General features: G+C 57.1%; 45 protein-coding genes, 1 tRNA gene, 6 pseudogenes and 1 CRISPR repeat array. Of the genes and pseudogenes, 32 read left to right on the top strand and 20 right to left on the bottom strand.

Translation table 11 applies throughout. The features are described from left to right. Nucleotides 1–11: 11 nt before the first annotated feature. The gene (locus ABRP86_RS05345; RefSeq protein ID WP_349862891.1) at nt 12–1,298 is read left to right on the top strand and encodes an acid phosphatase; all 1,287 of its coding nucleotides are present in this window, start codon (nt 12–14) and stop codon (nt 1,296–1,298) included. A 50-nt stretch (nt 1,299–1,348) separates the two neighbouring features. Here ABRP86_RS05345 and ABRP86_RS05340 read toward each other — a convergent pair whose 3' ends face one another. Then, entirely contained in the window at nt 1,349–2,566 is a 1,218-nt protein-coding gene (locus ABRP86_RS05340) for an acetyl-CoA C-acetyltransferase (RefSeq protein ID WP_349862889.1), read from the bottom strand. A 9-nt stretch (nt 2,567–2,575) separates the two neighbouring features. After that, nucleotides 2,576–3,349: an IclR family transcriptional regulator domain-containing protein gene (locus ABRP86_RS05335; RefSeq protein WP_023023374.1), complete on the bottom strand. Its 774-nt coding sequence runs from the start codon at nt 3,347–3,349 to the stop codon at nt 2,576–2,578. Between the two features lie 115 nt (nt 3,350–3,464). Here ABRP86_RS05335 and ABRP86_RS05330 point away from each other — a divergent pair, with 115 nt between their 5' ends. Both ABRP86_RS05330 and ABRP86_RS05325 read left to right on the top strand, forming a co-directional pair. Continuing rightward, nucleotides 3,465–4,208, top strand: coding sequence for a CoA transferase subunit A (locus ABRP86_RS05330; RefSeq protein ID WP_005278125.1), 744 nt, complete (start codon nt 3,465–3,467; stop codon nt 4,206–4,208). Beyond that, nucleotides 4,208–4,849: a 3-oxoacid CoA-transferase subunit B gene (locus tag ABRP86_RS05325; protein WP_023023371.1), complete on the top strand. Its 642-nt coding sequence runs from the start codon at nt 4,208–4,210 to the stop codon at nt 4,847–4,849. Before ABRP86_RS05330 ends, ABRP86_RS05325 begins: the two co-directional genes overlap by 1 nt. 75 nt (nt 4,850–4,924) lie before the next feature. Here ABRP86_RS05325 and ABRP86_RS05320 read toward each other — a convergent pair whose 3' ends face one another. Continuing rightward, nucleotides 4,925–6,271 (bottom strand): MFS transporter, encoded by a 1,347-nt coding sequence (locus ABRP86_RS05320; protein WP_349862886.1) that lies wholly within the window; start codon nt 6,269–6,271, stop codon nt 4,925–4,927. Nucleotides 6,272–6,696: 425 nt separating this feature from the next. On the opposite strand from ABRP86_RS05320, the gene ABRP86_RS05315 reads away from it, so the two are divergent. The 4 genes from ABRP86_RS05315 to ABRP86_RS05300 all read left to right on the top strand — a co-directional run bounded on the left by ABRP86_RS05315 (nt 6,697) and on the right by ABRP86_RS05300 (nt 11,270). Then, nucleotides 6,697–8,253: a hydroxymethylglutaryl-CoA lyase-like TIM-barrel protein gene (locus tag ABRP86_RS05315; RefSeq protein WP_005278129.1), complete on the top strand. Its 1,557-nt coding sequence runs from the start codon at nt 6,697–6,699 to the stop codon at nt 8,251–8,253. A gap of 2 nt (nt 8,254–8,255) precedes the next feature. Continuing rightward, nucleotides 8,256–8,807 carry an acetyl-CoA carboxylase biotin carboxyl carrier protein gene (accB, locus tag ABRP86_RS05310; RefSeq protein ID WP_023023367.1) on the top strand — a complete coding sequence of 184 codons (552 nt, stop codon included), beginning with the start codon at nt 8,256–8,258 and terminating at the stop codon, nt 8,805–8,807. Between the two features lie 17 nt (nt 8,808–8,824). Then, nucleotides 8,825–10,201: an acetyl-CoA carboxylase biotin carboxylase subunit gene (gene accC, locus ABRP86_RS05305; RefSeq protein WP_005284133.1), complete on the top strand. Its 1,377-nt coding sequence runs from the start codon at nt 8,825–8,827 to the stop codon at nt 10,199–10,201. A gap of 145 nt (nt 10,202–10,346) precedes the next feature. Beyond that, nucleotides 10,347–11,270: a DMT family transporter gene (locus ABRP86_RS05300; RefSeq protein ID WP_349862883.1), complete on the top strand. Its 924-nt coding sequence runs from the start codon at nt 10,347–10,349 to the stop codon at nt 11,268–11,270. A 75-nt stretch (nt 11,271–11,345) separates the two neighbouring features. On the opposite strand, the gene ABRP86_RS05295 is transcribed toward ABRP86_RS05300, so the two are convergent. Next, nucleotides 11,346–12,398 carry a PDR/VanB family oxidoreductase gene (locus ABRP86_RS05295; protein WP_349862881.1) on the bottom strand — a complete coding sequence of 351 codons (1,053 nt, stop codon included), beginning with the start codon at nt 12,396–12,398 and terminating at the stop codon, nt 11,346–11,348. Between the two features lie 404 nt (nt 12,399–12,802). Between ABRP86_RS05295 and ABRP86_RS05290 the strand changes: the two genes are divergently transcribed. The 6 genes from ABRP86_RS05290 (at nt 12,803) to ABRP86_RS05270 (ending at nt 19,795) form a co-directional block, all read left to right on the top strand. After that, nucleotides 12,803–14,161, top strand: coding sequence for an oxygenase MpaB family protein (locus ABRP86_RS05290; RefSeq protein ID WP_349862880.1), 1,359 nt, complete (start codon nt 12,803–12,805; stop codon nt 14,159–14,161). 57 nt (nt 14,162–14,218) lie between these two features. After that, the gene (locus tag ABRP86_RS05285; protein ID WP_349862878.1) at nt 14,219–15,595 is read left to right on the top strand and encodes an oxygenase MpaB family protein; all 1,377 of its coding nucleotides are present in this window, start codon (nt 14,219–14,221) and stop codon (nt 15,593–15,595) included. 34 nt (nt 15,596–15,629) lie between these two features. Then, nucleotides 15,630–16,835: an oxygenase MpaB family protein gene (locus tag ABRP86_RS05280; protein WP_349862876.1), complete on the top strand. Its 1,206-nt coding sequence runs from the start codon at nt 15,630–15,632 to the stop codon at nt 16,833–16,835. A gap of 124 nt (nt 16,836–16,959) precedes the next feature. Further along, the gene (locus ABRP86_RS05275) at nt 16,960–18,333 is read left to right on the top strand and encodes an NAD-dependent succinate-semialdehyde dehydrogenase (RefSeq protein ID WP_349862874.1); all 1,374 of its coding nucleotides are present in this window, start codon (nt 16,960–16,962) and stop codon (nt 18,331–18,333) included. Nucleotides 18,334–18,569: 236 nt separating this feature from the next. After that, nucleotides 18,570–18,998 (top strand): hypothetical protein, encoded by a 429-nt coding sequence (locus ABRP86_RS11650; RefSeq protein ID WP_502879643.1) that lies wholly within the window; start codon nt 18,570–18,572, stop codon nt 18,996–18,998. A 56-nt stretch (nt 18,999–19,054) separates the two neighbouring features. Then, entirely contained in the window at nt 19,055–19,795 is a 741-nt protein-coding gene (locus ABRP86_RS05270; protein ID WP_051138363.1) for a tyrosine-type recombinase/integrase, read from the top strand. Nucleotides 19,796–19,805: 10 nt separating this feature from the next. Here ABRP86_RS05270 and ABRP86_RS05265 read toward each other — a convergent pair whose 3' ends face one another. The 3 genes from ABRP86_RS05265 to cynS all read right to left on the bottom strand — a co-directional run bounded on the left by ABRP86_RS05265 (nt 19,806) and on the right by cynS (nt 21,509). Next, complete coding sequence (locus ABRP86_RS05265; RefSeq protein WP_023023348.1) at nt 19,806–20,054, bottom strand: hypothetical protein; 249 nt, start codon at nt 20,052–20,054, stop codon at nt 19,806–19,808. Next, nucleotides 20,048–20,455 (bottom strand): hypothetical protein, encoded by a 408-nt coding sequence (locus tag ABRP86_RS05260; protein WP_023023346.1) that lies wholly within the window; start codon nt 20,453–20,455, stop codon nt 20,048–20,050. The genes ABRP86_RS05265 and ABRP86_RS05260 overlap by 7 nt, the downstream gene beginning before the upstream one ends. Nucleotides 20,456–21,044: 589 nt before the next feature. After that, the gene (gene cynS, locus ABRP86_RS05255) at nt 21,045–21,509 is read right to left on the bottom strand and encodes a cyanase (RefSeq protein WP_023023344.1); all 465 of its coding nucleotides are present in this window, start codon (nt 21,507–21,509) and stop codon (nt 21,045–21,047) included. A 238-nt stretch (nt 21,510–21,747) separates the two neighbouring features. Between cynS and ABRP86_RS05250 the strand changes: the two are divergent. Beyond that, nucleotides 21,748–23,276 (top strand): annotated as a pseudogene (locus tag ABRP86_RS05250) (IS1634 family transposase). Nucleotides 23,277–24,404: 1,128 nt separating this feature from the next. Here the strand turns inward: ABRP86_RS05250 and ABRP86_RS05245 are convergent. Further along, nucleotides 24,405–24,477, bottom strand: a tRNA-Asn gene (locus tag ABRP86_RS05245). Between the two features lie 252 nt (nt 24,478–24,729). Here ABRP86_RS05245 and ABRP86_RS05240 point away from each other — a divergent pair. From ABRP86_RS05240 to ABRP86_RS05215, 6 genes and pseudogenes are all read left to right on the top strand, one after another. Then, complete coding sequence (locus ABRP86_RS05240; RefSeq protein WP_349862871.1) at nt 24,730–25,446, top strand: 6-carboxyhexanoate--CoA ligase; 717 nt, start codon at nt 24,730–24,732, stop codon at nt 25,444–25,446. Then, nucleotides 25,443–26,612, top strand: a complete 1,170-nt coding sequence (locus tag ABRP86_RS05235) for an aminotransferase class I/II-fold pyridoxal phosphate-dependent enzyme (RefSeq protein ID WP_349862869.1) — start codon at nt 25,443–25,445, stop codon at nt 26,610–26,612. Before ABRP86_RS05240 ends, ABRP86_RS05235 begins: the two co-directional genes overlap by 4 nt. Before the next feature lie 62 nt (nt 26,613–26,674). After that, nucleotides 26,675–27,058: a hypothetical protein gene (locus ABRP86_RS05230; RefSeq protein WP_349862867.1), complete on the top strand. Its 384-nt coding sequence runs from the start codon at nt 26,675–26,677 to the stop codon at nt 27,056–27,058. A gap of 443 nt (nt 27,059–27,501) precedes the next feature. Further along, nucleotides 27,502–27,729, top strand: a complete 228-nt coding sequence (locus ABRP86_RS05225; RefSeq protein WP_349853819.1) for a transposase — start codon at nt 27,502–27,504, stop codon at nt 27,727–27,729. 127 nt (nt 27,730–27,856) lie between these two features. After that, a pseudogene (locus ABRP86_RS05220) lies at nt 27,857–28,111 on the top strand (IS3 family transposase); the annotation flags it as partial. A 63-nt stretch (nt 28,112–28,174) separates the two neighbouring features. Beyond that, nucleotides 28,175–28,373: pseudogene (locus ABRP86_RS05215) on the top strand (hypothetical protein). A gap of 488 nt (nt 28,374–28,861) precedes the next feature. On the opposite strand, the gene ABRP86_RS05210 reads toward ABRP86_RS05215, so the two are convergent. After that, entirely contained in the window at nt 28,862–30,196 is a 1,335-nt protein-coding gene (locus tag ABRP86_RS05210) for an IS256 family transposase (RefSeq protein ID WP_349862951.1), read from the bottom strand. Between the two features lie 480 nt (nt 30,197–30,676). Between ABRP86_RS05210 and ABRP86_RS05205 the strand changes: the two genes are divergently transcribed. Together ABRP86_RS05205 and ABRP86_RS05200 are read left to right on the top strand one after the other, a co-directional pair. Then, complete coding sequence (locus tag ABRP86_RS05205; protein ID WP_156905836.1) at nt 30,677–30,859, top strand: integrase core domain-containing protein; 183 nt, start codon at nt 30,677–30,679, stop codon at nt 30,857–30,859. Nucleotides 30,860–30,915: 56 nt separating this feature from the next. Then, complete coding sequence (locus ABRP86_RS05200; RefSeq protein ID WP_232208499.1) at nt 30,916–31,770, top strand: Mu transposase domain-containing protein; 855 nt, start codon at nt 30,916–30,918, stop codon at nt 31,768–31,770. Between the two features lie 61 nt (nt 31,771–31,831). Here ABRP86_RS05200 and ABRP86_RS05195 read toward each other — a convergent pair whose 3' ends face one another. The 3 genes from ABRP86_RS05195 to ABRP86_RS05185 form a co-directional block, all read right to left on the bottom strand. Continuing rightward, complete coding sequence (locus tag ABRP86_RS05195) at nt 31,832–32,182, bottom strand: hypothetical protein (RefSeq protein ID WP_156904619.1); 351 nt, start codon at nt 32,180–32,182, stop codon at nt 31,832–31,834. Between the two features lie 5 nt (nt 32,183–32,187). Continuing rightward, on the bottom strand, nt 32,188–32,841 hold the full coding sequence (locus ABRP86_RS05190) for a hypothetical protein (RefSeq protein ID WP_023023305.1): 654 nt from the start codon (nt 32,839–32,841) through the stop codon (nt 32,188–32,190). 227 nt (nt 32,842–33,068) lie between these two features. Continuing rightward, nucleotides 33,069–33,488 (bottom strand): hypothetical protein, encoded by a 420-nt coding sequence (locus tag ABRP86_RS05185; RefSeq protein ID WP_023023303.1) that lies wholly within the window; start codon nt 33,486–33,488, stop codon nt 33,069–33,071. 422 nt (nt 33,489–33,910) lie between these two features. Between ABRP86_RS05185 and ABRP86_RS11645 the strand changes: the two are divergent. Further along, nucleotides 33,911–34,032: pseudogene (locus ABRP86_RS11645) on the top strand (transposase-like zinc-binding domain-containing protein); the annotation flags it as partial. A gap of 37 nt (nt 34,033–34,069) precedes the next feature. Beyond that, nucleotides 34,070–34,205: pseudogene (locus ABRP86_RS11640) on the top strand (IS1249 family transposase); the annotation flags it as partial. A gap of 250 nt (nt 34,206–34,455) precedes the next feature. Here ABRP86_RS11640 and ABRP86_RS05180 read toward each other — a convergent pair. From ABRP86_RS05180 to ABRP86_RS05145, 8 genes and pseudogenes are all read right to left on the bottom strand, one after another. Continuing rightward, entirely contained in the window at nt 34,456–35,049 is a 594-nt protein-coding gene (locus ABRP86_RS05180; protein ID WP_349862864.1) for a replication protein RepA, read from the bottom strand. Between the two features lie 69 nt (nt 35,050–35,118). Further along, nucleotides 35,119–35,292: a hypothetical protein gene (locus ABRP86_RS05175; RefSeq protein WP_349853822.1), complete on the bottom strand. Its 174-nt coding sequence runs from the start codon at nt 35,290–35,292 to the stop codon at nt 35,119–35,121. A 142-nt stretch (nt 35,293–35,434) separates the two neighbouring features. Continuing rightward, nucleotides 35,435–36,780: pseudogene (locus ABRP86_RS05170) on the bottom strand (IS256 family transposase). A 277-nt stretch (nt 36,781–37,057) separates the two neighbouring features. Then, nucleotides 37,058–38,200, bottom strand: a complete 1,143-nt coding sequence (locus ABRP86_RS05165) for a DUF3322 domain-containing protein (RefSeq protein WP_349862862.1) — start codon at nt 38,198–38,200, stop codon at nt 37,058–37,060. Next, entirely contained in the window at nt 38,187–41,558 is a 3,372-nt protein-coding gene (locus ABRP86_RS05160) for an ATP-binding protein (RefSeq protein ID WP_349862860.1), read from the bottom strand. Before ABRP86_RS05160 ends, ABRP86_RS05165 begins: the two co-directional genes overlap by 14 nt. Continuing rightward, nucleotides 41,551–42,201 carry a DUF4194 domain-containing protein gene (locus ABRP86_RS05155; RefSeq protein WP_349862858.1) on the bottom strand — a complete coding sequence of 217 codons (651 nt, stop codon included), beginning with the start codon at nt 42,199–42,201 and terminating at the stop codon, nt 41,551–41,553. Before ABRP86_RS05155 ends, ABRP86_RS05160 begins: the two co-directional genes overlap by 8 nt. Continuing rightward, nucleotides 42,201–43,670 carry a DUF3375 domain-containing protein gene (locus ABRP86_RS05150; RefSeq protein ID WP_349862856.1) on the bottom strand — a complete coding sequence of 490 codons (1,470 nt, stop codon included), beginning with the start codon at nt 43,668–43,670 and terminating at the stop codon, nt 42,201–42,203. The genes ABRP86_RS05155 and ABRP86_RS05150 overlap by 1 nt, the downstream gene beginning before the upstream one ends. Nucleotides 43,671–43,796: 126 nt before the next feature. Then, nucleotides 43,797–44,216, bottom strand: coding sequence for an organic hydroperoxide resistance protein (locus ABRP86_RS05145; RefSeq protein WP_284869507.1), 420 nt, complete (start codon nt 44,214–44,216; stop codon nt 43,797–43,799). Between the two features lie 518 nt (nt 44,217–44,734). On the opposite strand from ABRP86_RS05145, the gene cas3 reads away from it, so the two are divergent. From cas3 to cas2e, 8 genes are all read left to right on the top strand, one after another. Further along, complete coding sequence (gene cas3 / locus ABRP86_RS05140) at nt 44,735–47,515, top strand: CRISPR-associated helicase Cas3' (RefSeq protein WP_284869506.1); 2,781 nt, start codon at nt 44,735–44,737, stop codon at nt 47,513–47,515. A 98-nt stretch (nt 47,516–47,613) separates the two neighbouring features. Beyond that, nucleotides 47,614–49,359: a type I-E CRISPR-associated protein Cse1/CasA gene (gene casA / locus ABRP86_RS05135; RefSeq protein ID WP_349862853.1), complete on the top strand. Its 1,746-nt coding sequence runs from the start codon at nt 47,614–47,616 to the stop codon at nt 49,357–49,359. Further along, entirely contained in the window at nt 49,352–50,023 is a 672-nt protein-coding gene (gene casB / locus ABRP86_RS05130; protein ID WP_284869503.1) for a type I-E CRISPR-associated protein Cse2/CasB, read from the top strand. The genes casA and casB overlap by 8 nt, the downstream gene beginning before the upstream one ends. A 35-nt stretch (nt 50,024–50,058) precedes the next feature. Continuing rightward, entirely contained in the window at nt 50,059–51,201 is a 1,143-nt protein-coding gene (gene cas7e, locus ABRP86_RS05125; RefSeq protein WP_284869502.1) for a type I-E CRISPR-associated protein Cas7/Cse4/CasC, read from the top strand. Nucleotides 51,202–51,214: 13 nt separating this feature from the next. Next, nucleotides 51,215–51,931, top strand: coding sequence for a type I-E CRISPR-associated protein Cas5/CasD (gene cas5e, locus ABRP86_RS05120; protein WP_284869501.1), 717 nt, complete (start codon nt 51,215–51,217; stop codon nt 51,929–51,931). Then, a complete protein-coding gene (gene cas6e, locus ABRP86_RS05115) occupies nt 51,928–52,626 on the top strand; it encodes a type I-E CRISPR-associated protein Cas6/Cse3/CasE (protein WP_284869499.1) in 699 nt (232 codons plus the stop codon). The genes cas5e and cas6e overlap by 4 nt, the downstream gene beginning before the upstream one ends. Beyond that, nucleotides 52,626–53,564, top strand: coding sequence for a type I-E CRISPR-associated endonuclease Cas1e (gene cas1e, locus ABRP86_RS05110; protein WP_349862850.1), 939 nt, complete (start codon nt 52,626–52,628; stop codon nt 53,562–53,564). The genes cas6e and cas1e overlap by 1 nt, the downstream gene beginning before the upstream one ends. After that, nucleotides 53,561–53,917 carry a type I-E CRISPR-associated endoribonuclease Cas2e gene (gene cas2e / locus ABRP86_RS05105; protein WP_284869496.1) on the top strand — a complete coding sequence of 119 codons (357 nt, stop codon included), beginning with the start codon at nt 53,561–53,563 and terminating at the stop codon, nt 53,915–53,917. The genes cas1e and cas2e overlap by 4 nt, the downstream gene beginning before the upstream one ends. An 89-nt stretch (nt 53,918–54,006) precedes the next feature. Further along, nucleotides 54,007–57,152: direct repeats of the CRISPR family, unit length 28 nt; unit sequence GTGCTCCCCGCGTGAGCGGGGATGAGCC. Nucleotides 57,153–57,201 lie beyond the last annotated feature (49 nt).

Raw genomic sequence — 57,201 nt, 5'->3', positions numbered from 1 at the left:
AGTTGCGATATATGACCCGTATTTTCAATCGTGGTGTTTCGCGTCGAGTACTTGCTCTCGGAGCGGCCGCCAGCTTCACCGTTGCTTCCTTTGCACCCGCTGCGCAGGCGGGTGAGCTTTCGTCCAAGGTGCCGCAGGTACAGGGATCTAGCAGTGGATCCAGCATTGGCCCTTCTCCTGTGCAGCACCCAGGCGCGCCGGTTCCTCAGCCCTTTGGTGCGGACTATCTTGTGGGCTTTGAATCCGATATTTCGTCTTACCAATTTGGCAACTATTGGCAGGTTGTCCGCGGGTTTGACCAGATTAAGCACCAGCCAGAGGTCCTTGAAGAAAACATGGATAAGGTAGTGGCCATTAACAATGCGGCCGCCGATGACCCTGAGCTGATCGCCCGTGCGCAATCCGATGCCAAGGCAAGCTCCGGTGGGATCCTAGGAGCCATTTCTGACTCCATGGGAGAGAGCCTGGGCGGTGCATTCCGCGAGGCCTTGGCAGAGCATCGACTGCCCAAAACACAGTACCTGCTGGGCAATGGCTACGCCGCCCGTGCTGGAGGACTGGCTAGCTCCACCTTCGCAGAAAAGTACTACTTCCGTTATGACCGCCCATTCGTGCAGGCACCCGATGCTATTAACCGCTACGAAGATGAGTCGAAGGATCTCTATTCCACCTCGCCGGCTTTCCCCTCCGGGCACACTAACCAGGCAACGTGGATCACCACTTTGATGGCCTCTATGCTTCCGGAGGTAGGCCCGCAATTAATGCTGCGCGGCGCCGAAGCAGGAAACCACCGCGTCGTTCTGGGTGTGCACTACCCATTGGATGTCATTGGTGGCCGCATGACTGGTCAAGCTGCGGCGGCGGATCGCTTGAACGATGACCGCATGCGCGATGCATTGCAGCAGGCTGCGCAGGAAATTCGTGAAGAGATTCAGTGGCGTACGGGCAAATCTGTAGAAGAACTCGTCGCACAGGATAAGGCCGATGGCAAGGAATACCGGTCCACTACAGATGCTGTAGACGAATACACGGATTTCTTGGATTATGATTTCACTCCAAGCAATCCGACGGATGCGCCGATGGTCGTTCCGCAGGCCGCCCCGGTACTGCTCGCCGCTTCCCACCCGGACCTGACTCCGGAACAGCGCGCCGAGGTGCTACGCCAGACCGCACGCCCTGCCGGCAATCCATTGGATTGGCAAGGCAAGGACGGCTCCTGGCAGCGGCTTAACGTGGCCCGCGCCATGGCGGCGCAAGTCAACGTTAATGCAGATGGCAGCGTGAGCGTCCAAGGCTAGCTTGGTCGCCCGCCCGTCCTCCGATACCGCCTAGGCCCTCGCTGCGAGGACTAGGCGGTTTCGATTATGGCTGCAAGGCCCTGGCCGCCGCCGATGCACATCGTGACTAGCGCGCGCTTGCCGCCGGTGCGGCGCAGGTGGTGCGCGGCGGTAACCACGATGCGGGCACCGGTCGCGCCCACCGGGTGGCCCAGCGAGATGCCGGAACCGTTGGGGTTGAAGCGGGGATCTTCGGGGGAGATGCCCCACTGATCTAGTACCGCGAGGGCTTGGGCGGCAAAGGCCTCATTGAGCTCGATGAGGTCGAGGTCATCGAAGGTGAGATTGAGGCGGTCCATGACCTTACGGGTGGCCTCAACCGGTGCGATGCCCATGCGCTCTGGCTCCACGCCGGCAAGCGCCCAGCCCTTCAAGACCACCATCGGCTCGAGGCCGAGCTCATCCGCTTTTTCACGGGTGGTCACGAGAACGGCGGCAGCGCCGTCGTTCTGGCCGGAGGCGTTACCTGCGGTCACCGTGGCCTCGTCGTCCTGCTTGCCCATCACCGGGCGCAGCTTGGACAGCTTCTCCACGCTGGAATCGGCGCGCACGTGCTCATCCTTGTCCACGATGATGGGATCCCCCTTGCGCTGGGGGACGGAGACGGGGACGATTTCGGCATCGAAAAGCGCCTGCTCCTGCGCGCGGGCGGCGTTGTGGTGGGAGCGCACCGCAAGCTCGTCTTGGTCCTCGCGCGACAGGGAACGCTCGCGGCGGAGGTTCTCGGCGGTTTCGATCATGCCGCTGGGGATGGGGTGGTTTTTACCACCGGCGGTTTCGCGGGCCTCTTGGAGGCGATCGCGAAAGACCATGTTGCCGCCCTTCGCGCCCCACCGAATGTCGCCGTCCACGGTGTACTCGGTGCGCGACATGGATTCGGCACCGCCGGCGATGACTACCTCGGCTGCGCCGGTGGCGACGTGGGCGGCGGCGGTGACGATGGCTTGCAGGCCGGAGCCGCAGCGACGGTCGAGCTGCATGCCGGTCACGGAGACGGGCAGGCCGGCATCGAGTGCGGCGACGCGGCCGAGGGCAGGCGCAGCGCCGTTGGGGGAGGCTTGGCCGAGGATAATGTCATCGATGGCGTTCGGATCGATGCCGGATTCTTCCACGATGGTAGATACCACCAAGCTGGCTAGATCCTGGACGGCGACGGATTTGAGCGCGCCGCCGTAGCGGCCGACTGGGGTGCGCTTGGGGTAGCACAGGACAACGTCTTGGGTATGCATGGATTCTCCTTAGGAAATTTCGGTGGTAGTGAGATCGTGGGAAATGGCCGCGCACGTAGAGAGGAGCTCTGGGAGGATCTGCGCGGTGAGATCTTGGGTGGAATACACGGAGGTCTGGGTGGAAATATTGATGGCCGCTACTGCGCGCCCGGTGCGATCCCGGATGGGAACGGCGATGGAGCGCAGACCGATTTCTAGCTCTTGATCCACGATGACCCAGCCGCGCCGCCGCACCTCACCGAGGCGGGCTCGCAGCGCGTCCTGGGATACCAGGGTGTGCGGGGTGACCTGCTCGAGCGGGGCGGTGGTGGCGAAATACTCATCCAGCTCCGCCGGCGTTAAATCAGCGAGCAGCACCTGACCCATGGACGTAGCGTGCGCTGGGAAGCGCGTACCGATGGTGATATTGGTGGACATGATGCGGTGCGCTGCGGCGCGGGCAATATAGACCACGGTGTCGCGGTCGAGCACGCTGACGGAGCAGGACTCATCGAGTTTGGTGGATAACTCCCTCAAATGGGGTTGGGAAATATCTGGCAGTCCCAAGCTCGATAGGTACGAATAGCCCAGTTCTAAAACGCGGGGGGTGAGCCAAAAATCTGAGCCATCGGTGCGGGCATAACCTTCTGCGACAAGCGTGTGTAGAAAGCGGCGTGCGGTGGCGCGCGCTAAGCCTGTGACCTCGGCAACCTGGGCCAGTGTCTGCCGCGGGCGTTCGCCATTAAACGAGTGAATGACGTTGAGTCCGCGGGCTAGAGATTGCACTACGGGGGTATCTGCCACGGTGTGTCCTCCAAGCTAATTTTAGGGTTAAGTGGCCCAGGTCTCTTTAGTGTACCCGATAATGTTCGCATTCTGAACCCTTGTGCTGTCTGTGAACCGCACGTAGTCTAAGGCCATGTTGAATAAAGTCATAGCCTCAGTAGAGGAGGCCGTCGCGGATATCCCGGACGGTTCCTCCATCGCGGTGGGCGGATTCGGCCTTGTGGGTATCCCGGCGCAACTCATTGCTGCGCTGCGTTCCCAGGGCGCGAGCGAGCTCACCATCATTTCCAATAACCTTGGTACGGATGATTTCGGCTTGGGCCTGCTGCTCAAGGATCACCGCATCGCCCGCTCCATCGGTTCCTACCTGGGAACCAATAAGGAATATGCGCGTCAGTACCTCGAGGGCGAGCTCACTGTTGAGTTCACCCCGCAGGGTACCTTGGCAGAGCGCATGCGCGCCGGTGGCGCGGGCATTCCAGCCTTTTACACCAAGGCTGGCGTGGGCACGCCGCTTGCCGATGGCGATATCCCCACCCGCTACAATCCCGACGGCACCATCGCGGAGACCTCCGCACCGAAGGAAACCCGCGAGTTTAACGGCGAGCTCTACGTTATGGAAGAAGCCCTCACCCCAGACTTCGCCTTCGTCCACGCCGCTCGCGCGGACCGCTTTGGCAATCTCGCTTTTAATAAGACCGCCCAGAACTTCAACCCAGATGCAGCCAAATCTGCCGATATCACCATCGTGCAAGCGGAACAGCTGGTAGAGGCCGTTCCGCCCGCAGAGGTGGATGTGCCCGGCATCTACGTGGACCGCGTAGTGGAAGTGGGCAAGCAAGAAACCGGAATCGAATTCAGGACGGTGAGCAAGTAATGACCTGGTCACGCGAAGAAATGGCGGCACGCGCCGCACAAGAACTGGACAATGGTGACTACGTCAACCTGGGCATCGGCATGCCGACGCTCATCCCTGGCTACCTGCCAGAGGGCCGTGAGGTGGTCCTGCACTCCGAGAACGGAATCTTGGGCGTTGGCGCCTACCCTGAAAAGGACCAGGTGGATCCGGAGCTAATCAATGCCGGTAAAGAAACCATTACCGAAGCCCCTGGCGCATCCTTCTTCTCCTCGTCCGAATCCTTTGCCATGATCCGCTCCCGCGCCATCGACGTCGCGGTGCTCGGTGCCATGGAGGTATCCCAATTTGGCGACCTAGCCAACTGGATGATTCCCGGCAAGATGGTCAAGGGCATGGGCGGTGCGATGGATCTAGTGCATGGCGCCAAGCGCATCGTGGTGATGATGCAGCACGTTTCCAAGCACGGCGATTCCAAGATTCTGGCGGAGTGTCAGCTGCCGCTAACCGGTGCTCGCTGCGTGGATCTAATCATCACCGACCGCGCCGTATTCACCGTGGACGAGCTTGAGGGCCTGACGCTTATCGAGGTCGCCGAGGGTGAAACCGAGGAGTCCATCCGTGAGGTTACGGACGCGCCCTTTAAGGTAGCGCTTGACTAATTAGTTATGGACGTAAACAATCGCCGCTTCCCGGGAAAGACTGGAAAGCGGCGATTTTAGCGTTACGTGGGTGGATTAGACATCGCGCAGGTCCACGCCCTTGGTTTCAGGCAGGATGTACATGCTGACAAGCGTGAGGATGCACAGTGCGACCACGTAGAAGCCAGAAGCCCAGGTAAGGCCGTGGGCCACGAACCACTGGTAAATATACGGTGCGGTACCGCCAAAGACGGCGACGGACAGCGAGTAGGCCAGGCCGATGCTGCGGGTGCGCTGAGCGGTGGGGAAGACCTCGGACATGATGGAGGACAACAGCGCGCCGCCGGCGGCGACGATGACCACGCCGACAGTGGAGGCCACCAGCAGGGTCCATGGGCGGTCATCGATGAAGTTCATTAGCGGGATCTGCAGAACGGCTAGGCCAATCGCACAGATATAAATGACGGGCTTGCGGCCAATCTTATCGGACAGGCTGCCCCACAGCGGCAGGGCGATGAGGCCCGCGGTCTGTGCGGCCACGGTGACCCAATAAGCACCCTGGGTGGACATGCCCTCGTGGCTAATGGCGTAGGTGGAAACATAGGACGTCCACGTGTAGTGCGCGGCCGTAACGCCGGAGACCATGCCCACGACGAGCAAGATATTCTGCCATGCCGGGCGAACAACCGAGGCAGGCTTTTGCGAATTCACGGACTTCTTGGTGCGCTTCGGGGCCTCAACGGTGGGCTCCGCGCTATCGATCTCCTGGAAGTGATCGGATTCCTTCATGTGGCGGCGCAGGTACAACGCGATCAGCGCTGCGACGGCACCCAAGAGGAACGGGATGCGCCAGCCCCATGCGCCAATCTGCTCGTCCGTCAGGACCAGCGAAATACCGCCGCCCAAGACGTAGGCGATGACCGAGCCGCCGAAGATGGAGACGTAGACCATGGAACCCCAGCGGCCGCGGTGGGCGTTCGGGGCGATTTCGGGAATGTAGCTATTGGCGGCTGCAGATTCACCGCCGTGTGCAAAGCCCTGCAGCACGCGGATGAAGAGCAGGCCGACAGAAGCCCAGATGCCAATGGTCTCGTAGGTGGGCATCAAGCCGATGAGGACGGAGGCGCTGGCCATCATGATGATGGTGGTCATTAAGACGGTCTTGCGGCCCCGCTGGTCAGCGATGCGGCCAAAGATGATGCCGCCCAGCGGGCGGACCAAGAAGCCGACGGCGAAGACACCGAAGGTGGCAAGCAGTGCGGAAGCAGTATCGCCCTTGTCGAACATTGCCGCGGCGATGAACGGGGCAAAGACCGCGTACGAGCTCCACTCGTACCATTCAAGGACCTGGCCGGTCAGGCTGGCTGCGAGGGATTTGCGGTCCGTCTTCGTCGCGCCCGTTGGCGTGGTGGGCGTGGGGCTCGGCGGGGCGGTAGAAGTCAATGTTCCTCCTAGGGATGGGTCCGAAATATTGAGGAAGATATTACGCACATCACACTTCGATTACTTCGCGATGTGGGCCACGAAAATTCGGACACCATCGAAGTGAATTTGTTTACTGGCTAGAAAGTGCATGTCGTCCACCGCTTTTTAGGGGAGGCGACCGAAAAAACTGTGCGTTCACTAAGTGAACAGTGGTGCGCACTGTGACCCCGTATAGGGGTATTTGGGCAAGTTCTTTGTTGTGACGAGCTTGGAATTCGCAGGAAAACGTCATTTCTGGCTGCAATTCCAGCACTGAAGATTTAGGCGTGGTGTAGCGTGTGAGCCACGACACGGAAGGTTTTCGAAGAGTCTTGCACCACCAAAGTGAACCCTCACTGTGAACCAACCGAGTCTTTCCGGAGCCACACCCTAAGGAGGGATTTATGACTGCTCTTAGTCCCGAGGAACTAAGCACAGAAGGCCTCGCCGAAATCATGGCCGCGGGCGGACGCCCGGCCGATAGCGAGCGCAAGATCAACATCATCGATACCACCCTGCGCGATGCGCACCAGAGCATCTGGGCCACCCGCATGACCACGAGCCATATCCTTTCGCTGTTGGATGACATCACCAACGCTGGTTTCGAGCACGTGGACTTGGTAGCGCCCATCCAGTTCGACGTGTCCGTGCGCTACCTCAAAGAAGACCCGTGGGAGCGCGTTCGCCTCGTGCACGAGAACGCCGCGCCGGGCACCAAGTTCCGCGCCCTTATTCGTTCCAAGAACCTGGCTTCCTTCGACTTCCTACCGGATGACGCCATCTTGAACTGGACCGAGCGTCTCTACGCCAATGGCTTCCGTGTGATCGGCTCCTTTGATGGCTTGAATGACATCGACAACATCGACCAGGGCCTCAAGTTGGCCAAGGAACTCGGTGCCGAAACCTTCGGTGCATTGTCCTACTGCTTGAGCCCGGTGCACACCGATGATTTGTACAAGCGGAAGGCTACGGAGCTGCTCGAGCGCACCGATGTGGACCGCATCATGCTGAAGGACGCCGGCGGCCTGCTGACTCCGGACCGTTTGAAGACCCTCATCCCGGCGATCCGCAGCTCCATCGGTGACGTACCGCTCGAAGTACACACCCACTCGCTGACCGGACTGTCGCCGCTGACCTACCTCTACGCAGCGGAATTGGGCGTGGACTCCATCCACACCTCTATCGCTCCGCTGGCCAATGGCCCGGGACAGCCAGCCACCCAAGCCGTGGTGCGCGACCTTCGCGCGCTGGGTTACACGGTGGACGTCGACGATGAGCGTATCGATTCCGCCAGCGAGCGCATTCAGGAAATCGCCGATACGGAAGATAAACCGGTTGGCGTTCCGCGCGCATTCGATGGCTTGCACTACATGCACCAGCTACCTGGCGGCATGCTCACCAACTTCGAATCCCAGCTGGAAACCGCTGGGTTGGGTGACCGCTTCGAAGAACTGCTGTACGAGGTGGCTCGCGTGCGCGAAGAGCTCGCATACCCCATCATGATTACGCCGTTTGCCCAGTTCGTGGGTACCCAGGCCGTCATGAACGTGATGACGGGTGACCGTTACTCCGTGGTCCCGAACGAGATTAAGAAGTACGCCTTGGGCTACTACGGCGAGCCGCTCGCTCCGCTAGACCCAGACGTGCTGGAGAAGATCATGGCCAACGGTTCCTCCGAAATCACGGAGGAAATCCCCGAACTCAAGCCGGTTCTGCCGGATCTGAAGAAGGCCCACCCGGACGAGGACATCGACACCCTGTTGCTGCGCGTGATGTTCGCCGGCAGCCAGGTCGATGAGATGAAGCGCTTTGTGGCCGAAGGCCGCGGCGGCGAGGGTGAAGGCGTCAAGGGCGGCGTCCTTACCTCCCTGGTACAGCAAATCTACGACTCTTCCGATACCACCGACTTCCACCTCAAGACTTCCGACTTGGAAATCAACCTCACCAAAGGAGAAAAGTAACCATGACTGATTCCACCAACTTGCACGACCTGAAGTCCCTGCTGAAGTGGGCCAACCTTTCTGATGACATCCAAGAGCTGCAGATTAAGTACGGCGATGTCGAGCTCGCGATGTCCCGCACCCCGGGCGGCCTGAACCGCCCGGCGCCGGCTCCGGAAGCCGCTCCGGCCGCAGCTCCAGCAACAACACCAGCACAGGAAGCCGCACCGGCTTCCGCGCCTGCCGCTGAGCCTGAGTCCAAGCCTGCTCCTGCACAAGAGGAAGCACCGAAGGAAGAGCCCAAGGCTTCCGGCTCCGGTGAGCCTTCCGCAGAGGGCGAGATCGTGAAGGCTCCCATGGTCGGTACCTTCTACGCTGCTCCGAAGCCAGGCGCAGATCCGTTCGTCAAGGTGGGCGACGAGGTCGAGGTTGGCCAGGTGCTCTGCATCGTTGAGGTCATGAAGCTGATGAACAACATCGAGTCCAAGGTTGCCGGCACCGTGAAGGAAATCCTCGTTGATAACGAGGATGCCGTGGAGCACGGTCAGCCCATCATGGTCATCCAGCCGAAGTAATCGATCTGGAGGAAAATATGTCAGATCTATTAGGTAGCGTGCTCATCGCTAACCGCGGTGAGATTGCGCTTCGTATCATTCGCGCCTGCAAGGAATTGGGCATCAAGTCCATCCTTACTTATTCCGAAGGCGATAAGGACTCCTTGCCGGTAAAGCTCGCCGATCAAGCAGTATGCATCGGCCCAGCGAATGTCTCCAAGAGCTACAACAGCCCTGAGCTGGTTATCTCCGCAGCCATGGCGTACAAGGCGGATGCCATTCACCCGGGCTACGGCTTCTTGTCCGAGAAGCCGGACTTTGTCCGCATGGTGGAAGAAGAAGAGATCGGCTTTGTTGGCCCTTCGGCTGAGCACATCGGCTTGATGGGTGACAAGATCGCGGCTAAGCGCATCGCTAAGTCCGCCGGTGTTCCCACCGTTCCGGGCTCCGACGGTGTGGTCACCGAGTTCGATGAGGCCCTCGAGGTTGCCCATAACACCGGTTTCCCGCTGCTGATTAAGGCAGCCGCCGGCGGTGGTGGACGCGGTATGCGCGTGGTGGAATCCGAGGACACGCTGGAAAAGGACCTCAACGAGATCATGAACGAGGCAGAGTCCGCGTTCAATGACCCGTCGGTCTACATCGAGCGCTTCTTGACGGATATCCGCCACATCGAGATCCAGGTGCTGGCCGATGGAGAAAACGCCGTCGCCCTGGGCGAGCGCGACTGCACCTCGCAGCGCCGCAACCAGAAGCTCATTGAGGAAGGCCCTTCGCCAGTGCTGACTGATGAGCTGCGCCAGGAGATGCAGGAAGCCGCGATTAACCTGTGTAAAGAGGTGAAGTACAAGAACGCCGGAACCATCGAGTTCGTCTTCGATAACACCGAAGATAAGTTCTACTTCATCGAGATGAACACCCGCATCCAGGTGGAGCACCCCGTAACGGAGATGATCACCGGTGTGGACCTCATCAAGGAGCAGTTGCGCATTGCCTCCGGGCAGAAGCTGTCCATTACCCAGGATGATGTGGAAATCCGTGGCCACGCCATCGAGTGCCGCATCAACGCCGAAGATCCGAACCAGAACTTCGCGCCGCGGCCGGGCAAGATCGAACACTACCGCGTGCCAGGTGGCTTCGGTGTGCGCATGGATACCCACATCGAAACGGGCTACACCATCCCGCCGTTCTATGACTCTATGGTGGGCAAGCTCATCGTATGGGCAGAAGACCGCGATGAGGCCATCACCCGTATGCTGCGCGCCATCGACGAGCTGCAGGTAGAAGGCGTTGTCACCACCGCGCCATTCCAAGCCATGCTGCTTGATAGCGAGAAGTTCCGCAGCGGCGAGTTTAACACTGGTTACGTTGCCAAGCTGCTGGAAGGTACCGACTCCATCCCTACGGATGACTAACCCCGGCTCCTTCTAGCGAGAGAGTGCAGGTTCCGCTTTGTGCTGGCCTGCACTCTTTTGCATTTTAAGTCTCTAAATTTATAGCTCTATGTCACGCCTAGTCCCAGGCTTTGCTTAGACCCAAACCTGTGGGGAAGGAACAACAATGTTGGTTATCGCCGCCATGCTGGTCGGCGCCATCGTGCCGGCGCAAACGGCCATTAATACTCGTCTGCGCGAGTCCGTGGGCTCGCCCATCGCTGCCGGGTTCTTCTCCTTTATTATCGGCTTTGCCGTCTCCGCCATACTCGCGCTGATAGTCACCGGTGACGCGATACCGGACCTGGCGCTGGCGGCCGCGCAACCGTGGTGGGTGTGGCTCGGCGGTTTTATGGGCGTGGCCTTCATCGTGGGAAATATCTTGCTCTTCCCGCGCATCGGCAGCGTAGAGACCGTCATTCTTCCCATCTTGGGTCAGGTGACGATGGGCCTAATTTATGATCTGACCGGCCTTTTTGAATCGCCGCTGGTGCCGGTCGGCCCGCTGCGCGTCCTCGGTGCCCTCATTGTGGTGGGTGGCATCGCCTTGGTATTAGAAATAGGCCGGGGTGCCGTCACCACCCGCGCACAAGCCACCGGGCTTTCGCTGTGGCTGTGGCGTGTCTTCGGCGTGCTCATCGGCATGGGCTCAGCTACCCAAACAGCCGTTAACGGCTACCTGGGAGGTGCGTTGCACAGCCCCATGCCCGCCAGCGTGATTTCCCTGGGCGTTGGCGTGATTTTATTGGCCCTGCTCACCCTGGGGTGGAAGGCTCCTCGCCGCGCCCTTTTGAGCGGCATCGCACCCGGGCCCTGGTGGATGTGGCTTGGTGGTGTGCTCGGCGCGCTCTTTGTGGTGGGCGGCGCGACGCTGTCGCCCATGATTGGCACCGGCACGACGGTTATCGGCTCGCTAGTAGGTTCAATCATTTGCGGCCAGGTCATTGAATCGCTGGGTTGGGGTAATGCCGAGCGTGGCTTGCCGCCTTTGCACCGCATCATCGGCTTGGTCTTGGTCATCATCGGCGTGATTATGGTGCGCGCCCTTTAGAGCTGTGCCGCGCTTGCCGATGCCCCCTTCTTCCCCCTTCGCTCCCACTCCCGGCCAGGGTGGGGGAGCGAAGGGTTATTGCCGCCAGCGCTCTAAGGTGAGCTTGGGGCTTAGTGCGCGGGAGACACACGGTGCGAAGGCGCCATCGGCATACATTTCCGCGTCATAGACGGAATCGCGGTGATCTGGTTCGCCGTCGACCACGCGCATGATGCAGGTGCTGCACGTGCCTTCCAAGCAGCGCGATTTTACGGGCAGATCGAGTTCCTCGAGGACCTCTAGGACCGTCTTATTCTCTGGAATTTCTACCGTCTCGCCGCAAAATTCTACTTCGAATGGCCCATCGCCGGCCCCGGCGTTTTTCTCACCGGACAGTGCTTTGAGATCGGGGTGGAAGTTCTCCCAGTGGAAGGCATGCTCGGGCAGATACTCGAGCGCGACTTCTTTGGCGGAATCCATGAAGCCTTGCGGGCCGCAGACATAAAAGGCCGTCTCCTTCGGTGCTTGGCCCAGCAGATGCCGGTAGATATCTGCTTGTTTCTCGCGCGGGCGGCCAGAGACCTCAATGAGCTTATCGCCGCAGGTGTCGCGCAATTGCTCGAGCAGCACCGCGTGGTGTTCATCGCGTGCGAAAAAGAGCACGATATACGGCTTGTTCTCGCGCTCGAGGGATTGGGCCATCGAGAGCATGGGGGTAATGCCTACGCCGGCGCCAACCAAGACGTAGTAGCCGGCGTGTGCCACGAGCTCGAAGTTATTAAATGCCCGCGAGATTTCAAAACTATCCCCGCAGCGCAGTTTCAGCATCGCAATCGATCCACCCGTGGAGTTTTCTTCCCGCTTGACCGCGACGCCGTACGTTGGCCGTTCCTGTTGGCCAGCGGCAGGCGAAGAGGAACCGGTCAGCTCAAAAACCGAGTATTGCCGGGTAAGCATCTCGCCATTTGCTCCCGGGAGGGTGATATCGACGTGGCAGCCGGGGGAGTAATCTGCGAGCGGAGCATCACCGTCCAGCGAAAATTCGATGACCGCAAGGTCATCGGCAACGGCGGTGACGTTTTGCACTGTGGCGGTGGTGGAGGGGGCATCGGCAAGCTGGGGTGCGGGTTGGGAAGGGGAACTAGGCATAGGGGTGAATAGACCTCACTTTCGTGGCTGTGGTTTATTGCCAATTCACAGTATGTAATGCACGTCATGGTACAGCCTGAAGAGAGATATAGGTTACAAATTCGTTCGCATAGCGGACATGTGTGCGCTTAGTACACCTAAATGGGGTGAGCGGGCAACAGGTTTGCAAAATCTGCCAAGATTGCCATTTTTGCTATTTGCGCAGGAGGGGATAGGTCCTGTGAAGACGGGTGTAGCGGCGGCGTTGGCGGCCGGTAATTTCTCAGAAAATTGGATTAAAAATTCATTGCAGTTGAGGGCAATCTCTCTATAAGCTTACGGACACAGCTAAATGGTGAACTGGACCACATAGATAGGAAATATGTGTGGTGTAGCACCAAGATTGGAAAGGTTGTTTACTCCCCATGACTGCTCCTACCGAAACTCGGACGGGACCAAAGGTTCTGCCCATGTCCAATAATCCCTATGAGGATTTCCGTTACTTCTACCGCGATGGCATGGATCTGCGCCCGTCGCCGAAACGCCGCGTGGACAAGCCTGGTTGGTCTACCCTGCGTCACAATATCTTCGATCACTGGCACACTGTCCATGATGAGTGGGAAGGTTATGACACCCCGCAAACACGTTTGCTCGATGATCACATGTGGCAAACCGATGAGCAGGGCGCTGCTTTAGCGGAGTCCTTCCGCCGCGATGGTGCAAAGGAATCGCGCGCCAAATTTGAGCAGGCGCTGAATGAAGGCATCGAGACCGTTGAGGATCCATCGCCGGAATTGGTGGCGTTCTTCGAACAGGTCGATAACATCCCGGACTGGATCGACCTTGAAGCCGCTGAGCGCGGGCGCGTTGCCTATTACAATGCCACACCGAGCGCGGACCTTCTCACCTTCAACTTTGGCTACTGGGCCACCACCATGGAAGACCGCACCTCTGCGGCCACCGGCGAGACCGGGATGTTCGAGTTCAAGGCCATGCAACGTGCACTGGAGACCTCCAAGTTCTTCGTGGACCTAGGTAAACAGGACGTCTTCGACCGCTTCGGGGAAGGCCGCAAGGCCGCAGTCCACGTCCGCTTGCTGCACGCTCAAGCCAATCGCGGTCTGGAAAAACTCTGGGGCAAGGAGCACTACAACGAATTCGGGCGGCCGATTGGCTCCAGCTTCTTGGTCTCCGGCGAAGGCTGGTTTGCGCTCATGCCGCTGGCCATCGACGAACTTTTCGGTCGCCCCCACTCCGGCCAGGACTGGGACGATGTGGCCCAGTACTGGGCCTATGTGCTGTACATGATGGGCGGGGAAGAGCGCATTATCCCCAAGACCGGCGATGAAATGCGCAAGATGACTGATTTCATCTACGCAAACGGCGGGCGCTCTTCGACGTACCACCAGCGGGTGGCTACGGCGCTGATGTCCATCGTGGAACAGATGAATCCAGACCTTCCACTAGAAATGTTGGGCTCGCTGGCCACGCTGGTAGGAGAAGAGGACACCAAGTTCATGGTGGAAGGAACCCGCTGGGCCGATATGGACTTTTCCCAGGCTGCCAAAGACTTCGAAGCCAAGGCGCGCGCGGAGGCAAAGGAAGCTCGCGAAGCCGATGAAAAGCCTGGCGCGGAGGAATACAAGAAGCACAACGCCGCGCAAGGTCGCCCGCTGTGGATCAATGCGTTGGAAGAAGTACAAGAGCACATCAACAACCATGAGCCAGACGTCAAGGCCGAGTGGACTTTGCACGATGACTCTAAGGAAGCCCGCCGGAACTAGTTGCTGTATTCGCTGTTAGTTACCAAGGCCTAATAATAAGGAAGGGAATAAAACACAATGACTGCTCCCACAGATACCTCTGACGTTGCCAACACGTCGCAGGCGGAACCAAAGGTCCTGCCCATGTCCGATAATCCCTATGAGGATTTCCGTTACTTCTACCGCGATGGCATGGACCTGCGCCCGGCGCCGAAGCGTCGCACCGCGGCCCCAGGCTGGTCGGAGCTTCGGCACAATGTCTTTGACTCTTGGCACACGGTAGAAGATGAGTGGGCAGGCTACGATAGTCTGCAAACCAAGCTTCTCGATGACCACATGTGGCAGACCGACGAGACCGGCGAAAAGTTGGCGGAGGCCTTCCGCCGCGACGGTGCCAAGGAATCGCGCGCAAAGTTTGAGCAGGCGCTCAATCACGGCATTGAGACGGTAGAGGACCCAGCCCCGGAACTGGTGGACTTCTTTAAAGAGGTAGACCGCATTCCGGAATGGCTGGACCTCGAGGCCGCAGAACGCGGCCGCGTGGCCTACTACAACGTCACCCGCACCTCAGAGGTTTTGGCTATTGCCTTCGCGTACTGGGCCACCACGATGGAGGACCGCACCTCGGCGGCCACGGGTGAGACCGGGATGTTCGAGTTCAAGGCCATGCAGCGCTCTATTGAAACGGCGCAATTCTTCACGGACTTGGGCAAGAAGGACGTCTTCGACCGCTTCGGTGAAGGCCGCAAGGCCGCCGTGCGCGTGCGCCTGCTGCACTCCCAGGCCAATCGCGGCTTGGAAAAGATGTGGGGCAAGGAGCACTACAACGAATTCGGCCGGCCGATCGGCTCCAGCTTCCTGGTCTCCGGTGAGGGCTGGTTCGGGATGATGCCGTTGGCCATCGACGAGCGCTTTGGCCGCCCGCACTCCGGCCAGGATTGGGACGATGTGGCTCAGTACTGGGGATACATCCTTTATATGATGGGTGCCGAAGAGCGCCTCATCCCCAAGACTGGCGATGAAATGCGCAAGATGACGGATTATATCTACGCCAATGGCGGGTATTCCTCCACCTATCACGAGCGCGTGGCCACCGCCTTAATGAGCATTCTAGAAACCATCCACCCGCTGGTTCCCAAGATGGCGCTTGGTGCGCTGACCACCATTTGCGGCGTGGAAGATACCAAGTTCATGGTTAAGGGCACGCGCTGGGAAAAGGTGAACTACAAGCCGTGGGCCATCCTGTATCGGGGCGCCGCGCGCGCTGAAGCCAAGGTTGCGCGCCTGCGGGACAAGCTGCCGGGTGCGCAAAAGGCAAAGATTAAGCGCGCCAATAAGAATAAGCCGCCATGGTCCGATGTCACCGCGGTGATCAAGGCACACATCGTGAAAAACGAGCCCGAGACCAAGTCCGATTACACGCTGCACGATGACTCTAAAGAAGCTCGCAGCTAACCCATCCCCCATAACATTCTCAGAGGAGAACACCATGACTAACACTATGTCGCTAGGCACCGTAGGCGAGTGGCCTGCCGGCCGCGGCGATAAGGATGAATTTATCGCCACCTTTGGCCAAGAGCGCGCGGACCGCTACCACGAGGCTTTTTGGAAGATGGACCCGGTGGCCGATGCGCTGTTTACCAGCGGACACACTGTCAAGGAAATCATGCCTAACTTGCGCGATGCCCTCGCGCGCGGCACCGCCAATGAGGACACCTTCCCCGAGGTTGCCGTCCTTATTGAGGACATGACCAAGGCACTTGACGGCATCGACGCCGAAAAGCTGGAGCGCGGCCGCCGCGTCTACCTGTCCATCCCGCCGCTCAGCCACGGCCTGGCGCTGGGCCCGGGCTCGCTGGTCCACACCTATTCCACCCCGGCGATCGCGGACCTGCTGGTCAACACCGGTGAGCTTACCGATGGCGCCGTCAAGCGTCTTGCCTACACCACCAACTGGACCTATTCGCTCTACCTGCCGAATGCGCTGCAACCCGGCGGCGAAGGCTTCATTCACACCGGCATGGTGCGCGCCATCCACGCCCACGTGCGGCGTGTGCACACCCGCAAGGAGCTGGATTACTCCCACTACGGTGCTCCGATCAGCGAGTTCGACATGCTGCGCACCTGGTTTGATTTCACCTACATTCCATACGCTGGCCTGCGCAACATGGGCTGGAAGCTTACCGCAGAAGAAGAAAAAGACGCGTTCTACCTGTGGAAGATTGCCGGGCGCATGCTGGGCATTTCCGCGGACCTTTTCGAAGGCGAAGATGGGGTAGAGGCCTCCCAGGAGACCATGGATGCCATCCACACCGTCGACGGCGAGATCAACGAATCGGCCCGCAAGCTTGTTGATGCCCTCATGGACGGCTTCGTCGTCAACGCCAAGGAGCTCACGGGCATGCCCGATGACACCTTGGCGGACTGGACCGCCGCGCACGTGCGCATCATTCACGGCGATGAGGTCGCCGATGCCTGTGGCGTGGCCGACTCCGTCATGCGCCCCATCCTGCAAATGGAGGCACCGCTGGTGCAGGAGCGCTTTGACCTCCTCCGCCAAGACTCGGAAGCGCTCGAGGCGGAAATCCAGAAGAACGAGGAGGCGGTGCGCCAGATGCTCACCCGCGATGCCACCTATATGAAGCAGGATGAGGGCATCAAGATGAAGGATGGCTCGGTCGTCGCGGCCTCCTAAAACAAATTACCCACTTTCATGGGTGACACGTCACTAGAACTTTAAGTACTCTTGTGGCAGGCGCACACAGACTGTGTTCGTCGCCACATTAGTTCCAAGAATCCAATTAGAAAGGGATCCAATAATGTCCAAGGATTTTGCGGTAACTAACCCCGCTACCAATGAAGTAGTAGAGAAATTCGACACCTTTAGCGATGAGCAGATCCAAGAGGTTCTGGCTAAGTCCAACGAGGCTTTCCAGACCTGGCGCGAGACCCCAATTGAGGAGCGCGCCAAGATTGTGTCCCGCGCCGCGGAACTGCTCAAGGAGCGCAAGGGCGAGCTGGCCAAGATTGCCGCACAGGAGATGGGTAAGTCCACCCCAGAAGGCGAGTGGGAAATTAACTTCTCCGGCGACATCCTGCAGTTCTATGCAGACAACGCCCCAGAGCACAACAAGGACCAGCCGGTTGACGTGCCAGGCGGCAAGGCCACCCTCCGCCGCCTGCCCATTGGTACCCTGCTGGGCATCATGCCGTGGAACTACCCCTTCTACCAGGTCGCCCGCTTCGCCGGCCCGAACCTGATGAACGGCAACTGCATCATCTTGAAGCACGCCGAAATTACCCCGAAGTCCGCTGCAGTCATCGAGGAGATCTTCCGCGAGGCTGGCCTGCCAGAGGGCGTGTACATCAACGTGTACGCCGACCACAAGCAGATTGAAGAGATCATCGGGGACAAGCGCGTCCAGGGCGTATCCCTGACCGGTTCCGAGCGCGCCGGTGCCGCCGTGGCCGAGATCGCTGGCCGCAACCTGAAGAAGGTTGTGCTGGAGCTTGGCAGTACCGACCCCTACATCATCCTGGATGCAGCCGATATCACCAAGGCTGCCGAGGAAGCTTGGGTCAAGCGCATCGAAAACGTTGGTCAGGCTTGCACCTCCAACAAGCGCATCATCGTCATGGAAGACATCTACGACGAGTTCGTCGATGAAATGGTCCGCATTGCTGAGGGCATGAAGCAGGCTGACCCAACCCAGCCGGGCGAGAACCAGTACTACCCAATGTCCTCCCGCGAAGCAGCAGAGAACTTGGACAAGCAGGTCAAGACCGCTGTGGACAACGGCGCTAAGGTTCGCACCGGCGGTAACCTGCACGAGACCGCTGCGTACTACGAGCCGACCGTGCTTACCGATGTCCCCGTCGGTTCCGACTCCTACTACGAAGAGTTCTTCGGCCCAGTAGCAGAGATCTACAAGGTTTCCTCCGAGAAGGAAGCCGTAGAGCTGGCCAATAACTCCAACTACGGCCTGGGCGGTGCCGTCTTCTCCGATGATACCGAGCGCGCCACCAAGGTTGCTGACCAGATCGAAACCGGCATGATTCACGTCAACCTGGGCCAGTACTTCTCCCCAGTACTGCCATTCGGTGGCGTTAAGAACTCCGGCTTCGGCCGCGAGCTCTCCGTCTTCGCACTGGACGAGTTCGTGAACAAGCAGTACCTCTACATCAACGACTAATTACTCGTTGACGCTCGCTCAGCGCTCCCTGAGCCTGCGGCGAGCGCATAGAGTGCAGTAGGGAAGGGGCCTAGCCTTGATTGGCTAGGCCCCTTTTCCTGTCCCCGTTGTACTTAACCTGTATCTTCCGCAACCCTCTGAACTCGAGCTGTGTGGCGTATACGAAAAATCCCGGTCAGCGCAATGCTGGGCGGGATGTAGTCTGCTCCTCCAACTGGGGTCGAACCAGTGGTAGTATGCTGGTAGTGAACCCGAACGGGCAGGGTAAAAGCTATTTTGATCCGCTGGAATCCGCTGTAATCTGTTGGAATCTGGTATTGGAGTACCACGCAGGTACCACGGGAATAAAGGAGCAAAAACCATGTCACGTGAGTCTTGGGGCATCATCGATAAGCTGCCGTCTGGGCGCTTTAGAGCGCGGTGCGCACGAGGGGGAGCGGTATAAAGCGCCCAACACTTTTGACACCAAGACACAGGCGCGAGCTTGGCTATCCACTCAGCGCACAGCAATCATCGAGGGGCGCTGGGTAGATCCGTCGAAGCCGATAGAACGTGTCACTATCCCCACTTTAGGGAGTATGCAGAGCGGTGGATCGCTAACCGCACCAATCGGCGAGGGCAGCCTCTCTCAGCACGCACCCGTGAGGAATACGAGCGATACCTAGACGACCGCCTGGCAGAGTGGGCAGAAACGCCCCTCACGGCTATCACAAGCGACGGTGTGCGTGAGTGGTACTCACGGAACATCGCCGACGGTAAGGAGACATCCACGGCGCGCCAATACGACTTTTTTAAATCGGTGCTGAAGACTGCGCTGGAGGATGACCTAATACCACGCCAGCCGTGCACCATTCGAGGGGGCAGCAAGGCCAAGACGGGTGTTGATGTTTCACCTCCCACTGATGATGAACTTCACGCAATCATCAGGGCTTTTCCTTCTGAGCTACGGCATGTCATCTTGATCGCGGCTGCTGCTGGTCTGCGTATCGGCGAAATTCTGCTTCTCACCACCGACGATGTCACCATCATCAAGGATGAAAATAACAACGTTGATGCCGTCGTGATTGCTGTCACGAAAGGGGTGGTGACCCTCAAGGGCGGTAAGCGATTGATTAACGGACCTAAATCAATCGCGGGCGTCAGGACTGTGTCCTTTTTGGGGCAGGATGCAAAAGATGTCGCCAGCCACGTAGAAGCTGTGGAGCCTGGACAAAAATTGACAGAGATCACGTACGCAGGCGTGCGCTATCACTGGCTTTCTGCTCGTAAAAGTGCAGGTAGAGAGGATTTACACTTTCACTCATTGCGTCACTACTCGGGCACGCGCTTCGCCCAGGCAGGCGCTACTCTGGCCGAGATCATGGCACGCCTTGGGCATAGTAGTGTCAGTGTAGCAATGGCCTATCAGCACGCAGCAGATAGCCGGATGGATGAGATAGCACGCAGGGCATCACGACGGTGACCGGTGCTGACTATGGGCGCCAGGCATCGTGTGCAGTCCACAGCCTACGGGTAACCCAGCCCAGCACGGCAATTACGCTCACTGTGGAGAAAAGCACTCCGAGACCCCCGGCAATGCCGATAGCACCATCATCAGCACCCCAGGCACGATCCCACATGCCACCGATACCGTCAGGCAATCCCAGCGCCTGCAGCAGTCCCCACCCGAAACCGAAAACGGCAGTAGTGGCAACGCAGCCCACGATCACGGAAATCACCATGTACACCGCCAGGCGTTTTCAGCATCGAAGCGCTCCCGCTCCCGAGCAAGAGCCTGGATAGTCTTGTCCCACTCCTCACGCTCTCGAGCAAGCGCCCGCTGCCTCCCCTCGAGACACTCCAGTCCATCGGACACGGTACGCTGAAGCTCCGGCGTCAGTTCCCTAAAATTCCAATCCACCATCTCCCTCAACTGTGTGCGCAGCTGTCCGCTCAGCTGCGCGTTGAGCCGCTTCTCGACGCTGACGCTCAGCCTGGCTACGGCGTCGTCGCTGAGACTCAGTGGTCCCTCCACCATCTCGACCACGACCATGAGCAGCTGAGCCATGCTCTGCAGCGGCGTTTTCAGGCTCTCGACTGCGCTCGTGAGGTGACGGTTTTCCGCGTCGATGAGCTCCGGCATTTTCGCTGCGATCAGCCCGACCTGCTGCAGAGCCTGTGCCGCCCTGTCCAGGCTCCACAGCTTCTACGTGGCTGGCGACATCTTTTGCATCCTGCCCCCGCTACTAAGGTAAGCCCCCACCAGCAGAAACGCTGGTGGGGGCTTAGCCTTTTGGCTAAAACTGCCTTATGTAACGCTAGATGTAACTTAAGACGGTGGAATCTGTCGCAGCTCAAACCTGAAGTCGCTCGGGCGAATGGCAAATCGACGATCGCCCCGACTGGCCCCGAGACAGGGGAAAGCAAGGGGCGAAGTTCTTTAATCACTCACGGATGAAAACTCTTTTGGGGTCGTAGATCTCCGTACAGACGCGGCAGAGCCGCATCGCGGCGCTACCGCGAGGCGTCGTTCCTCCCCGTGCAGTCGCCGTCCGAGGCGCAGCTGCGTTTCGAGCTTCAGCGGGTGTGCGAGGGCAAGCAGCTCCTGCGAACCTGCCGAATCCGGGTTGGACTGCTTCAGTCCAACGCGGTTTTCGTGTTCGGCCGGCCTGGGTTTTGCCGGGCGGTTTCGGCGTTGGTCGGAAGGGAGCGGACTGCTTCAGACCAAACCTTCACCACCGGTAGTCGAGGAACTTGCCGTCGAGGGTGATCACCACGCGGTCGCCATCCGGGTCCGGGCGCCGGGAGAAGTCGACCTTGAAGTTGATGGCGGACATGATGCCGTCGCCGAACTCCTCGTGGATCAATGCCTTGAAGGCGGGGCCGTAGACGTTGAGCGCCTCGTGGAAGCGGTAGATCGTCGGGTCGGAGGCGAGGTCGGGGGAGGCCACGCGGTAGGGCTGGAGTTGGAGGGACTCGACGACGTCGTTGTCGAGGTCAAGCAGGGTGCCAATGGCCTCTGCGTCGGCAGCGCTCAGTGGGTGTTGACCCAGCAGGGCGGCCGTGGCCCAAACCAGCGGCTTGTCGATGGCCTCGGCAAGGTCCTCCCACGTCTTTCCGCCGCGTATTCGTGCGGCGTCGACGATTCGGCCGGCCTGGGTCTTGTCGAGGATTTCACGGCTTGAGTGCTCGGGCATGGCGGTGACCTGCTTTCAAAGAGGGTGGGCAAACGGGCGTCGAAAAGCGAAAGAAGAGCGTTGAGAGTGGCGCAAAACATACTTTAAACCAATTGACCAATAGAAAGAAACCCGACTTGGGCCTTTTTGCTGTGAGGTATTGCATATTGACACGTAGACCAGCAGATTCATGGCTACCACGGGTGGAAAGTGTGCACTAAGGGGGTGGGTTTCGGGGTGGGCGGTTAGATTGATTTTCATGAGCCCGTATATCCGCACCGTGCGCACCGCCTTCGGGTCGACTGCCGTGCAGGTCGTGTATTCGCAGAAACGCGGCGCCAAGACCATGAAACATCTCGGTTCGGCGCGCACCGACGAAGATCTTGCGCTGCTTTAGGCCTAGGACCAGTGTCTTCTTGACGGCGACCAGGTGAGCCTGGATCTTGGTGTGGACACCACACCCGCCGGCAGCGGATCCGCCGATGCGCCGGTGCCGATCACCTCCGAGCGCGCCGGCCGCCTCCTCGAGATCATCCGTGCCGCGTACAGCGAGCTGGGTTTCGATGAGGTACCAGGGATGATCAGGTGTTTTTGACCTCGTCACCGCCCGGATCGTGCAGGCAGGATCGAAGGTCGACAGCATTGAGACACTGGCGGAACTCGGTGTGGCCTTCGCCAGCTACCGCACCATCCAACGACACCTGCCGGCCTACGCCACCGACGACTTCCGCGACCGGCTTACCCAGGCTTGCGCGAACCATGCCGGGATCGCACCCGGTGTCCTGGTTCTTTACGACGTGACCACCGTGTACTTTGAAACCGATGAGGGCGATAAGTTCCGCAAGCCGGGCTTTTCCAAAAACGCAGGCTCGAGCCGCAGATCACCGTCGGCCTGCTGGCGGATGCCCGGGGCTTCCCGCTGGCCGTGGGTGCGTTTGAGGGGGAACATGGCTCAAACACGCACCATGTTTCCTATGATCAGAAACGTCCAGGACGCCTACGGCGTGGAAGAGGTCACCGTTGTCGTCGACGCCGGGATGTTCTCTGCCGGCAACAAGGTCTCGATCATCGAGGCCGGCCTGCACTGCATCCTCGGAGTGAAATTCAACGACATCCCCTATCCGGTGGCGCAGTGGCGCAAGAACAACCCCGGCCAGGACTATGAGGACCAGCAGATCTGGACGTGAGCCGACCGGACGGGCCGTGGCCCAGGCGGTGTGCCGCATTCGGTCACCTACTACCGGTACTCCTGAGACAGAGCACGCCGCACGTTGAAGGGTATTGATGAGCAGGTCGCCAAAGCGGAGAAGGCCGTGGCCGGGAAGTTGCCGGTCAAGCGCAACCGGTTCGTGGATCTCAAGGCGCCGAATAAGCAGGTCAACTGGGCGTTGGTGACCAAGAAAAAGGCCCTGGCCGAGCTCAAGGGGTACCAGACGTCCCGGGTGGATCTGCCTGCCGAACAGGTGATCCACGCCTACCGGCAGATGTTGAAGATTTAAGAAGGCGTTTCGGATGTCGAAGTCCGATCTCGAGGCCTGGCCGATCTACCACCACAAGCGGGAATCCATCGAGGCGCACCTAAGTGTGGTGATGGCGGCGATGGCTGTGGGGCATCTGCTGGAGGAGCGCTCGGGGTTGTCGTTGAAGCGGCTGGTGCGGACGTTGCGGAGGTACCAGACTTTCCAGGTGCAGGTGGCGGGGCAGACGATCCATGCTGCTTCGCCGGTACCTGATGACGTCACGGAACTGCTGAGACGGCTGGGTTCAGGGAACCAAGGTGTGCACTAATATGGCCTAAGTCTGTTATGTCCACAAAGTCCCTAGACTCCGAGTCCAAAAAGTAGCTGGACTCCAAGTCCAAAAACCTCATGGACATAACACGCCTAGCAAAAGACAGCAGGGCTATCCTGCATACTCCACTATACCCGCTATTATCCGGTACGGGAAGGGGTACAGAACACAGGCCGATCGAACGCAATTGCTAAAAGGTCATTTTTGATGCCGGTTGCATCGTCGGGCGTGTGTGTTCCTCCGAATCCATACTTATTTTGCCGCAGAATAAGTATGCGCAGCTCAGCGGGTGTTTTTCTCATACCTCTTTTCCAAACACGCAGGTCAGTCTCTGCGAGATTCCATACTTTTTCCTCGGGGCCGGAAAAATAAGTATGAAAATAGGAGAGATTCCACCCCCTCTGACCTGCGCATACCTATTTTCGCTGTGTCGCCCAAAAAAATAAGTATGGAGCGAAACCACTGCTGAGCTGGATAAACGACTACTTTTACCCCTTCCATACTTATTCTGCGTGCTTTTCACTCAGACCTTTTTATAGGGGAGAGACATGTTGTAAAAATGTGACATAGAGCACACTGCGAAATCTTGATGTAGGTTGAGGCGCTCGAAAACATGTTCGCATTTTGGGAAATGGTGGTATCGGTGGCATGTGGCGTCACCATGTGTCAGAAGCATAAAAGCCGTGACCTGGTAAAACGTCACGATCGTCATGCTTAATTTAGAGCATTTTGGAAAGATGGCGTCGCACCCCTTATGCTCTTCTGCTAATCGCAAACGCTTTGACTTGCATATTTGCATTCCGTCATTTTCCTATATGCAGGTCAACGACACATTTCTATCGTTCGTTGGTGGCGTCCCACTAAATCGACGTATCAAAGCAATGGTCGATTAATACCTCGGGTACGACGCCCGCACAGAGCAGCACGCTGCCGGAGGGCGCGATGATCGGTGCGCCAGGGGGTGCGACGCCCGCACAGAGCAGCACGCTTCCGGAGGGCACGCCTAAACCGCTATTACCCGCCTTTGCGGGATCGCACGTAACCCGTTTTATAGCTCCTGTACCACGTGAATACCACGCCAGGCATAGGGTAGAATATTTATCGTTTTGACCTGCATATTCGTAGCTCCTCCAACTGGGCTCGAACCAGTGACCCTTCGATTAACAGTCGAATGCTCTGCCAACTGAGCTATGGAGGAATATCCATGTTGTACTTCGAACGTGCCGTTCTCCGTGCAACGGGAATTAACTATATAGGCTAACGCCGTTTTCACACAAATCGCCTGGTTAGCCGGAAAAATTGAGCTGTAGGATGTGAGGTGAGACCGGAGGTATCGGAAAGCGTATGGCCTGTGTATTCCTGTTTGGAAAGCGCCGCCTGGAGCCTGGTCGAGGCTGGCCAATTTTCTCTTTTCCTGAACACCGTTCAATACGTCCGGTACCCTCAGATTATGACTTATTTCTCAGTGCGAATGCGGTCTGATTCCGCAGGCCAGCACATTTCGGGAGCAGAGCGAATCGTCAGGGAACACGAGGTTCCGGCGGTCTGCGCGGCGTTGTCCGAACGCGCTTTCGCACACCCGAAGGGAATGGCGGAAAATACCTTCATCACGGTAGAGGCTTTGGCCGAGTCCGATATTCTGCACGTCCCTTCTGTAGGCGTAAAAGAAGAGGCAGTGCAATCGCCGTCGCACGCTAGGGACCTCATCGAGGAACTATTGCGCCCCATGACTGCTCATTCCCAGATAGTCATTGAAGAGACGTTCACTGCCAGGAATATGCGCGGTGCGATGCTCATTGCGGCCGATACAGGTAAGCGCTGCGAGCTAGACGCACAGCGCGGCGTCCGCGTGAGCCACATGGATGCGCACAACGCGCAAGACGCGGGTTTTAAAGGCAAGGACGCAGCCCGTGAAGCCATCGTTCTGGCGAGCAAGGTTGCCGCGCATCCCGATGTCTTAGCAGAAGTCTGTGTGTCTGATGACCCGGCCTATACCACCGGCTATGTCTGCATAGATGACACGTACCACCGCCTGCCGCGCATTAAGGAACCTGGATCGGAGGAAGGAGCGAGGGCGTTCATCATCAAACCAGGAGCCGATATTGAAGCGCTGATAGATTATCTGGAAAACCGCGCCGTACTCGTGGATTTTGAGGCAGAAAAGTGAACGAGAGCCTAGAAGAAGTCGCATCTGCTCGTCTTGATAAGTGGCGAGAGGACGGCCTGTGGCGCAGCCCTTCGGTCTTTGCGAGCGGGCAAGTGCCAGAAAGCTCCCTGCGGACCGACCCCGAAAAGGCAGCTAAGGAGGCGGTGCTCTTTAGCTCGTCGAATTACCTGGGTCTGGCAGAACATCCGGAGATTAAAAACGCCGTAAAGGACAGCGTTGATCACTACGGCGCAGGCTCAGGCGGCTCGCGTTTGACCACCGGCACGTCTGAATTACACGTTGCGGTAGAAGCCGCTGCGGCCCAGCTGACTGGGTATCCAGACTCGGTATTCTTTGCCACCGGGTACCAGGCCAACCTATCGACGTTGCAGGCGTTGGCCTCGCCCGAGCTCACCATTATTTCCGATGCGCGCAACCATGCCAGCATTATCGATGGCTGTCGGCTCGCAAAGGCGAGTGGCGCCTCCCTCGTCGTTACGGCGCACCGCGATACCCGCGCTGTAGAAAACGCTTTGGTCACCAGGACCACCAAGTATGCCTTGGTTATTACCGATGGCCTCTTTTCCATGGACGGGGTGCTTGCACCCTTGCCTGAGCTATCGCGGCTGGCACGCGAACACGGCGCGTGGCTTATGGTCGATGATGCTCACTCGTTTGGCACCGTCGGCAACCGCGGCCTTGGCCTCCCAGAATATTTCGGCGTCCAGCCCGATATTCAGCTTATTACCGCTAGCAAGGCGCTTGGCGCCGAAGGCGGCCTCGTGGCAACGAGCAAGCCGGTTGCCCAGCTATTGCGGCAACAAGCCCGGTCCTTCGTATTTTCTACCTCTCCCACGCCAGCAACATCGGCCGCCGTGCTCGCGGCGTTAAAGCTCATTGAGTCTGATCCCAGTCTGGTTAACCAACTGCAGGACAATATTGCTTATTGGCACAAAACACGCGGGACTACGCCACAGCAAGGGCCGATTATCCCCGTGCACGTCGGCGATGAAGCCGCCGCGATGGACGCTAGCGCTGCACTGCTTGACCGTGGATTTATCGTCCCGGCAATCCGGTGGCCCACTGTTGCACGTGGCGCTGCGATACTCCGCGTTACCCTCATGGCAACCCATACGCGCGCGCAGATCGATGCCCTCTGCACAGAACTTGAACAGCTGGGTTTATAAGCAAAACGCTCGGTGAGTGCGTTCAGGGAGTGGGGTTCTCCTCGCATACACTGGCAGGCATTATGAGCAGCTTCATTATTGACTATTCATGGCTCCATGAGCTGGTGCTGTACGGGCGTGACGCCGAGCTGTCCGCTGCAATTACCGGCAACTGGGACATTATTGAAGCTATATGGGACTTGGAGGAAAAGCACGCTATAGAAGAGGACTCCAGTTTCTTTGGCGGCGAAAATTGGACCGCGCGCTTTGTGTCCGGCCTCGATGATGGCGGCCCCTTGGACGTGGGGCTATTGGACGAAGAAGATACTTCAGTGATGCTCGAGCTCTCCGTTACCGGTGACGATGAAGAGACAATGGAGCACGCGCTTATCGATGCCACCGAGACCATCACCTGGCATTTATCCGACTGGGGCTTCGAAGACATCGAGTGGACCGCGATGCAGTGAGAAAAAGAGGTTCCGCCAGCTGGACTGGAGATACTCGATGGCGGTTGATCGTTGGTGAAGAACCCAAGCGATGTGGCTACTGCTCTATTGAAAATTGTCAGCGGGACCAGTTAAGCTTTCATTACGACGAGCCGGATACCGGAACGATGTCGCCTGGAGCCGCGTAGGCTCCAGAGCTTTATTTGGGACTTCATACTTACGCTTATGTGAAGTTTCCCGAGTTTTGTTCCTAGGCATTTGCCTTGATTTCTAATATCTCTTGTGGCGGGTTCTGCTTCCATAATCCTGTTTCAGGCTCGTTGGGGTTGATATCCCAAGCTCTGGTGGAGTCTGGTCTCAGGTCAGCTTGACACTCGCTCAAACCTGACAACTTCAATCTCGATTGAGGTTGCCCTCGTTTGGTGGACACCCGATTAGTGCGGATCTTGTGTCCGTAAGAGAGGATGTTCATTGTGAGTCAACAACGCCAGAAATACACACCTGAGTATCGACGCGAAGCCGCGAACCTGGTAATCGAATCGCAGCGCCCAATTGCTCATGTAGCGAAAGAAATTGGTGTCGCACCAGGTCTTTTAGGCCGATGGGTGAAAAATGAGCGTCAACGCCTAAGGATCCTCCGATGGGCTACGCGAAGCGGATCTTCGTGCGGAGAACGCTCGTCTGCGTCGTGAGTTGGCTGAAGCCAAGATGGATAACGAGCTTTTGTCACAAGCGACAGCCTTCTTCGCTTTAAGGCAACGCGAACAGAAAAGTTCGAATTAATGTAGCCAGAGCAAGGCGAACTACAGCATCAAACGCATGGCACGACTATTAAAAGTGTCTCGGTCTGAATACTACAAATGGACCCATATACAGCAGCAACGCTTAACCGGTAAGGATGATCGTGCATCATTTTACAATGATGTTGACCGCAAGATTCATCAGATTTGGAAAGACTCCGATGAGGTCTATGGTGCTCCGCGGATCACCGCAGAACTAGGTGAGCGCTACCAGATCAGTATGAATCGCAAGACTGTGGCCAAGCGGATGCGCCTGATGGGCATTGAAGGGATCTCACCGCGTGCTTTCGTTCCAGTGACAACGATCCAAGCCAAACGTAAATCTGCTCTTCCTGAAGTGTCCCAGGTTTTGTTCCGTTTGAGTAGATGGGAAAATCTGGAACATGCCAAGAAAATTTGACCAGGATGCAAAGGACCGTGTGGTCCGCCTTGTAGAAGACCGCATCTTGACGGAAAACATGTCAATGCACCCCGCGTGCCAGGAAGTAGCTCCAAAGCTGGGGGTTTCATGGCACATAGCTCGTCAATGGACTTAAGTCTGCTCGTCGTGCGGGAAACATCCCAGAGCCTGTTCCTGAAGACTTGGCTGCGGAAAACGCGAGGCTACGCCGCGAAAATCACCAGCTTCGAGATACCAACGAGTTGCTGAAGGCCGCGTCAGCTTTTTCTCCTCACGACCAGGCCCCAAGCCTCGGTTATGATCCGGTTCATCGATAAATACCGGAATTGTTTCTCTGTCGAGTTCATCTGCACTGGCGTTAAAAGAATAACCGGGCTCGCGGGTTTATCACCTCGCGTGGTTATCGCCAGTCCATAGGCCACAGCCCGTGGGCTAAGTGCTCGTCGCCTTCGTGATGGCTGTTCTGGTTGAACGCAGTAGTGCCATTCATCGGGATAATGACGGTGTCTTAAGCGTGCGGACAATGTGGCATGCGCTTCACGGTGATGGAATAGATATCGGTCGTGAACACGCTACCCGGCTGATGCGCCGAGCGTGTCAAGTTGTTTGTGTGTGGGGCTAGGTTTATAGGTATTTGTCGAAGCGGGCGGGAAAGGCTACGGCCATTTGGTTGATGGCTTGTTTCCAGCCGGAAACTCGGGCTCCTTCCACGAGCCTGCTGGCGGTAGCCGAGGCTCGTTTGCCCTGCTTTGCTCTCTTTGCGGCTCGTTTGTCTTCAATGTTGCAGATCATCAACCACAGCGTCTTGAGCGCGGATTCATCGTTAGTGAACTGCACCCTGTTGCGGGTGGCTTTACGCAGCTGGTTGTTAAACGATTCAATGGAATTCGTTGTATAGATGACCTTCCTTGCTGCTGGTGGGAACTGCAAAAATGGCACGAATCTATCCCATGCGTCCTGCCAGACCTTGACCGACTGAGGATACTTCACACCCAGTTCAGACTCGGAAAATTCCTTCAACGCTGCTTCTGCCGTGGATTCGTCAGTAGCCGTATAAACCTTCTTCAACGCGGCTGATACAGCCCGGCGATCCCCGTAGGCCACCCACCGATTCGCGGCACGTATCAGGTGCACGATGCAGGTTTGTACCATAGAGTTCGGCCAGGTTGCCTCCACTGCTTCTGGTAGGCCTTTCAGCCCGTCACAGCAGACGATAAAGACGTCTTTGACCCCGCGGTTAGATAAGTTGGCGCACACGTGTGCCCAAAAGGAAGCACCTTCTTCTTTGGCAATCCACAATCCCAAAATATGCTTGATCCCGTCGAGGTCCACCCCGATTGCCATGTACGCAGACTTGTTAACTACCCGGCCGCCGTCGCGGATTTTAATGCGCAACGCATCCAGGAATATCACGGGGTAGAATTCTTCTAGCTGGCGGTTTTGCCAGATCATGACCTCATCGAGGACGGCATCAGTTACTGCAGAGATTGTTTCATGGGAGATATCAACCCGCATCGCAGTTGCCATATGGTGCTGGATATCCCGAATGGTCATTCCGCCGGCATATAAGCTGACAATCATATCGTCAACATCTGTTAGCCGCCTAGAGCCTTTAGGAACCATGGTTGGGATAAACGTCCCGGCCCGGTCTCGTGGAACATCAATGTTTACTGGCCCGTAGTTAGAATCCACGGTTTTCGGGTAGGTGCCGTTGCGGTGATTGTCTGTTTCAGCAGTAGCTTTAGCTGCTCTATCGCCGGGCTCATAGCCTAGGTGGGCATCCATTTCAGCATTCAAACCCCGGGTAATTGAGGCTTGCAACATGCCCCGAACTAGGTCGTTGGCATCCGTGGTGGACGTGCCTAGCTCATCAATCAGTTTCGCGATTTCTGGGTTAGCAAGCAGCTTCTTTTCAATCGCATCAATCTTGGCCTTATCAGCCGGATCTCGTCTCGCCATAGTAGTCATTCTGGTTCATCTCCTTATGCGGGTTAGGTTCCCACACACAAACCATTAGACACTCTCGATGCGCCTGGCTGGTGTTTCTGGCACAGGCAAAGGCGGATCACCTATCACAACCCGAAAAGCTCACGTGCCGGATCTGCGCCCAGACTTGGTCGATCGTGAGTTCAAAGCCCAGGGCCTTAAACAAGCTGTGGGTGGCCGACATTACCTACGTGCGCATGAAGAAAGGCTTCGGGGTCGGGCCCATGCGCACTGCAGGCATTACCGCTGCAAGCTCTCAATCAAGCGACCCAAGTGTGCGAGGGACACAAGAGGTCTTATTCACCATTCGGATCACGGCTCGCAGTACGTCAGCGTTGTCCACAACGAGCGTCTCGCCCAGCACGGGATTGCCGCTTCCACTGGGACTGTCGGTGACTGAAATGACAATGCTCTGGCTGAAAACGTTAACGGCTCCTCACAAGAGGCGAACTCATCCATAATCGCAGGTGGAATGATGTTGTCGAGGTAGAAATCGCCACATTTGAGTGGGTGTCATGGTGGAACGAGGTAAGGCTCCACCAAAGCCTGGGATACCAAACCCCAGCCGAAGCGGAAACCAAATTGTGGAAGCAGAACCCGCGACAGGGAATAATAGAAACCAAGGCACATGCCTAGGAACAAAACTCGGGGCACTTCACTATGTCGACTGGGCCGGTGACAAAGTGCCAGTGGTGGATCAGGCTAGTGGTGATACTGCATTCAAGGCCTCACTGTTCGTCGAGGTCAACCCATACTCAGGGCTGATGTATGTTACTGCTGCTGCGAATGAGAAGATGCCGGCGTGGATTGAGTGCCACATCAAAGCGTTGAACTATCTCGGCAAAATACCGGCGGTCATCGTGCCGGATAATGCTCCTACGGCGACCTACCGGCCGAAGAAGAAATCTACATATCGAATGGTCACTGACCGCTACGCAGCGTTTGCCGACTATTATGGGGTCACAATTGTGCCGACAAGACCTGGCAGGCCTCGTGACAAAGCGGCAGTAGAACGCGCTGTGAAAATCGTCTACACCAAAATCCTGGGTTACTTCGGCGATGAGGTCTTCTACAGCCTCAACGGCCTTAATGAGGCGATCGCTTATCGCCTTGCTGACATCAACGACACAATGACGCGGGCTGATGGCACAACACGGCGCCTGCGCTTTGAGCAAGAAGAGGCACCGGTGATGCGGGATCTTCCGCCCGCACCGTTTACGGAAGTGTCCTATAAGCGGCTCAAGGTCGATCGCAACTGGCACATCACTTGTGACTACCAGTACTATTCAGTGCCATTTCAGCTGGTAGGAGAATCGGTAACAGTCAGGCTCACCCCGAAGCTGGTGAGCGTCTTCAAAGGGGATCAGCTTGTTGCTGAACACACGCGCCTTCATGGATTTAAGTACCGTTATTCCACTGACCCCAACCATGGGCCCAGTGGCGATGACGAAGGCCACAAGGCGCTTACTCGTGATGAGCTGTTGGCTTGGGCCTCGTCGTTTGGGCCAGCAACGAACACTGTGGCCAAATTTTGGAAGACAGTTTAGCGAGATCCTATCACTTTTTATCAAGTGATTAATAGACTGCTAGCTCCACTTAAAACACCGATCATTCCGCTGCTCGACGAAAGACTATATGGTTATTGGGCCAGAAAAAGTAGCAGATGGCTAGGAACGCCACGACTATTCGCCCAACCAAGCTAGGGAAGAAAGCTGTAATAGCTATCGTTGCAGCAAAGAGGAAAATGGAACGCACACGATGCATCCAAGGAGATACCGCTTTTTCACCCATGATCATGGAAATGCCAAAAAGGATTACTCCCAATATTGAATAGAGCCACAAATATCCATAATTGAAAAAGTGTTCAACTCCATGTTTCTCAATAATATCCGAGGGGAATATAGTGACAAAAGCCCACAGAGATTCTGGAAAGCGAATAAACTTTGGATCTTTATCCATCCGCATTAGTCATCCTCAATCTCTGCGGTAATTGGCGGAAATCCCCACTTAGAGTACCAGGTAATACCTTTACCCTGCGCGACCGCCCCTGTGATTTTAGTAGCAAGATCGACAAAGTAAGTTGCCCCAAGAAGACCGGCAGCGCCAGAAATAGCAGCTCCGATCGGCCCGCCTGCTACAGCACCCCAAGCAAAGAATGCCGCCTCAAGAGCAGCTGGCCCATCCATTGCCGCTGCGGTAAGAGTTGCAGCCGCCCCAACCGTCAGATCGCTATTTGATATGTGGCCGAGCTTGTGATCATATGTAGTGACAATTTTTGGCTCGTTTTCCTTGTGCTGAACAACGCTTTCATCCTCAGCAAGCACTGAGTGGAAAAAACTGACATCTTTGTCTTCGAAACCATAATCACTACGGAGCTGATCATCGTTGAGATCGGACTTGAGGTTACCCTCATCGTCGTAATCAATATGTTCACCGACGTTACTAATTAGCTCAAGCCGCTTTTTCTCTTCAGGAGTGATATCCTTAAGAGACCTATCAAATTGCTCTTCAGACCAAACAGGAGTTTTCTCTGCTTGTTCAACCGTTTCGGCAGAAGCTGCGGGGGCAATACCTGCAGTGATTAGAGACGCAACTGTCAGAAGCGCGACTCGATTCATGATAGAACCTTTCTGTATCGATAGGCGGACCAAATCTATGATACACGCCATCCTGACATCCCGCTTCTCAGATGAGCCGCACCCTACAGCATGTGGAATGCTCTCGCTGGTGGAATGAGAATTAAGGGGTTTCCGATGTCTCATAAATGAGAGTTCTCGCCTATGATGGGTTCAATCACAATGACATTCGCGAATTGCTCCGAGTAGCCAGCACGGCTTGGAGCCATTCAATAAGCCCGACCCCGGTAGCTCCAGGGGCAAGCTCGAAGGTGCTGCGCCGGGCGAAGGAGCCCTCGGCGGGGGGACTGCTCGAACAGCCACCAGGTTTTCCCGTCGGTGAGGATTCCGTTGTAACGGGAACCATCTTGGCTCATGCGGGTAGTGACATAGTCAGCGAGTTGGTTGATGTAGTCCGCGTCGGCGCTCTCGTTGGTGAGCCGCTTTTTTACTTCGATGACAGTGGCGCCGGTGACGATGTCGATTCGTCGGTAAGAACCATCACCGATCTGCTCTTCCAACCGTGGGGTATCCAAGTCGAAGTCGTCGGTAGTCAGCAGGGTCTTGATGTCGGACTGAATGTCAGCTTCAGTGCGCCCAGTGGAATCTGGAGACGCCAGGCGAGCGATCAGGGATTGTGGTGTGGTCATGGCTTTCTAAGGTGGGTAGGTAAGTCTTAGTTGTTGATTCTTTCACGACGTACCCGTAACAAGGGCTGGTTGGCGGCAACCAAATCTTTGATTTGGGCGGCAGCCCAACGAGCCGCAAGGCGAGGCGGGAGAATAAACAGTAACCCGTAGTGAACGGTTTTATTGGTTGATCGGCTGGGGATATAGTTATAAGCCACCTGGGAAAATAGAGAAAACCGCAGGCAAACCCCTGTGGATAGCCAGCCCGGTATCGGTAAATATGGCCTAAACGACAGGATGTGTTGGTGAAGTTATATGTTTAGCCCGTCTGGCCTGCTGGTATTAGGATTATTTCACTTATCCGGAGACATAACGCAGCCTCGGACCTGAAATACCGCCGGGGGCGTGCTGATGTGCTAAGCGCTGAGGTTCACGATGAATGGATGAGTAAGAATCATCCTCGATGCCCCGTCTGTAGCGAGGTGTGCACCAAAATACGGGACTACAAGCACCTATGCACCAGCGATGGCGATGGAACGCCTGTAAAGCCACTGTCACTCGCGCTAGAGGCCGACCCAGGAAAGTGGGCGAATCAGGGCGCAGACCCACGAGCCAAAGCACACACCCTAGCCAACCAAGAAACACAAGCCACCATCGGCCGTGAATACGGCCGACCAGCAACTTTCGACAGTTGCCTACAACCACTCTATGGGAATACGCAAAGGCCACATGCCCTAAACCACGCAGTCCACCAACACAAAATGTCGTTTACCCCGACACGCCAGAAAACAACACATTTTGTCGTTTAACCCGTAAATATGCGCAAGCTGTTTTAGGCAAAAAGAAAGCGCCCCAGAGGGCGCTATTTCTCTGTGTTTGGTTTAGTCGAGTTCGGGGCGCGGTGGCTTCTGCTGAACTGATGGGGAGGTTTTAGTGACTGTAACACCGTCGGTGCTGGCTTCAATTCCTGCAGCGGGCCACACCATCGTTAATTCAACAATGGCTTTTTAATCTCAGCGCGGAAGTGTGCCCAGTCTTGGCCTGTTCGTAGAATCTTGGTGGCGAAGTTTGCGGCGATCAAGTCCCAGGTGAAAGTGTAGGCGTCGCGGTTGTTTTTCGCCAGCCAGTACTGCTTTACCGTGAGCCAGAGATAAAGGTCCATTGCTCGTGGGTTGTTGAGCTCGCGCAGTACATTGAGGTCGATGGGAATGGGTGCTTCGGCAATGTGCTTGAAGAACTGGGGAGTGAGGACAAGTTCTGATTCCATGAAGCTGCCCGGGTTAGGATCGCGTGGGTCGAACCAGAGATTCCAGTCTTCGAGACTTTGGGTGTTGCGACCCCGTGCGTGAACCCCGTCGCCGCTTTGGACAGTGATGAAAGAGCCAGCGATGCGTAGGAGTTGTTCGCGGATATTTCTTAGGTTTCCGGTTGCTCCTCCGGTGCCGCGTCCGGTGACGCCGATTGCTTGAAGGAAGTGGCTCATTGAATGGTCTAGCGGGATGCGTAGGGCTTCTTCATGGGTGCTTTTGCCTTCTTTGAGGCGTCTAGCATTAGCTACGGCGCGGGTGATGATGTAGGCCATGATGAGCTGCGGGTACTTGCCGTAGGGGACTCCGCGTTGGGAAAGAATGGTGATTGTTCCCTGTGGGGTTTAGACGGTGCGGTTGTTTCCCTCGGTTTTGCGGTAAGGGAAGAGCGCTTGGACGAAGAGTTTGGAGGTGTAGCCGACGTCTTGGGTTTGGAGGAGTTCTTGTGTGGCGTCGTATTCTTGCCGGCGGGCTAGTTCTTTGACCGCTTCGAGCTTGGCGCGTGGGGTTGCCCGCAAATCGTGGACACGTAGTAGAGCTACCTCGTGGTTAGGCAGCTATTTTTTCTTCGTTTTTTGGTTTGGGTGATGTGGTTCTCGAAATCGACGGGGCTGACCATCCCGAGGGAGCGTGTCAAGTTGTTTGTGTGTGGGGTTAGGTTTATAGGTACTTGTCGAAGCGGTCGGGAAAGGCCACGGCCATTTGGTTGATGGCTTGTTTCCAGCCGGAAACTCGGGCTCCTTCCATGAGTCTGCCGGCTGTCGCTGAGACGCGTTTGCCCTGCTTCGCCCTCTTGGCAGCTCGTCTGTCTTCAATATTGCAGATCATCAACCACAGCGTTTTCAGCGCTGATTCATCGTTGGTGAACTGCACCCTGTTGCGGGTAGCTTTACGCAGTTCATTGTTGAATGATTCAATCGAATTCGTCGTATAGATTACCTTCCTGGCTGCTGGCGGGAACTGTAGAAACGGTACGAAACGCGCCCAAGCATCCCGCCAGACCTTGACTGAGCGGGGATACTTTTCTCCTAATTCAGAGGCTTTAAATTCGTCTAAAGCAGCCTGAGCTGTGGATTCGTCTGCAGCGGTGTAAATCTTTTTCAACGCGGCCGATACGCCTCGGCGATCCCCGTAGGCTACCCACCGGTTAGCTGCGCGAATCAGGTGCACGATACAGGTTTGCACCATAGAGTTCGGCCACGTTGCCTCTACTGCTTCTGGCAAGCCTTTAAGCCCGTCACAGCAGACAATAAAGACGTCTTTGACCCCACGGTTAGAAAGATTGGCACATACCTGCGCCCAAAATGAAGCGCCTTCTTCTTTGGCGATCCATAGGCCCAAAATGTGCTTAATACCGTCAAGATCCACACCAATTGCCATGTACGCGGATTTGTTGACCACTCGGCCACCGTCGCGGACTTTAATGCGCAGCGCATCGAGAAACACTACGGGGTAGAATTCGTCTAACTGGCGGTTTTGCCAGACCATGACCTCGTCGAGGACGGCGTCGGTGACTGCGGAGATCGTCTCATGGGAAATATCGACACGCATCGCAGTTGCCATATGATGCTGGATATCCCGAATGGTCATCCCGCCGGCGTACAAGCTGACGATCATGTCATCAGCGTCGGTCAATCTCCTCGAGCCTTTGAGGGGCCATAGTCGGCAAGAATGTTCCAGCCCGATCTCTCGGCACATCAACGGTCACTGGCCCGTAGTTAGAATCCACGGTCTTTGGATACGACCCGTTACGGTGATTGTTTGTCCCAGCAGCAGCTTTAGCACTCCTGTCGCCAGATTCGTAGCCAAGGTGGGCATCCATCTCAGCATTCAAATCCCTAGTGATCGAGGCTTGCACCATGCCCAGAACCAGGTCGTTGGCATCCGTGGTGGACGTACCTAGGTCATCAATCAGTTTCGCGATGTCAGGGTTAGCAAGCAGCTTCTTTTCAATCGCATCAATCTTGGCCTTATCAGCTTAGATCTCGTCGTGCCACACTAGTCATTCTGGTCCATCTCCTCATGCAGGCTGGGAACCTACACACAAACCATCAGACACTCTCATGCATTAGGCAACAGCCCTGGAATCTGGTAGTACGTGTTGGCCAGTGCCGTCGGTGTTAGAACTTAACCTAAAATTTTGACTAGAACGAATGCACCGCCGCAGCATCGAGGGCATACCGGTACACCGTAATGATTGGGAAAAGTCAAGTCTCATCTACCTCACCGGTTAAGAGATGGTGGGTCGATCGCATATGGAAATCGCGAAAATAGGCTGCACTACTAAACCTTATGACCTCCGAATATAGATTGAATCTCGTCATCGGCATGCGCGAACGGAATCCGTTCCTGTTCGATGCGTAGCTTGCCTTCGGTGAAAAGGTGGCGATAGGCGCGCTGCTCTTCGGTGGTGAGGTGGCTAAGTGCTGCGGAGCCGTCGCCGGGATCGGGGACCGCGAGGTGGCGGAACGCGGTGACGGTGGCGGTATCCATGAGCAGGGACTCCGTGTGGGGAAAGTGGGCGCGCACGCCGTTGAGGATGCTGAAGCCGGCGGCGTCAAGGTCGCCCCAGTAGGTGATTTCGGCATCGTGGAGCCAGGCAAGGGCGTGAAGTTGGCGGGCGGCATGGCCGGCGCCGAGGATGGCGATGGTGGGTGGGGCGGCATCGGAAAGCAGGGGCAGGGCTAGGAAGGTCTGCTTGTTTTCTACGATGAGAACGCGCGGGGGAGCGGCGGGAAAGAGCTGTGCAGCCTGGGAAAGGGGAACCTCGATATCGGACAGCGCTGGGGCGTGGTTGAGGTAGCGCAGGCGCAGGCGGGCATCGGTGCGGCGCAGCCCCAAATCCGTGATGCCAAAGGGCGAAAGCAGGGCGAGCAGCAGGCGGCGGTGGGTGCCTATCCATTTGCCGTCTACTCCTTCAACTGGGACGGCGCGCTCCCACTCGCCGGAGTCCGGGTGGGCGCGCAGCCAAGTCAAGCATGGTGTCAAGCAGCGCAGATCGTATGCGTTTAGCTCCTTCCACTGGGCATAGGTGCGGTACACGGCGTCGGCGAATGCAGGGGAGTCGGGGAAGATCGCGGCGATGTCGTGTGCGCGCTGTTGCGCACGGGAGTATTCGGCGCTGAGGCCCGCGGCCGCGGCGATACGGGGCGCACCGGTAAGGACCGCGCGGGTGGGAACGGAATTGGTGCCTAGGCCCGTGCGGGACCAATTGCGCGGTTCGTAGTGGATCTCTTCTTGGTGCGGCCAGCGCTGCCAGGCGCGGATGAACTCCTGGGTGGCGGGGACATCGCGCGCGGCGTTGGCGGCCGTTGGCGGGTGCAGCGGCCAATCGATACTCAGCGAATCGGGAGTCGACAAAGCCTTCGCAAAGTGGTTGCGCAGGTATTTTGCCGCATGGGTGTGCAGGTCATTAGGCATCCGCATCGGTGGACTCCGGGGATTCCTGGGAGTAGGAGGTGGCATCGATAAGCGAATAGCCCGTACGCGCCTGCGGGCGGCCTTGGATAATGGGCTCGTCGTAATTGACCACGATGGTGCCATCCACGTACGGCGATAGCGTCTGAATGAGTTTGAATGGCGTTGCCAAAATCATGTGGAAGCCAAAGGACGCAAACACGGACATGGCGGTGCGCGTAAAGGCCGGGTCGGCGCGGTCGAAGGCCTCATCCAAAATGATGGAACCGTAGGTAGGAACGTCCTGATCCGGCTCCGCCAGGCGGAAGCGCAGCGCCGCAGCCAAGCAGAAGAACACCAGCTTTTGGGCCTGGCCGCCGGAAAGAGAGGCGGAATCCTGATACGTATTGGCGGTCGTGCCATCGGGGTAGCACTCGCGGCCGATGAAGCTGACGTGCTTGCGGGTATCCAGAACCAGGTTTCGCCACCGAATATCCTCCGGCTCAGACGAGCCCAAGCGGCTGAGAATCTTGTCCAGGGCGTGGTAGCGCGCTACCGCAGCTTCGGGCTCATCGGCGCTAATCTCCGCCAGGCTATGGGACGTTGCGGCATCGAGATCCCGCTGGAAGTCTTGCACCACCTGGCCCCGGGCATCTTTTACATCAATGCGCAGGGTGCGGTCGCCATTGAAGGGCGTGAGCTCCAGGGACTTATTAATAAACTCCATGCGCTGTTCGATATCGCTACGGGCATGGCGAAGGGAGGAGGCGAGGTGCGATAGGTTTTGCACCGTCGTGCCATTGAGCAGCTCCAAGAACTGAGCGCGAAAATCCGCCAAGCGGTCCGCGCGCAGGAATTTCAGCTTCTCCATGCCTTCGCCGGCGAAGCTGGCCTGTGGCTCCAAATCCGCCGCTTCCGCCGGCCACTGCGATAGGTACTTGTGCAGGACGGAGACAATCTTGGCATTCGTCTCCTCGATGCGGCGCGCGGCCCTGCGCGCGGTTTCTTGCAGGCTGGCCTGTACCTCATCGCGCCGGGCATCGATGTCATCGATGGTGAGTTTTCTTCTGCCCTTGTGCAGAGCCTCTTCGACCGCCTTGGCGATGCCCTGATCCGCCACCGTGGGCACTGTTCCGATGCTCTGGCGCCGCTGGGTGGAGCGGTTCAGCTCGCCTTCCACGTTGCCGAGGTGTTTTTGTGCTTCGTTCAGTTGGGCGCGGGCGGCGGTGAGCTTTTCCTTGGCCTGCTCGTGTGCTGTGGCTAAGGCCTGCGCTTCTGGAGAGGAAGCCAAAGAATCATACTGTTCTTGCAAATCGCGTTTGCGCGCCTCCGCAGAAACGGTATCAATATCCTGGAACTTAGTCTCCAGTACGCGCTGCGCTTTATCGCGCTGCGTGCGCAGGATATCCATCTTCCGGTTGAGCTCGTGGACCTGTTTAGCCATGGCACGAGCAGTGGCTTTCGCTTCCGCCAATTGGGAACGCAGGAGCTCAATCTTGGCAGTATTGGTGGAACCAACTCGGTACCACCGCGTGCCTGTAAAGCGCGTGCGATCATCCTTGATAAAGCGCGTCGAGCCATCCTTGTCCTTAGGCCGGCTTTCCAAGCCATCGCGTGTGACGGCCGGGGTCTTGGTTACCTGTTCGAGCGCCGCCACCGAGTTGACGCATTCGTAGTTAAAACGGCTCGAAATATGGTGGCGCACCCACTGCGCCATGGGGTGATCCTGGAACTCCAATTTGTGGATGAGCTGTTGCGGGCTGCGCGCGGGCGCAGGCGCCGGTGCAAACTCCGGGATAGTGCGGTACTCGAGCCGGGTACCCACATTGCGAGAATTGACCCACTGGTTAATGGCTTCCCGCGCGGTTTCCGGAACGAGCAGGGTGGCGGCGAATCCGTGCAGCAATTTTTGGATCACCGGTTCCCACTCCGCCTGCTGCGGGGCAATATCCAGTAGCTCGCCAGCGAAGGGAAGCTCCGATTCGGCATAGCCAGTATCCCGCGCGAGTTGGGTGCGTAGCTCTACGAGGGCCTTATCTATATTGGTGCGCCGCGAGCTAAATGAGTGCAGCTCACTTTCTAGGCCAGCACTTGTTGTCGCTGCATCGCGGGCGGCCACGCCTGCTTCTTGTTGCTGCTCAGTAAGCAGGGCCGAGTCAGCCTCAAAGTCCTCGATGCGCAGGCGGGCACTTGCCTGTAGCTCGGTGAAGCCCTGCGGGTTGAGCTCAAAGTGATCGGTCCACTGGTCAGCGGCAGCGGCAAGGTGGTGAAACTCCTTGGATCGGTGCTCAATTTCCTTCTCCGCGGTTTCAATTTTGGCTTCTAGCGCGGCCAGCTCGCCAGCACTGAGCTGGGAGACAGCCACCGCGGCGCGTCGCTCGGCATCGTCAAGGTGCTCGACCTCCGCTTCGAGTGCCTCGGCAGCAGAGTGCGCCTCTGCCTGCTGGGAGGTCAGCGCGCGAATGCGATAGTCCAGTTCTTCTGCCACCAAGCGGGCGCGCACCGCCGGCAGCGCCTCATTCATCGCCTCGGCCTTGTGCTTATCCGCCTCCGCGGTGGTGCGCCGGGAGTGCAATTGGGGCAGGGGGGCCAGCGTCTCAATCTGGGCCTTAACATCCTCTACCCGCAGGTATGCCTGGCGCAGATCCTCAAATTGCTCTACCGCTTCCTCCGCCCGCTCGAAAGTAGACGGCGTATCCAGCATGTAGTCCCGGAAAAGCTGGTCCAGGCTGGATAAAGACTTAGCGGACTGCGTGCGGTGAAGCAGGATCTGGCCCTGCTCGCTCTTGATACCCAGCCGTTTGCGGAAGCGATCCGCAAACGTGGTGTACGTCGGGGTAAATGACGCGCCAGGTCCCTTGTACATGGCCTTAATCTTGCGGGTATCCAGGCTGCGGGTGAGCAAGGGGCTGAGCTTATCGATGTCCTCATCTCCCTGCACCACCCCATAGAGCCTCTTAATCTGGCTCACCGAATTTTCACCGCCGTTAAGGCGGAAGATGGCGATGAGGGTGTGCTGCGTGCCAGACCCATTATCGTAGGTCAACGCCACCACCGAGTTTGTTGCGCCCTCACGCAAATACTCCGGGGCGATTTCACCCGTGTGCGCATTTTCTTGCTGCCGCCACGCCCCACGAATATAGGAAACGAGGTTGCGCCCATTATGCCGCCCGAGGTCCTGCTGCGATGCCGCGTTGAATTTGAGGTCCTTTTGCGGCACCAATACCGCCGACATCGCGTCAAGCAGCGTGGACTTACCCGAACCGGATCCGCCGGTGATGAGGAAGCCCTTGCGGGCTACCGGAATGGAAAAGTAGCCGTGAAAAGTACCCCAGTTAATAAGCTGGATACGGCTAATGCGGAATTGGCCTGGATACAGGTTAGTCATCGGAAGCATCCTCCTGGTCGCCCTCGGCTTCTGCGAGGCGGGCGTATTCGTCCCGGATGGCGGTGACCGTGGCGGCATCGAAAAGCTGGCGCAAGACGGGTGATACCTCGTAACGCCCTTCCGTCTCGGTGGCGCTCAGCAGCGAATATTCATTGCGGATGCGTTTAATCGCCGCATTGAAGCGGTTATTGAACCCAGCCTCATCGCGGTTATCAACCGCGCGGACGTAGCCGATGCCCTCCCGGAGATCTTCTACATCCACAATCACCCGTTCACCGGGCAGCGCCAAACCAAGTTCCTGGCGCAGGTTCAGCAGGATGGCGGTATCGATGTGCTTGAGCTTATCCGTGCGCAGCACCTGCGGAATGGACAGTGTTTCCTCTTCTACCATCCGGGTAAAGGCAAACCCTTCTCCTTCATCGACCACCAGCTCGAGGAATACCTCATGCAGGCGGGCGCGCAGATTGTCTTCGTCCGAGATGATGGCGGACCATAAGACAGGTTCCTTGTGCGCACGCACCAGAGGACCTTTCAAAAGCTGCACCAAGGCGCGGCGCGAGTTATAGGTCAGCGATCCTTTATCGTTTTCCCACAGCGGGGGCTCATGCGCGGAATCGACGCGGTGGTTATCAGTAGCGGTCACTACAACTCCTCAACGGTGGTGCTTTCGAAATACATAGTAGGGATATACGCCGCGCGAATGGTCCCATCTTCTTCGGTCCAAGTGACCTTTTCATGGGCATCATGCAAAGCCGGTAGCGGGTGCTGGTCCGCAATGTGTACCAAACCCACGACGCTGGCTAGGCCCTGCGTGGGCGGGTACGCCTGCAATACCTGGCCAATCGTGCACGGGCCCGCCTTGCCGACGGCACCGCGAATCGCCGCATGCAGTTCCTCAAAGTCAATCTCTGACTCGCGCACTAACTCATACAACGCCTCCGCATTCTCTTGGCCTGGCTGGAAGGCCTCCGGTGCTTCCTCCACGACCTCGCGTCCCGGGTTGGCTAGTTGGATGCGCGAGACTGAATGAATGGACATGCCGATGCGCTGCAGGGGCGTTTCCATGCGGTGAAAGGCTTTCAGCTCCGATCCTTGCGCTGCATCAATGGCCATGCCCCGCGCCTCGCGCAGTAGCTCAATCATGCGGCGGTCTTCGGCAAATTGTTCTGAAGAGACATAGTTGCGCAAGCTGCGCGCCAGGCCAGTCATCGTTTGATTGACCTCGAAGCTCGTTTCTTCCATATCGCGGAAGAGATTCTGCAGCTGCCGACGGTTCTCTGGCGCCAGCTCTTGGCCGACCTCGCTTTCTAAAACTTGCTTAATCCACTGATCCAGCCACGCGCTGCGTTCTCTATCCATGAGGTAGGAATAGAACCCGCGGAAGCTGCGCCCAGCGTCCGATTCCGCGATGTGGTCTACACCGCTAAAGATTTCCTCGAGCACTTCGCCGCGGTAACCTTCTGGATCCAGCAGCTGCCGGCGTAGCCTGTGATTGAGGGCTTCGAGTTCATGGCGCACCCTAGCGAAATCGCTTGGCACCGCCATGGCCATGTTCAGCACGTCTTGGACGCGCTCCTCGGTCTCTGCCGCAGTCAGTCGTTCAAACTGACCCAGGTGGGCCTTTTCAATTTCGCGCTCAATGCGGTCTCGCTCCGCCTCTAAGCTGGCGACGCGGCTCGAAATATCCTCATTTGTATCTCGCGCCAAGCGTTGTAGCGCCGAGCCTATAGATTCCACACGCGATGCCGTGACCGTAGTAACCGGCGTTTCCCAACGCTCAACGGCCTCGAGCGCGGACAGTGCTTCCTCGCTTGGTTCCAACGTTTCCCCGCGCGAGCTCTTGCCAGACTTTCGGACTAGCCAACCAGCTTTTACCCAATCATTGCAATAGCTTTGTGGTGTGCGCGGCATCGGGAGCTGACTGGCGAGCACCTCGAAGTCGGTGACCATGAGCTCATATACCTCCGCCGCCGGCCGCGCCCGAGTACCGCGGGGGAAATACTCAGAAATCAGCGCCAAAATCACCGGAGCTTTATCGGCTTGCAGTAACCGCACGGCAGCGGAATCCTTTAATAACCGCCGCAGTGAAAGGGCGCGAGCTTCAACAGACATGATTCGATTGTGTCAGCTACGCCGGACACATGCAGCGGAGGTTGATTCACTTATTCGAATCGTAGGATTGGCCCGCGCACGGTGGCGCTGCGCGGGCCAAGAACTAAGAGTCCGTGCTAGTACTGTTTAGTCCTGCGCGACGGTGACGTTGACGTCGATATTGCCGCGGGTGGCGTTGGAGTAGGGGCAGACCTGGTGGGCGGCATCGGCAAGTTCTTGTGCCTTATCGTGCTCCTGGGCGGGGATAATGACCTCGAGCTCAACGGCGAGCTTGAAGCCTTCGCCTTCCTTGCCAATGGACACGCGGGCGCCCACGGAAGAATCTCCCAACTCAGCCTTCTCGCTGCGGGCTACAGCCTGCAGGGCGGAGTGGAAGCAAGCGGCATAGCCAGCAGCGAAGAGCTGCTCCGGGTTGGCTCCATTGCCATCGCCACCCATTTCCTTCGGGGTGGCCATATTGAAATCAAGGTCCGAATTTTGCACTACGGCGCGGCCGTCGCGGCCTGCTCCGGTAGCGAGTGCTTCAGTGGTGTAAAGGGCGTCCATGATTACTCCTTTTCTAAAGTCATTTTCGTACTAGTAGTGAGTACAGTCGCCGATTGTACTCAGAATTGCTAACGGCGTTTTTCGAGGTCAGCGACCTAAGAAGTGAAAGGACGTGCTAGGAAAATGTGGTACGGCTCAAGTGTGCGGTGCAGGACTACTCAACCCGCGCCGGGGGAGTGGGCGCTCCTTCTGGTGGAAGTACCTTGAGGTAGCGCTTGGATCGGCTGGTGTGCTCAATCCACCGCAAGGATGTAGGTAGAAAATAATCCCCGCTGACGCGGGGAACTAGTCAATTGACTATTCAAATGAGCACTGACGTGGGCTCATCCCAGCGTTAGCTGGGAGTTTGGCGTTGCGCCTCCTGTGATCTTACCGCAAAAATTGATGCAGATTTTTAGCTTCATTTCAAAAATTGCAACACGTCAGTGCTAGATGATGTATAGTTATGAATCATTAGTTAATAACTCAAGTTCACCATAGAAGTTGGACTTGGTGAAGGCTGTACTGGAGATAGAACCATGAAATTACCAGCGAAGACAGTGGATTTTTGCACTCGTGCAGATGGTTGGTCTGGTCAACGCAGTCAGCAGGCGCGGAGCTTGTGGGCGAAATCGGGTGACGGTGTAGACCATCTCAACCTGCCGCAACATATGGTTGATTCCGCGTGTGCTGCATCCCTGGTGTTTAACTCTTGGCTTTCTCGTTCGGTAAAGGAGTTCCTGAAAGCCGAGTTGCGTGTCTCAGAGACGGATATAGAAGTTCTCTACGTCTTTCTTGCTGGGTCCCATGATGTTGGAAAAGGTGTTAAAACTTTCCAGCGGCTTCTTCTTGACCGCAGTGACGTTGCGCATTTGGTCCACGCCGTTAGCGACGCGGGACTAAATATTGAATTGAGCGCCTCAGAGGCGAATATGTCCAAGCTTCCGCATGGCATTGCCTCTGGTGAAATTTTAGCAATCTGGCTTGAAGAACAGGGACTTACCCTGCCAAAGGCTAACTCTGTGGCCGCGGTTGTCAATGCTCATCATGGTGCCGCAAGCGGGCCGAGTAAAGCGGTCCGAGAATTGATTCAAGATTATCCTTCGGGGTGGCGAATGGTTCATGGCGAACTTCTTGATGCCATGGCGAAACTTTGTGGGGAAAATGAGCTTGCGCAGGTCTTTGCCAAACTGCCGAAAGTCTCGCCCGCAGCCGCGCAAATGCTTACCGGCTTAGTGGTTATGGCGGACTGGATTGCTTCCAATGAAAAGGCTTTCAGCTTGCGCGTGGAGGGAACTCAACTAGACCGAGTGACAAGGGCTGCAGAGCTCATTGACTTGACCTCACCCTGGGAACCGGAAGCTCGATTGCATCAGGACATCGACGAGCAATTCCGGCAATCGTTTGGGTGGCCCGCAGAGTTTAAAGCGCGACAAGTACAACAGGAAATGGTGGAGGCTGCCAGCGCGATCAATGAGCCAGCGCTCATAGTCCTGGAAGCCGAAACAGGTGTAGGTAAGACTGAAGCTGCCTTAGCGGCGGCGGAAGTGCTTGCGGCGCGTAGCGGGGCACAAGGAATCTTTTTTGCCGCTCCGACCATGGCCACCGCGAATGGACTATTGCAAAGGACCATCGAATGGAGTCGAAATATAACGACAGATTCTGTTCGATCGATGTATCTCGCGCATTCCAAAAATGCGTTGGCCAAGCCTTATACGGATTTAAAATTTACGGGAATCAACCGTTATGAAGAAGAAGATGGCAACGTTGTTGCATCGCAGTGGATGTCTGGACGGCGGCTCGGCATTCTTTCCAATTTCGTGGTGGGTACCGTTGATCAAGTGCTCATGATGGCGCTACAGCAGCGGTTTTCCATGCTGAGGCACGTCGGCCTAGCAGGCAAAGTAGTAATTTTTGATGAGGTTCATTCCTTTGATGTGTATTCCTCCGATTACCTCCGCAGTGCCATCGAATGGTTGGGGTTTTATGGTGCCAGCATCATCGTCATGTCCGCCACGTTGCCGGCGGACAAGCGACGCGCATTGGTCAGCGCGTACTCCGACGGTCAATGGCCAGAGGAAGAGCCGACTGGCTACCCACTAATCACAGTGGCGACAGAAGACGAAATTCGTTCTCTAGAGGTCCCAGCGTCTCCAACAGATCTTGAAGCCACAATTAGTTTCCTTGCGGAAGGCGAAGATTCACTGCACGAACTTCTCGGGGAATGGCTCGTTGATGGCGGGTGTGTTCTTATTATCTGCAATACTATCGCACGAGCGCAGGCTGCGTATTCGGAACTCGCCGAAAGCTATGGTGATTGCGTGGAGCTTCATCATGCGGGATTTGTGGCTTGGGAACGCGTAGAAAAAGAAGATTCATTACGGCGACAACTTGGCCCGGATGCCCACAGGGGAGCAGGTCGGCCTAAGCAAAAAATTGTGGTGGCCACTCAGGTGGCGGAACAGAGCTTGGATATTGATGCCGATGCCCTGATTACTGATATCGCACCTATGGATCTGCTCATTCAGCGCATCGGGAGGCTGCACCGCCACGGGCGTCCTTCCAGCGATCGACCCGAAAAACTGCGCGAACCACAGGTTGTTATTCGCGGGCTAGAATCTTCCTCACCAGTCCCGGAATTTGAATCAGGTGCCGAGGCCATTTACGGCCGTGCGATATTGCTATCAACCTATGCAGTCTTGCCAAATAAGATTCGCCGACCAGACGACATCGCTCCGCTTGTAGCAGCTGCATATGATCGCAACTTTAAGCCGCCAGAGGCGTGGAACGAATCGTGGGAAGAGGCCATTGCGACGCGTGATTTTGAGGAATCCACAGCGCATTCAGCGTCCTCAACGTTCCGATTGCCAGATCCATGGAGTACCAACGGCCTGGACGCTCTATTCGCACGTCTGCAGGATGATTCCGCAGACAATGCCGAGATCAAAGGTGCGGCCCAAGTTCGTGACGCAGAGCCCAGCGTTGAGGTGATCCCCATCATCGAGACTGATTATGGCTATCGCCCGTGGGGCTGGGATGAAGAAGTCATCGAGGCTGCCGATATTCCGTATAAGCTGGCCTTTCATCTTGCGTCTAGTACAGTACGACTGCCTGTGCGAATGACCCGTTATGACTCGGACTTTGATGCGGTGGTCAATGACCTCGAAGGGGCAACCCCGGCCGAGTGGGGGTCACACTACTTACTGCGGGGACAACTGGCTTTGCCGTTAGATAAAGGGGGAGAGACGCAGGTAGGACGCTTTGTTCTGCGGTATACGAGCCAGCTGGGAATCGAAATTATGAGTGATGGGCGTGAGTGATATGTCCGAGGCACTAGTTAGGCTGAGAGCACCTCCTTTTACTAGGGGCAGCCACATCATCCACCAATTCACTTTTAAAAGAAAGGAGGCGAAAGATAATGACTGATACAGAAACCTTTAACCTGCTCGATGAGCCATGGATTTTGTGCATGGACAGTGCGGATAATCGCAAAGCGTTGAGCATCCGGGACATATTTTCTGGACAGGGCGATGCCCATAAAATTGTGGGCGATTCACCGACCCAGGATTATGCGGTCATAAGGCTGTTATTGGCTATATTTTGGCGTGCTCATGCGCAAGAATTAGCGGAAGCAGCAGGCGGAAGGCGGAAACGCGCCAGCTTTGATTGGGGCGAATGGTTCGCGGAAAAGCGTGAAGAATTATGCGAGACGAAGCGGGACCAAGTTGTTTTAGATTATCTTGATGCCTTTAGAGACCGGTTCGATTTACTCTCTGACACTGTTCCCTTCATGCAGGTGGCGGATATTCACTCGCAGAAAAATGAGACTCGACCGATTTCCTATATAGTTCCAGAAGCCGCTGATGATCATTTCACGATGCGTACGGCTGAGGGGCGGCGGGCAATTCCTCTAGATGAGGCCGCCCGTTGGTTGCTTCACCTGCAAGCTTATGATTATTCCGGTATTAAAACCGGCGCAGTAGGAGACCCTCGCGTAAAGGGTGGTAGAGGTTACCCCATCGGCACAGGTTGGACTGGTCGAACGGGCGGAACTTTGGTGCTTGGAACTGAAGGCCTCCTAGAAACGCTTTTGCTAAATACTCCTATGGCAGCTGTTATGACGGAGCAGGGAACTAACCCAATTGAGCTGGATAAACCGGTATGGGAAAGAGAACCTGATACCGCTGCGCAGCGCCGTGGATCGGATGACAAGCTTGGTGCTGTGCCCCAAGGAGCGGCTGATTTGGCAACTTGGCAGGCACGACGAGTGCGCCTAGTAGCTGAAGAAGGCCAGATTACTCGTGTCCTCGTATCGAATGGTGATCGCATTCCGGATGCGGGAAAGAATGTCATGGGTGATCCCATGACGCCGTATCGGTATAGCCCCAACCAGTCGAAGGCCGGCCAAGATGCTTACTACGCGCGTCCCTACGATTCCACTCAGACCATGTGGCGCGCACTTGATGCTTTGGTTGCCGTCGAAGACGACCCAGGTTTCGACCAGAAAAAGGCAAAAGCTCCCAAGCGACCAGCCAATCTCAGCAATCTCGCTGCACTTGACGTTGATGGATATCTAAACCAAGGCGCCTTTGATATTGCCTTGGTTTCGATGGAATACGGACCGCAGGAATCTTCAGTAGCCACCACTTTCAGCACCACGATCGGGCTTCCCCTAGTGGTATTGCGCGAAGATGATCTTGGCAGGCAAGCGCGTAATGCTGTCCGCACTGCCGCACAAAAGACCTATGAAACAGCCGTGAGCTTGGGCTGGTTTGAAGGTCAACTGCGGGTAGCCGCGGGCGATGATTATGAATTCGGCGTTAAGTCTAAGGACAGGTTTTATGCCCAGTTGGAGCCAGAGTTTATTGCGTGGATGCAGACCATTTCTGTTGAAAATGCAGACAGCGCTCAAATCAACTGGCAGGAACGAGTTCGAACAGTAGCTATCTCCCACGCAATGGAACTGCTGCGCGGCGCCGGGATGAAGGCGGTCATTGGCAGGGAAGTAGATACAGGAGAAGACGGAAAGGGCCGAATCGTCTCAGCTGGATCCCTTTTCCAGCAGCTACAGCGGCGTTTTGATAAGAACCTGCCGTTAACAGGCAAGTCCACACGAAATCAGAGTCCTAGCTCACCTATGAAGGAAGGTGTTGCCCATGCATGACACCAGTCATCCGCAGGAAGGAACTACTGCGGAGTACACAGGCCCGCGTTTGCGAACCTCCGTGGCGCGTACCGCAGAGGCGCTGCAGAATGATTATTTGCATTCGCCACAGCACAATAAACAAGCGCGAGCACGCGCAGTCCTAGCCCAATTACGAAAGTATTCTGCGGTACGTCTTGAACAACACCCCGTCGCGCTTGAAGAGGTCCTCCTTTTATTGGAGCCTGCATTGAGTGAACAAGAGATGGGAAAGGGCGCCGCACCGTCCGCATCAGAACTCGCGGCCTTTCAAGCCCTGACGATGCTAGGCATCCATCTACAAAGCGCTAGCACTGAAGCACATATTAAAGGCCAAAGTTTCGCACGGGCCTGCGGTCGTTTCTATGCGCACAGTCAGTCACAATCCACGAAACCGCGGTTTGATGCGATGCTCGTATCTCCCGATGAGGCTTCCCGCCTCATACATATTCGTTCCTTGGTAACGCTATTGCGCGGGGAAAATTTGGGGTTTGACTACGGTGCATTTGCTCAGGATCTGCGGGTTCTAGGCAGCAAAAACGCTACTCAAAAAGCTCATACACAGCGACAAGGCGTGCTATTGAAATGGGCACGTGACTTCGCACTCGGTTCTTATGCGTCTTCTCAGACCGAACCGACTTCTTAAAATCAATTTTCATATTCTAGAAAGGAATTTTCGCAATGGCTTTGACCATCGATATCCACGCTCTGCAGACTCTTCCGCCTTCTCTGATCAATCGTGACGACACCGGGGCGCCTAAGTCTGCCGTTTACGGCGGCGTACCGCGTCAGCGAGTCTCTTCACAGGCATGGAAGCGTGCAATCCGCAAGTACTTTGAATCTGAAATCGATGCTGAATCTGTGGGGGATCGCTCGAAGCGGCTTCCAGAGAAGATCGCACGTAAGGTTCAAGAACACGAAGGCTGGGATGCGGAGCGAGCTCAAAAGGAAGTTGCTGAGCTTTTCAAAGCTGCAGGAATTAAGACGGAAGTGGATGCGAAACGTATCAAGGCGCTGAAAGATTCCAAGGAAACCACCGAAGAAGAACTAGCAGCAGCGCAGTATCCGCAGACCAAATACTTGTTGTTCTTGAGCCCGCACCAGATTGAACGTGCCGCAGAGGCGATTTTTGCGGCCGACGGTGAAAAGATTAAGAAGAAGGATGCCCTGGAAATCCTTGATACCCAGCACTCGGTAGATATGGCGTTGTTTGGGCGTATGGTTGCCGATGATGCTGCGTATAACGTCGATGCTGCGGTACAAGTTGCGCATGCACTGGGAATTCACGCCAGCGCGCCTGAATTCGACTATTTCACCGCGGTCGATGACTTGGCCGAGGAAGGCGAAGAAACTGGTGCAGGCATGATTGGCACTGTACAAATGATGTCTTCTACCTTGTACCGTTATGCCACGGTGAATCTAGATGGACTGACACAAAATCTCGACTCGGCAGAAAACGCAAAGCAAGCCGCAGTGAATTTCGTTGATGCATTCATCAAGTCTATGCCCACGGGCAAAATCAATACCTTTGCCAACCAAACAATGCCTGAGCTCATTTATATCGCAGTTCGCGATACCCGCCCGGTGAGCCTAGTTACGGCCTTCGAAGAACCAGTAGAGCCAACCGCCGATCAGAGCTTGCGCGTCGCCGGTGCCGAAGCGTTGGCGAAAGAAGAAACCGAGTTTGAAGAAAACTATGGGCTGCAGCCTAAGGCAGCCTTTGTGGTTGGGTTGAGCGAGGCCCGTCAGGCTTTCGCACAAATCGCTGACGAAGTGACGCTGCCAGAGCTTTCGCAGCGTTTGTCTTCCGCGCTTTCGGAGTAGGAGGCTTAAAACGATGACAGCATCATTGTTGTTGCTGCTTAAAGGGCCGATGCAGTCGTGGGGAACGGAATCTCGCTACGCTACCCGTGCAACTTCGTCCTTGCCCTCAAAGTCAGGAGTTCTTGGCATGCTAGCCGCAGCTGAAGGACGCAGTCGTGATGAAGATATGGCCGATTTGGCGGGTCTCAAGTTCGCGGTGCGTGTCGATCAATCCGGGAGCCTTTTGCGCGATTATCAAACCGCGCAAAACTGGCAAAAGGATCCACAGGCATCCGCAAAGCTCATTACCCGCTATTTCCTGTCAGATGCCGCATTCGTCGCGGCAATCGAAAGTGAGGATCGCGAGCAACTCGAGAATTTTGCGGAGAATCTAAACCGGCCGGTATTTCCGCTCTATTTGGGCCGACGCTCGTGCCCGGCTCCGCCCAATGTGGTGCTTGGTGTGGTTGAAAAGCCTGCGGTTACGGCATTACAAGAGCACGGCACGTGGCACGCCACCAAGGAGTATATGAGATCCAGTGGTGGGGAAGTATCGCTGCCGATTTACCGGGACTCCCTCCCAGGAGAATCCGGCGTGGCTTGCCAGGATGTACCGAAGTCTTTTGATCCGCAGCACCGCAAGTATTCATGGCGCACTGTGGTGCAAAAGGAGTTTGCGAATGTGGACAACCCCTTAGATAGCGCGGAGCGGCGCCCGGATCCGTTTTTGGAGGCGGTGATGAATGTATGAGTACGTTAACCAAAATTCTTATCAATCCTCAGCGGCGTCAAGGGCGAAAGCTACTTGCTAATCCACAAGCAATGCACGCTGCAGTTGCCGCGTCATTTCCACCGGATGTGGCTCACGAGTCTGGGCGAATTTTATGGCGCCTTGATGGAGGTGCGCATCACCATTCCCTTTATGTGGTGGGGCCTGAAAAGCCAACTGACCATGTGATTGTGGAACAAGCAGGGTGGGATACACGGCCGGGACAATCGGTTGAGTATGACCGTCTGCTGAATTCACTGACTAAGGGGCAAAGATGGATCTTTGAACTGGTAGCCAACCCAACGTATTCGCAAGCTAATGGAGGCAAGCGAGGCAAAGTGAAGGCTCATGTGTCTGTGGAACACCAGTTGGAGTGGTTGTATCGGCGAGCAGAAAATGCCGGATTCGAACTAGCACCCCGAGCAGGGGATGATGTCAGCGATGATGAGCGTTCTCGGTGGTCCGTGGAAGAAGAAACCGCGATTATTGAGCGAAAAACGTTGGATTTCCGGAAAGGAAATGGCAACAGGCGTGTGCGTATCGCCACAGCCCGATACCGCGGAACCTTAGAGGTCAAAGATCCTGAGGCTCTTCGGCACACACTTACTCATGGGATAGGAAGAGCTCGTGGTTATGGTTGTGGCATGATGACCCTAGCTCGACCGATGGGGTCTTGATGTCTAATCCAAGCGAAGTTCCTGTCACCCGCCAAGCTTTGTCCCGGATGGGAGACCGAATCAGTTTCCTGTACGCCGAGCGCTGCGTGATTAATAGGGACGGTAATTCACTAACGATTACGGACCAGCGCGGCGTCGCACATGTACCAGCCACACAATTGGCGGCACTGCTGCTTGGTCCAGGAACGAGGATTACTTACGCAGGTATGGCTTTGCTTGGCGATGCCGGGGTTACCACCCTCTGGGTAGGTGAGCGCGGCGTTCGGTACTATGCGCACGGTCGGCCACCAGCGAAATCGTCCCGCATGGCTGAAATTCATGCGCAGGTAGTGTCTCACCAGCGGAAGCGTTTGGACGTGGCTCGCAGAATGTATGCCATGCGGTTTCCAGGAGAAGACGTTTCTCAGCTGACGATGTCCCAGCTGCGTGGCCGCGAAGGGGCACGCATGAAGCGAATATATGCGGCTGAAGCCGAGCGTACTGGAGTCTATTGGACTCGGAGGTCTTATGATCCCAATGATTTCGACTCGTCTGACCCAATTAACCAGGCCCTGACTGCGGGCAGCGCCGCACTATATGGAGTTGCTCATGCTGTCGTTGCGGCGCTTGGTTTCATCCCTGCCTTGGGGATAGTACATACAGGCACCGATAGGTCATTCGTCTACGACATTGCTGACCTCTACAAAGCAGAGATTTCTATTCCAGCGGCATTCGATGCTGTCGCAGCTCAACAGGGTAATCCCTCTGTGGAAGTGCGTCGTTTCGTGCGGGATCAAGTTGTCTCACGCCGCCTCATGCCGCGGATGGTTCAAGACCTTAAAGCACTTTTTGATGTTCCTGATGACGAGCTTGTCAGTGATGCCGAGTTAATGCTGTGGAGTGAACTTGAAGTCATCGCTTCTGGTCTTAACTGGGCAGAAGAGGAAACGTTGTCATGATGGTGCTGGTTATTACTGCTTGTCCCGCTGGACTACGCGGCGATCTGTCCAAGTGGCTCATTGAACTGACTCCCGGTGTATTCGTGGGACGTCCCTCTGCTCGTATACGAGATTTGCTCTGGGATCGTACAACCGAGCTTTGTAAAGATGGCCGCGCACTTTTGGTGTATTCAGTCGCGAATGAGCAGGGAATGGAGTTCAAGACTCACAGACATCATTGGGAACCTACGGATTTTGACGGGATTACCTTGATGACGCGACCGACTAAGTCTAAGCAACCACAGCGAAGGACTGGATGGTCTCAAGCCCGACGTAACCGTATTTCTTATAAGAAACAGAAGGGAGGATATTAGACCGCGTGGAGCTTCGAGGGTAGCTTTCCCCAAAATACAAGTCGTATGTAAAATACGTTTAAGGCTCGAATTTCTGCTGTTCAGCAAGTGTGCTCCCCGCGTGAGCGGGGATGAGCCTCTTCAACCTGATAAAGCAGCTCTGGGAAGCCGGTGCTCCCCGCGTGAGCGGGGATGAGCCCCCGCTCGAGAGTGAAGCTAATCGCTAAATCTCGTGCTCCCCGCGTGAGCGGGGATGAGCCCTCGGTCTTGGACTGCGGTTCACGCCATGCTGGCGTGCTCCCCGCGTGAGCGGGGATGAGCCCCATCTACACCATCACCGGCATCATCGCCCTGAGTGCTCCCCGCGTGAGCGGGGATGAGCCCCACCGACACGGTTCAGCTGCTTAGCGACCGTAGTGCTCCCCGCGTGAGCGGGGATGAGCCCCGGCGGTTTGTGGTGGGTTATTCCGGTCGTGAGTGCTCCCCGCGTGAGCGGGGATGAGCCGTCAACGACGCCGGCACCGTCACCCTCGAAGTAGTGCTCCCCGCGTGAGCGGGGATGAGCCCCTTCATGATTCCGCCCAAGGCCTTACGGAATCGTGCTCCCCGCGTGAGCGGGGATGAGCCGGCGTTCAGTGATGGTTTTAACCGTCTTGCTTCGTGCTCCCCGCGTGAGCGGGGATGAGCCCACGTCCGGCCAATCAGAATGGGTACTCAACTCGTGCTCCCCGCGTGAGCGGGGATGAGCCCTAGTCAGATAGGCGGTAAAGAGCAGGCTGGGAGTGCTCCCCGCGTGAGCGGGGATGAGCCCTCGCCGACGACGATAGGAATCGTATCCACAGCGTGCTCCCCGCGTGAGCGGGGATGAGCCCTCACCGACTACAAAGGCCACACCTGGCACCTCGTGCTCCCCGCGTGAGCGGGGATGAGCCCCATCCATATCCTGACAAAGTGTTAGCAGTAGGGTGCTCCCCGCGTGAGCGGGGATGAGCCCGGTTTACTCTCCATCGCTGGCAGTATCGTCATGTGCTCCCCGCGTGAGCGGGGATGAGCCTCTACTCCCCAATGAGTCGTGCCCCAGCGTGGGGTGCTCCCCGCGTGAGCGGGGATGAGCCCTTCGGTGACGCCGCCTATAGAAGCGCGGCTGAGTGCTCCCCGCGTGAGCGGGGATGAGCCCTCGTACAGAAATGGCGGAAAAATGCAGCCTAAGTGCTCCCCGCGTGAGCGGGGATGAGCCGGACAAGCTGGTGCGCTCCACGCATAACGGCCTGTGCTCCCCGCGTGAGCGGGGATGAGCCCCACCAATATTATCGGCGATAAGGAAAATCCTGGTGCTCCCCGCGTGAGCGGGGATGAGCCCGAGAGTTCGAGCGCCACGGGGTGAGGGTTATCGTGCTCCCCGCGTGAGCGGGGATGAGCCCCCTGCTGAGGTGCCGATGTGTGTCAGAGGCGTGTGCTCCCCGCGTGAGCGGGGATGAGCCGGATGGTCATGTAGGCAAGCTGGAGGCGTGCGCGTGCTCCCCGCGTGAGCGGGGATGAGCCGTCCCCATCCTCGGAGCTCGCCTACTGACCCCAGTGCTCCCCGCGTGAGCGGGGATGAGCCCGACAACCGCGATGATAACCAGCGGAATCAAGAGTGCTCCCCGCGTGAGCGGGGATGAGCCGGTTGAAAATGTCCAGCGGAATGCCCACCAGCGGTGCTCCCCGCGTGAGCGGGGATGAGCCGCAGCAGCTGGCCAGCAGCATGAAGCCCAGCAGGTGCTCCCCGCGTGAGCGGGGATGAGCCCCACTCACCAATAGTGGAGAAGATTGGCTGAAGGTGCTCCCCGCGTGAGCGGGGATGAGCCGTCACCGCCGTCGCCAAAAAAGTCAAAGAACACGTGCTCCCCGCGTGAGCGGGGATGAGCCCCGGCGGGTGGCGGCCCCTACTAGCTCCAGCTGGTGCTCCCCGCGTGAGCGGGGATGAGCCCCCAACCCGAGCCAAAAAAAGCCCAAAAAGCCGAGTGCTCCCCGCGTGAGCGGGGATGAGCCTTGGTCTGCAACAAAAGCTTGCCGACCAGATGGGTGCTCCCCGCGTGAGCGGGGATGAGCCCTTCAACGACGCAGTCCAGTACGAAATCATCACGTGCTCCCCGCGTGAGCGGGGATGAGCCCAATATTGTCGAGGTCCATGGCCTGCTGCTTGCGTGCTCCCCGCGTGAGCGGGGATGAGCCGTTCTGTGACGCGGTTGGGGCGCCCATGCTGGTGTGCTCCCCGCGTGAGCGGGGATGAGCCTGACGCCGGCGTTTTCAGCCTGCCCACTCACCGGTGCTCCCCGCGTGAGCGGGGATGAGCCCCGCGTGGCTACTGATTGGCACCGCAAAGCTCAGTGCTCCCCGCGTGAGCGGGGATGAGCCGTAACCCCGCCACCGCACGATGTGACGCACAGTGGTGCTCCCCGCGTGAGCGGGGATGAGCCCACTCACCAGGCACAATCAACGTAAATGTCTACGTGCTCCCCGCGTGAGCGGGGATGAGCCCCAATTCGCCACAATAAGCATCAAAGCCACCGAGTGCTCCCCGCGTGAGCGGGGATGAGCCGCCGCTCCAACTTTTGGACCTTCATCCATGGAAGTGCTCCCCGCGTGAGCGGGGATGAGCCCCCGCCTAAGAGTGAGCACGATGTGGCTAATAAGTGCTCCCCGCGTGAGCGGGGATGAGCCCGCCTTCAAAGGCAGCAAGGCAGAATTATCTGCCGTGCTCCCCGCGTGAGCGGGGATGAGCCGTCCGCCAGCCTTCTCCCCTGCCCCTAGATCACGTGCTCCCCGCGTGAGCGGGGATGAGCCCCAGTTATGTCCAGCTTTTTGCCAATCTCTGCCGTGCTCCCCGCGTGAGCGGGGATGAGCCGTCGACTCGACGATGACCGGAGTCTCTGGCAAGCGTGCTCCCCGCGTGAGCGGGGATGAGCCACCCGGCCAAGACCTCCAGGACACGCTGAGTCGTGTGCTCCCCGCGTGAGCGGGGATGAGCCCCCGGTTATGCCCTTATCGGCAAAGCGGTTGAGCGTGCTCCCCGCGTGAGCGGGGATGATCCCGCCGACATCGCCCAGCGTGGCAGCGATTTCACGTGCTCCCCGCGTGAGCGGGGATGAGCCTACGCCACCCGCCGCTTGGACGATAACGCCACCGTGCTCCCCGCGTGAGCGGGGATGAGCCCCACCCTGCGTGCCACGCCACCAAACAGTGGCGGTGCTCCCCGCGTGAGCGGGGATGATCCCGCCGACATCGCCCAGCGTGGCAGCGATTTCACGTGCTCCCCGCGTGAG

This window comes from Corynebacterium sp. KPL3927 (assembly GCF_040225835.1).
Classification (GTDB): Bacteria; Actinomycetota; Actinomycetes; order Mycobacteriales; family Mycobacteriaceae; genus Corynebacterium.
This window is presented reverse-complemented; position numbering and strand designations above follow the sequence as displayed.

What these genes read in the sequence shown, in the direction of transcription:
- ABRP86_RS05345 (WP_349862891.1), top strand. Translation starts at nt 12, where the DNA reads ATGACCCGTATTTTCAATCGTGGTGTTTCGCGTCGAGTACTTGCTCTC.
- ABRP86_RS05340 (WP_349862889.1), bottom strand. Translation starts at nt 2,566, where the DNA reads ATGCATACCCAAGACGTTGTCCTGTGCTACCCCAAGCGCACCCCAGTC.
- ABRP86_RS05330 (WP_005278125.1), top strand. Translation starts at nt 3,465, where the DNA reads ATGTTGAATAAAGTCATAGCCTCAGTAGAGGAGGCCGTCGCGGATATC.
- ABRP86_RS05325 (WP_023023371.1), top strand. Translation starts at nt 4,208, where the DNA reads ATGACCTGGTCACGCGAAGAAATGGCGGCACGCGCCGCACAAGAACTG.
- ABRP86_RS05315 (WP_005278129.1), top strand. Translation starts at nt 6,697, where the DNA reads ATGACTGCTCTTAGTCCCGAGGAACTAAGCACAGAAGGCCTCGCCGAA.
- accB (WP_023023367.1), top strand. Translation starts at nt 8,256, where the DNA reads ATGACTGATTCCACCAACTTGCACGACCTGAAGTCCCTGCTGAAGTGG.
- accC (WP_005284133.1), top strand. Translation starts at nt 8,825, where the DNA reads ATGTCAGATCTATTAGGTAGCGTGCTCATCGCTAACCGCGGTGAGATT.
- ABRP86_RS05300 (WP_349862883.1), top strand. Translation starts at nt 10,347, where the DNA reads ATGTTGGTTATCGCCGCCATGCTGGTCGGCGCCATCGTGCCGGCGCAA.
- ABRP86_RS05295 (WP_349862881.1), bottom strand. Translation starts at nt 12,398, where the DNA reads ATGCCTAGTTCCCCTTCCCAACCCGCACCCCAGCTTGCCGATGCCCCC.
- ABRP86_RS05290 (WP_349862880.1), top strand. Translation starts at nt 12,803, where the DNA reads ATGACTGCTCCTACCGAAACTCGGACGGGACCAAAGGTTCTGCCCATG.
- ABRP86_RS05285 (WP_349862878.1), top strand. Translation starts at nt 14,219, where the DNA reads ATGACTGCTCCCACAGATACCTCTGACGTTGCCAACACGTCGCAGGCG.
- ABRP86_RS05280 (WP_349862876.1), top strand. Translation starts at nt 15,630, where the DNA reads ATGACTAACACTATGTCGCTAGGCACCGTAGGCGAGTGGCCTGCCGGC.
- ABRP86_RS05275 (WP_349862874.1), top strand. Translation starts at nt 16,960, where the DNA reads ATGTCCAAGGATTTTGCGGTAACTAACCCCGCTACCAATGAAGTAGTA.
- ABRP86_RS11650 (WP_502879643.1), top strand. Translation starts at nt 18,570, where the DNA reads ATGCTGGTAGTGAACCCGAACGGGCAGGGTAAAAGCTATTTTGATCCG.
- ABRP86_RS05265 (WP_023023348.1), bottom strand. Translation starts at nt 20,054, where the DNA reads ATGGTGATTTCCGTGATCGTGGGCTGCGTTGCCACTACTGCCGTTTTC.
- ABRP86_RS05260 (WP_023023346.1), bottom strand. Translation starts at nt 20,455, where the DNA reads ATGCCGGAGCTCATCGACGCGGAAAACCGTCACCTCACGAGCGCAGTC.
- cynS (WP_023023344.1), bottom strand. Translation starts at nt 21,509, where the DNA reads ATGCCCGAGCACTCAAGCCGTGAAATCCTCGACAAGACCCAGGCCGGC.
- ABRP86_RS05240 (WP_349862871.1), top strand. Translation starts at nt 24,730, where the DNA reads ATGACTTATTTCTCAGTGCGAATGCGGTCTGATTCCGCAGGCCAGCAC.
- ABRP86_RS05230 (WP_349862867.1), top strand. Translation starts at nt 26,675, where the DNA reads ATGAGCAGCTTCATTATTGACTATTCATGGCTCCATGAGCTGGTGCTG.
- ABRP86_RS05225 (WP_349853819.1), top strand. Translation starts at nt 27,502, where the DNA reads ATGTTCATTGTGAGTCAACAACGCCAGAAATACACACCTGAGTATCGA.
- ABRP86_RS05210 (WP_349862951.1), bottom strand. Translation starts at nt 30,196, where the DNA reads ATGGCGAGACGAGATCCGGCTGATAAGGCCAAGATTGATGCGATTGAA.
- ABRP86_RS05195 (WP_156904619.1), bottom strand. Translation starts at nt 32,182, where the DNA reads ATGGATAAAGATCCAAAGTTTATTCGCTTTCCAGAATCTCTGTGGGCT.
- ABRP86_RS05190 (WP_023023305.1), bottom strand. Translation starts at nt 32,841, where the DNA reads ATGAATCGAGTCGCGCTTCTGACAGTTGCGTCTCTAATCACTGCAGGT.
- ABRP86_RS05185 (WP_023023303.1), bottom strand. Translation starts at nt 33,488, where the DNA reads ATGACCACACCACAATCCCTGATCGCTCGCCTGGCGTCTCCAGATTCC.
- ABRP86_RS05180 (WP_349862864.1), bottom strand. Translation starts at nt 35,049, where the DNA reads ATGGCCTACATCATCACCCGCGCCGTAGCTAATGCTAGACGCCTCAAA.
- ABRP86_RS05165 (WP_349862862.1), bottom strand. Translation starts at nt 38,200, where the DNA reads ATGCGGATGCCTAATGACCTGCACACCCATGCGGCAAAATACCTGCGC.
- ABRP86_RS05160 (WP_349862860.1), bottom strand. Translation starts at nt 41,558, where the DNA reads ATGACTAACCTGTATCCAGGCCAATTCCGCATTAGCCGTATCCAGCTT.
- ABRP86_RS05150 (WP_349862856.1), bottom strand. Translation starts at nt 43,670, where the DNA reads ATGTCTGTTGAAGCTCGCGCCCTTTCACTGCGGCGGTTATTAAAGGAT.
- ABRP86_RS05145 (WP_284869507.1), bottom strand. Translation starts at nt 44,216, where the DNA reads ATGGACGCCCTTTACACCACTGAAGCACTCGCTACCGGAGCAGGCCGC.
- cas3 (WP_284869506.1), top strand. Translation starts at nt 44,735, where the DNA reads ATGAAATTACCAGCGAAGACAGTGGATTTTTGCACTCGTGCAGATGGT.
- casA (WP_349862853.1), top strand. Translation starts at nt 47,614, where the DNA reads ATGACTGATACAGAAACCTTTAACCTGCTCGATGAGCCATGGATTTTG.
- casB (WP_284869503.1), top strand. Translation starts at nt 49,352, where the DNA reads ATGCATGACACCAGTCATCCGCAGGAAGGAACTACTGCGGAGTACACA.
- cas7e (WP_284869502.1), top strand. Translation starts at nt 50,059, where the DNA reads ATGGCTTTGACCATCGATATCCACGCTCTGCAGACTCTTCCGCCTTCT.
- cas5e (WP_284869501.1), top strand. Translation starts at nt 51,215, where the DNA reads ATGACAGCATCATTGTTGTTGCTGCTTAAAGGGCCGATGCAGTCGTGG.
- cas6e (WP_284869499.1), top strand. Translation starts at nt 51,928, where the DNA reads ATGAGTACGTTAACCAAAATTCTTATCAATCCTCAGCGGCGTCAAGGG.
- cas1e (WP_349862850.1), top strand. Translation starts at nt 52,626, where the DNA reads ATGTCTAATCCAAGCGAAGTTCCTGTCACCCGCCAAGCTTTGTCCCGG.
- cas2e (WP_284869496.1), top strand. Translation starts at nt 53,561, where the DNA reads ATGATGGTGCTGGTTATTACTGCTTGTCCCGCTGGACTACGCGGCGAT.